The organism is Bacillus sp. RCC_6_1, from assembly GCF_041360755.1.
Taxonomy (GTDB): domain Bacteria; phylum Bacillota; class Bacilli; order Bacillales; family Bacillaceae_G; genus Bacillus_A; species Bacillus_A cereus.
The window spans coordinates 115,344-173,014 of the sequence record NZ_JBFUPV010000005.1 but is presented as its reverse complement, the minus strand read 5'-3'; the positions used below and the strand labels follow the sequence as shown (position 1 = coordinate 173,014).

The following is a 57,671-nucleotide window of genomic DNA, read 5'->3' as shown; positions in this document are numbered from 1 at the left end:
TTCATTCGTCCTACTAATCGTTCTCTTCTTTTCTGTAAAGGATAATGTTTATATTCAACTTGCATCCATTTTTTAATATCTTCTACTGGAATAATCGCTCTATCCCACGCCTCAAAATCTTTTGTCGGAACTAACTCATTTTCAAATTGGATCATTCTCTCTTCAATAAACGTCTTAAATTCCAACGTACCCTTTAATTTACCTAGCATTACCTTCTTTTCATCACGATTAATTGAAAATGCTTCTTTCAATTTTTCTTCTGTCTGCTTTAGTTTCACTGAATCATCTAACGTACGTAATGCCCAATCCGGAAACGTTGTTTGACTAATATTCCCTACACCTAATTCAGGAAGTACACTCGAAATATAGTCTAAAAACAGACTATTCGGCGCAAATACGATCATTCTTTCTGCTTCTAGTTGTTCACGATATTCATAAATTAAAAAAGCAAGGCGATGTAAAGCAATTGTTGTCTTTCCGCTCCCTGCAACCCCTTGAATAAGTAATGGTAAATTTCTTTCCGCTCGAATAATATCATTTTGTTCCGATTGAATCGTTGAAACAATATCCTTTAGCTTATTATCTTTATTCTCACCTAATCGATATAGAAGAAAATCATCGGCATGCGATACATCTTCATTTCCTTTTACATATGTATCAACAACACGTTCAAGTTCTCTTTTTCGAATGGAAATGTTTCGTTTTAAATACACATCACCTTCTACTAACCCATCTGGTGATTGATAAAATGCTAATTCTTCTCCACCGGTAAATGAATAAAACATACTTGCGACAGGCGCCCGCCAATCAATAATGATTGGCTTCATCGTGTCCATATCCGAAACCCCTACTTTTCCGATATAAATCGGCATAACTTCTTCTTTTCCATCTTCCTGAAAATCTAACCTTCCAAAGTACGGCTCTTGCACACCAATACGTAAGTTTTGTCTATTAGACTCCCTCATACTTTCAAGAATTTGCTCTTTAAAATCTTCTCCATAATAAACCGGGGTTTTTTCAAGCTTATCCAATTGCTCATCCATCGTATGTAAAGTATCCTTCATTTTTTGTAACTCATCTTCAAATATGTTGCTCATTTCGACGATTCCCTCCTGTCCGTTCTAATTTTTCAGTCGAAGTATCATTGTATTAAAAACCCAATCATAAAGTCAATAGTTTCCGTTTAAATTTTCCGAAAAAACTTACTTTTCATCTTTCTAATTTAAAAAGAATATGCAACATCAAAATCACACAAATACACATATAGTATAGTGATGCATACAAAAGATACTACTTTCTATTTGTCTCCTATTTAATTTATCTATTAACAAATATTGTAAAAATTAAAGACTTTAATCAATGGGCGTTTTACTGCCCACAAATAGTAGGATAAATAAAAGTAAAGGAGGCTCTTCAAATGAATATTTTGAATCTATCTCAAGATTAAATATGCTTCTATCTGGCTGTATCCTTATGGTTTGTTGGTCAATTATGTATGTTGAAATATATAGACTTACAAAATCAGTCTGGCCATGTGTTATCATGCATGCAATCGAGGATGCTGTTCCTACTGTTTTAGTTACAATAACAGGGATTATTACTCTTACAAACAGTAGTGATTTTTGGTTAAATCCTACTAGCGGGGTCGCTGCTACTGTTTTATTTCTCGGAATTGGAATCGTACTAAGAACTATAAGAATAAAAAGAGAACGACAATTATTCACACAATAAAAAGCAGATAATGAATTCGTCATTATCTGCTTTCCAATTTTTAAAACTACCTTATTATATTTTTTGATACATAAGCCAGTCACCAGAGTCTATCACTTTCTTTAACATCTTTTTATTCTGAGCGATATACACATATGCCTCAATTTCCCTATCAGCAACATATACTGTTTGCGTGATTCGATCATATAAATCAGTCTCCGCATTACCTGTATATTCTTCTAGTTCATCTAACTTACACAATATCTCATCATTTACTACATAAACTTCTCCATACACCTGTTCTTCAATCGAATAAGTCATGGCCGGATATCCTTCATTCGTATCAAATAATTTTCCATATGTCCAAGCTCTGTCTGCGATGCATGTTGCACCTTGCATATAATGAGCATTCGTTTGTCCTCTTCTTAATGTGCCATAAACGAACACATGATACATAAATTCTTATCCCCTTTATATGTCTCTACTTTCTTATTTGTAAATAAGCACGAATCATAAAATAACTCACTTCATTCGGAAGCTGTTCTTTAATAGATTTCAGCCCACCCTCTGCATTTTGAACGGCAGTTTCAATAAGAGATTCATACTCTGCTGGAACAAAGCTTTGCCAATCTACTTCCATTCCATCCTCATAGCAGCGAATTAAATGGTTTTCAATTGTTTGTCTTGATAAGTTACGTTCTTTTGCAATCTCATTCAAATCAATACCTTGTTTATACATTTCATATGTTTCTAAATGAGAATTTGCGGACGCTTTTCCTGACTTTTTACGCTCTGAAACTACTTCTGTCTTAATCGTTTCAGCATAATTTGGATTTTCCTCAATAAAATGCTGAACTGCTTGTAAGAAGTGCGAGCCATATTTCACAAGTTTGTGTTCTCCGATACCTTTTACCGTCAACAATTCAGAATCATTTTGCGGCATTTTCACACACATATCTTTTAATGTTTGGTCAGAGAAAATAACGAACGGAGGTACACCTTCTCCTTGTGCAATTTCTTTACGTACTTCACGAAGCACTTCAAATAAAGGATGGTCTTGAACAATTTGTCTTGTCTCTACTCGTTCTTTTCGTAAAACATTCTCTTTACCAAGTAATACTTCTTTCCCTTTTTCAGTTACTTTTAACGTCGGATAAGTGCCATGTTCAACTGCAATTAACTCATCTGAAATTAAAAACTCAATAAACTCACTGACCTCTTTTACACTACGGTTCGATAAAAGCCCATACGTTGGTAAAGTATGAAAATTAAATTCAATAACTTTCTTATTCTTCGACCCAGTTAATACTTGCGCTATCATTTGCTTTCCAAAGCGTTGGTTCGTTCTAATCATGCATGATAAAACCATTTGTGATTCTCTTGTCACATCGATGCTCTCGCGATTGTCTGTACAATTACCACAGCGTCCACAATCTTCTTTCGGTTCTTCTCCAAAGTATTGCAAAATGAATGATTGTAAACATTGTTCTGTATGACAGTAATCGGTCATATTTTGCAATTTTTCAAGTTCATTTGAAAAACGTGATTCTCCAGTTGATTGATCAATTAAAAAACGCTGTACTTGTACATCTTGAGAAGAATATAACAATATACATGTACTATCTAATCCGTCACGACCAGCACGTCCTGCTTCTTGATAGTAACTTTCCATATTTTTTGGAAGCTGATAATGAATTACGTAACGAATATTCGATTTATCAATACCCATCCCGAATGCAGATGTTGCTACCATTACACTTACTTCATCTCGTAAAAAGAGTTCTTGTTGCTCATTTCGATCACTATCACTCATACCAGCATGATATTTTGATACAGAAACACCTGCCTTCATCAAATCTTCATATAACTGATCGACTACTTTTCTAGTAGCTGCATATATAATCCCGGATTCCTTTTGATTTTGACGAATATAATCCGCCAAATATGCATTTCGATCTTGCCCTTTAATGACAGAAAACGATAAGTTCTCACGCTCAAACGTTGTCATAATTGTATTTTCTTGATTAATTTCAAGTGTTTTACAAATATCATCACGTACTTGCGGTGTTGCTGTTGCTGTTAATGCTAATACGAGCGGCTTTTCTGGAAGATAATCTAATATGCGATGTATATGTAAATAACTTGGACGGAAATCATGTCCCCACTGTGAAATACAGTGTGCTTCATCAATCGCAATCATAGGGATTTTCATATCAATAAGTTGATCAACAAACTCCATCGAATCAAGACGCTCAGGCGCCACATAAAGTAACTTGTAATGTCCTTGTTTCGCTAATTGAATTCGCTGATTTGCTTCTGCAATAGATATAGAACTATTAATATATGTAGCTGAAATGCCATTCTGTACCAATGTATCTACTTGATCCTTCATAAGTGATATTAGAGGCGATATAACCAACGTCGTTCCTTCAAATACTAATGCCGGAATTTGATAACAAATCGACTTACCGCCACCCGTTGGCATAATACAAACCGTATCTTTCCCATCTAGTACATTTTTAATTGTTTCATCTTGTCCTCTTCGAAACGAAGAATAACCAAAGTAGGACGCTAAAAGTTCTTGTGCTTTAGTAAACAAAAAAGAGTCACCCGCTTTTCTTTATCTTTCATCTACTTCTATTATATCAATCACTTATGCGACTTGAAAGGGATGATTAGATGCTTATTGTTTTTTCATTATTCTATGTTTCTTCACTTATTTAATATGAATTAGCATCATTATTTTATATGTTTTACAACATTTATAACGTAAATCCAGTACACAAGAAGAAAGAGTTTCAATTTAAATGTTCATTTTATTTCCCTTTCTTGAATACTACTAATCGTATACATATAAATTCAGGAGGTTACTATATGAAACATCGTAATATGAGTTCCATCAAGGCAAAAACGAAAACACAAAAACTCCAATTCTCTAATAATGATGCGTGGAAATATGAATCATACTATAAGTACCAGCCATTATTCTCTTATAAAAAGCTTTTTAATTTTCTTTCTCAACTTTTTAGACGTTAATATATGTGCAAAAAACATATCATTCACAGAATTTTTCTCAATATTAAATGTATAGACTTACTACAATTCAGTTGTTACCATATATAATAATCTGTTGGATAAACCCCTTAAGTTGACCTGCTTATATTAGCAGGTCTTTTTCATGATTACATACTTCTGTGTACCTCGATCTCACTTCCAAGTCTTTTCTCCATTTTATAACCATATTTAGATCCCAACAATTAATGATAATCATAAATTGTTGGGATTTAAATTGTTCACATATAATTATGCAATTCTTCTTTCTCAATACACAAAACACATTTTACTTGTTACTATAAAAGTACTCCAGATGAGTTTTTTGCTCATCGACATTATCTAGTTATTGGGGCCTGCCGCGGGAAGCAGGTCCCTTTGACTGTATGAAGGTCCCAATTTCATTTGGACACATTTACCAGGTTTTTTCAAAAGAATTTTATGATAACATTACGTAGTCGAGTCCGACATCTCGGCAATACCCTTTTGAGGGTCTGCAACTTCCCTTACAGACCCTCTTTTACTTTATATTCAATTTATTCATATATACCACAACACCATTCATTGAATTTCTCCATTTCAAATTCCCTAAAAATAATCTAGGACACGTAACTAAAAATAAATCTTCATCATACTTTGAGTTATACATGTTCAAAGGAGTGTTACTATTTATGTATTCTTATTGGCAATCGTATTACTCCCCCTACCATAACCCTTATGTAAACTATGATTTATCCGTACGGAACTACCGAATTAGTAAAAATGAGAATTTTTTAAAAGGGTATATGCGTTCTTTATGGGAACAACACGTCGCTTGGACGAGATTGGCTATTATAAGTATAGTATTTAATTTACCAGATGTTAATGTTACTGTTGGACGACTTCTACAAAACGCAACACATATGGGACTATCACTTGAACCATTTTACGGTGAGGATGCAGTGAAAAAATATAGTGCATTAATTAAAGATCACTTAGTAATTGCAGCGGATCTTGTTAAAGCCGCAAAAGCTGGTAATCAAAATGCAGCGGCCGCTATAGAGAAAAAATGGTACGCTAATGGTGACGCAATTATTGAATTCCTTAACAGAATCAACCCATATATAGATAAAGAAGAATTTAGAAAAATGTTTTATGAACATTTAGCACTAACGAAAGCAGAAGCACTTGCCTTCCTAAATAAAGATTATGAAGCAGGAGTAAAACTTTACGATAAAATTGAAAAAGAAGCATTAGAAATGGCTGACATGATAACAAACGCAATCGTAAAACAATTCCCGCAAGTATTTCAATAAAGTGAAACTTTAATCAGTGAGGGGTTTGTTCATCCCCCACTGATTATCAGCTCTCACCAATCGGCTTATTTAGTTTTCTCTCCATGATATTTCACCTCTCCTCTTTACATTTAGCTTATATCGATATATTTTATTAATATCCGTTTTTTATAGGAGGAAATAGTTTGATTAACGCGATTGGTCTCGTTTTTATACTTACAAATAAACACGAGAAAAAAAAGAAAGTTTATTTAAATGAAAAATTTGCACTAATAGATATTATTGATTCTAAAGAAGTATTTGATGATGAAGGGAATCCTTTAGTAGAACTAACATGTAAATACAGTATATATTTAGATGAAAAATATTACTGTAAATCTCTCGATGATTATACCGGACAAGTCTTTCCTTTCTTAAGTGCAAAAATAGGAAAAGGTCTTCTAAGAAACTTAAACTATTACTTTTCTTACGTTGATGCCTATGATAAGAAACCACCAGTTAAAGAAATAAGACCACTTATGAAACAAGTAACTAACAGATAGCCAAAAATACCAAACAAAGAAAGCATCTAACCCTGGATGTTTTCTTTTTTATTAAAAACTCATTAACTTTCATCCTCTTCTAAAAGTATGTATCCAGGCATATTTTAAATTAAAAACATTGGAGGATTAGAGTGAATGAAATACTCAGAAACAATTATAAGCAAACGACTTCGAATACTTAAAATGACGGGTATGTTTTTCATGCTAGTGTTAATAGCATGGATTGGCTATACAAAATTACTTTATGAAAACGGCTTTCTTCAAGAAAAAAAGAATTCAGTAGAAGTAATGAACACTAGCATTACAGGAGAAATAGAGCAGCTTTTTCATATAAACTTGCAAGGTTATCGAAAAACAAGCCTTGATGCTGTTATAGAAGCCAGTAAAACCGATCCAAGTGAACTATCCTTAATTGAACTAGTCAACAAATCCTGCTCGCGAGATTGCATAGGTGAACCAGTTACATATGTAAACTCAAACAATGGATATATCTTTTATAAGGAATCTAATGGAACTAATGTAGCTATAACGGTTAAAAAGAAAGACAAATGGGTAATTGTAAAGAAATCTGTTCAAGATGGAATATAATCACCCAAAAAAAGAGTACGCATCGTACTCTTTTTTATTATTAATACCCTTCCTCTTCATGCCTACAATGGCATTTCGCTTTTGTTTTACAATGACATTTTTCACACTCACACTTCGGTTTCTCTTTGCAACAACACTCGTGAAAATCATTGCGCTTACATCTACATCTCCCAAACATTAAATCATCCCAAAATTTATTACAATCTTGAAAATGTCCACAATGACAAGTATTTCTCATAAATATGCTTCCTCCTTGATAGAATTCATCATATTCTATGTTTGAAAGTATACAAAGGCTTGTTTATTAGTCTATTTTCTCCATATTATAAGTAGAGTTAAAAGATTAAATAAAAATAAAAACCGTCACATGACGGCTCTTATTTTTGCAAACTACTCTTTTGTATAAAAATATTTAATTCCTTTCATATCTAACCAAGCAGTTGCTTTGTCCAGTTCGTTCCCTTGACGATAATCTGTTTCGAAATACACAAGCCCTTGGTTATCTCCACGAGATATTATTTTAGAAGTATATCCAAGCTTATCCATCATTTGAATCATGTCAGAAATTAAATTTACACCAAATTCATAAGTAACTACTTTGCTATATTTATTCACTATAATTCCAACCCCTTCTTGTTTTTTTATCGGCTCAACAATTTGATTTGTAAACCAAGCTAACGGCTTATTTCCAATCAGCTTATTTAAATCACACTTGCCGATACCAGCCACATTGCCTGTCTCTGTGTATTGCCAAATATCACATGGATACGCCGGTTTGTTACCACCATAACGAGGAATCCATACAAAATCACAATTGACATTTTCCATTCCAAATGGAGCATACATATGATGAGCAATATATAAACCGACTTTCTTAGCTCCTAATCTGCGTAATTCATCAATAAAAGCTTGTGCACCCGCTCTCATATCGTTCATTGTTCTTACTTCTACGTCAGCTACCCAAACTGTTGCATTTTTATCACCACGGTTCCAAAAGTCTCTTGCTTCTATCCGTGCATCCTCTACTGAAACGAAACGACAGAACGCATAATTACCAAACGGAATATTCCTTGCTTTCATTGCTTGTACATAATTTTTATATAAAGGATCTACATAGTTTGAACCATCTTGCACACGTGCAATTACGAAATCTAATTGTGGTGCTGCGATATCCCAGTTAATGTCGCCATTCCATTTCGAAATATCTACAATATAACCCATTATTTAACATCTCCTTTTTCATTATTATATTCAAAGCTTGTTTTTTTGTTATTATCAACTAATAAATAGTATGAGAGGTATTATATTATTGGGTAATAATTTAAAATTCGGCTTATGTATTGAGAAAACAAAATATTATTACGGGTTTAATAAGTAAAGATTTACAAAACTCTAAACTATATAAAGTGAAACGATAATTAGTAGGAGGCTACGAGCAGTGTAATTCCCACCTAATTTCTTAGCTTCATCCGAATTTTGAGGTAAGAATTTTACTTCCCGCAAATAGCTTGATAAATAAAACCACCTTTCTGACAGGTGGTTTTGTGTACTAATTTACATATAAATTGTCCATATTTTTATAGTTACTTAATATACTTGTTAACTAAAAATAAGACAATTTTTAGTTTTTAATCAAACCAATTTTCGTTTTATCTCACGTACTCATAGTACCATTTACGTACATCTAACCAAGCTGTAAATTTATCGATATTCCCGGACGGATAGCCATTCGTTATAGCATAACCAATGCCATCTTTTTGAACGACAATTTGTCCATCAATACCCGCATCAACCATAGCTTGAGCCAAATCTTGTAAATTACTAAATGCTACACCACCAGTTTTTACTTTGAGCAAATCCGCTGCACCTCCTCCAGTTTGTCCTGTAAGAGCAAATACAATAGAATTAGCGATTTTATCAACATTCCATTTTGCCATGTCGGATTCATTATCAATAAACCCTAATTCAATAAGAATAGCCGGTGCCTTCGTTCCATTTAATACCGCTAAATCTGTACGTTGTTTCGCACCTCGATCACGCCATCCAATATCTTTTGCTAGTTGAGCTGAGATTTTAGCCGCCAAATCTTTCTGATCATAATATAAAACCTCAACACCCTGTCCATTTCCATCACTTGCATTAAGATGAAAAGAAATAACTAAATCCACAGCATGGGAATTGCTATTCCGAATGATATTATTTAAATTTTGCGATTGAGTTGCCCCTACCTCGTCCGTATCGTCATAAACCGTGTGTCCTAGGGCTCTTAACTTAGCCGCCACGGCATCTTTAACTTGCCTATCTAGAACGTGTTCTTTCCGATTCCCGAAATTAGCACCTTGAACAATACTATTGTGTCCTCCGTGCAAACTATATCTAGCCATTATTCATCAACATCTCCTTTCTTAATATCTTATTCAAAACTTGTCTTATTGCTATTCCCACTTACAATCTTAACTGTGCCCATACGTCCTATATTTTCTAAAAGTGATGCAATTTGTTTTCGATATAAAAAAGCTATCGCTTCATAAATCGAATGATTTATTCTCTAAATTACTTTTACATGAATGACGACACGAACAAAAAAGCATCACCCTTTCGGCGATGCCTAAAAACTCTATTTTACTTTTCAGCTCCCTAAATAAATAGAGTTTAAAATCACTGAAACTACACCTATATTTCCTCCCTTTCCTTCACAGCTTCTTTCAACCTCTGCAACATATACCCAATTCCTTTACACCCCTCTAGCGGATATGTAATCATTTCTTCTGGATATAACTTTGTCACTACTTTTTTATGCTTCTTCCCTGCTAGTAAGACGATTTCGTCAAACTGTAGTAAACTTTTATCTACCATCTGTTTTTGTAATTGCTCTATACTTATTACCTCATCGCTTTTTGAATCAAATGCAAGATCATAGTTTTCTAATACAATATCACTTGGTCTTAAAAATCCATGTTTCGCTGATAATATAACCCAGTTTTCGAAAAACATAGTTGCGTACGCCTGACATGCTTTTCCGAACGGACTAATATATACATCTTTTGCTTCCATCGGTCCGTAGTCTGAATGTTTATCCCAAATTTTCTTTTTTCCGCATGGAATTATACATAGCCTTTTCATATATATTTCTACTCCCTTTACTTTGGTAAATAAAATTCGTTATTTTGTACATTTTTTTCTCGAGATACTATATAATAATTCTGAAAGTTAAAATTACACATTTTACCATATGCGTACTATAGATTACTCTCATTGCAAATATTATAATACCATAAAAAATTTTTCATTTTTTCTTCAAAATAATGAAACTAAATTATAATGCAAGTATGTATTAATAAAACAATAAAGGAGGTTCATAAAAATGAAAAATATTATTCCTGCACTATTAGTCTATTTTATCGTTTGCGTTATTTCCGTTATCATCCCAGCATCTGAAGGCTATAATTATGTCGGCTGGAAGTTATTTGTTGGGCAAGTGTATGCGATACCTATTTTCTTCATTACTACGATAATCACATTTTATATAAACAAGAAAAAATCTTACGAATAAACGATTATAAGGATAGCTAACGCTATCCTTATTTTAATTCGTTAATCAAAACTTTATATCCTTTCTTCTAAAAAGTTAAACGCAACATCTGTATTTCAGCGTTTAAACGCAGTTCCTCCGAAATCCAGCTCTCTAATTTTGAAACAGATGCAATATTTTTTCAAAAAGCCCCTGTAATTTACTTTTCAATACTTCCATATCATTAAGCATACACAATGCGACTGTTGAAAAGTTAAAAATTTCTGCTTATTATAAATAAAAAAGGACAAATAGCCAATCTGACTACTTGTCCTTACTGTTCATCTGTACGCAATACGATTAAGCTTGGAATGCTTCTGTTAATACTGGTACGATTTGTTTTTTACGAGATACAACACCTTTTAAAGTAGCTGTATTGTTTTCTAGTGATACGTTGTATGCTTTCTCAACAACGTTTGCTGCTTTACCGATCGCAAGACCGACAGAATCGTTAGTTAAGATATCAGTTACAACGAATAAGAATAGGTCTAAACCTTTTTCTTCTACTACTGCAGAAATTACTTTTTCAAGTTCCGCTTGGTGTACAAGAACGTCGTTTGTATCAACAGCGTTTACTTGTGCGATTTCAACTTTCGCATTACCCATTTGGAATTCTTTAGCATCAAGAGAGATTAATTGCTCCATTGTTTTTCCGCTTAAGTCAGCACCAGCTTTTAACATTTCTAAGCCGTAGTTATCTGCATCTACACCAGCGATTTCCGCTAATTCACGAGCAGCTGCTACATCTTGTTCTGTGCAAGTTGGAGATTTGAATAGTAAAGAATCTGAAATGATTGCAGATAACATTAAACCTGCAACTTCTTTACGAATTGTTACGCCATTTTCTTTGTACATTTTGTTTAAGATTGTAGCTGTACAGCCAACTGGCTCACAACGATAGTATATAGGATCGCTTGTTTCAAAGTTAGCAATACGGTGATGGTCAATAACTTCTAACACACGAACTGATTCGATATCGTTAGCACTTTGTTGACGCTCGTTATGGTCAACTAAAATAACGTTGTCCACTTCGCTTGCTACTGTCTCAACAAAACGCGGTCCTTCTACTTTAAAATAGTCTAACGCAAATTGAGTTTCACCGCTGATTTCGCCTAAACGTACAGGCTTAGCATTCATTCCTAATTCTTTTTTCAATTCTGCATAAGCAATTGCAGAACAAATTGCATCTGTATCTGGGTTTTTATGCCCGAAAACTAGTACTTTTTCCATGTTTTCCACCTCTTCATGAAAAGGATATCTTAAAGAAGCAAATATGACAATATTTAAAGCATATTTTTTTATAAATAATTGCACTTTCTTCTATATTTTTCATCATTTTCATAAAAAAAATCATCTAAAATGAATTAGATGATCGAAATGTATGTTTCAATTAAAATAGTGTAGGAGCTTGCACTACATTGTTAAAAGCAAAATTTGAGGATAAGCCATTATTCAAAAGGTTTACATCTATAACTTGATAAAACGCATTTCCAGTGTCTGCAATTTCCCAAACAGCTAAAATAAGATGGTATCCACTACGGTCAGTTGGTACATTTGCTTCGTGCGTTACTGTTGTCCCTGGTCTAGCTCCACCGTCATTTTTTACATAGAATGGCACTAAATCTAAATCTGATCGCGTCAAAGGTTTATTTGGATTCCAACCTTTTTTCGTAATATAATATTTCCACTCTTTCGTACTATGAGGAGCCGTTAGTTTCCACTTGAATGTATTCGTCCCGCCATTTAACGTAACTTTCTTCCACCTATCTACAGTTTGAACATCTAAAGCGGGAAAATGACCAGCCCCTGCAATTTGTCCATCAGAAGGTCCTAGTTGTGGAAATCCACCTATCCCTTCTACACTTTGTGGTTCATATTGAATTGGTCCACAATTTACATTTACACCTTGCTTACATAAATAAGATCGGCTCGCTGGTGATTCTACATATCCATGAGCTGAAGCCTTTTCTGAAAACCCAAATGTTAATAATCCCGTAAGTAATACGCCACCACTTAAAATAACTTTCTTCATCTTTTGTAAACTATTCTTTTTCATTCTTTCATCCCCTTCCCATAATAAAGCGAAAATAACTATAGTCGGCTAGTCATCTTCTCTACATTTATTATAAGACGAGAATCATTACTAAAAGAACCCTCTAAAAACTTTCTCAAATTCATTTAGTGCGTTAATTAGATTATAATTAACTATTTTAACACCGCCAGAAAAATATAGACGGTGTTAAAAATAGTCGTTTATTATTCACTTACTAATAATTAAGCACTCTCCCCGTTTGATTATAACTTAAATGTTTTTATAATAAAGAACCGTAGCATCTAACTTTCCATTCGGAGAAATTGCATACCCTGGTATTGTTCCAACTTCTTGGTAGTCTAGTGATTTGTACAATTTATTGGAAGGATCTCCTTCTCTAGTATCTAATACTAAAAGAGACCTGTTTTCTTGCTTTGCTCGTTCCTCTGCTTTTTGCATAAGCGATCGTCCAATACCGTTTCGTCTAAAGTTTGGATGAGTCATTAATTTGCAAATCTCAGCTCTATGAATTCCGTTAGGCTTAGTAACTAATTGTAATTGAATACTCCCTGCTACTTCGTTGTTTATTTTAGCCACATACAATATCACTTCTGGCGCTAATACTGTTTGCCAATACTTTGTTGCATCTTTTTGTTCCAGTGGAGGCAAAAAACCAATTGATGCCCCATCATTTACAACCATTTTCAAAAGTTTCGAAAGTTCTTCTATATCATTTTCTAGTTTCTTAATTTCTTCAATTACTAAATTTCGCATTACTTTTCCCCCTTTTGTTTCATTGTAACAATTTTTAAAGAAGGAATAATGAAATAATAAGAGGAATTTATAGTTAAGATATGATTTTTTGTGAAAGGATAACGATATGAAATATATATTAGATAGAATGTACGCAAAAGAATTACTCGAATGGGCATATGAACAAAACCCGGGCCCTTGGTTTGAACATTCACTACATGTTGCTCATGCAACTGAAAACATAATTATAGAACTTATAAAAAAAGGGTACAAGCTAGATGCTGACATAGCATATAACGCTGCCCTTTTGCATGATATCGGAAGATACAAAGGTTTTACCAAATCGGTCATTCATTCCTATGATGGTTATATGTATATGAATGATTTAGGGTATACAGGAAACGCTGTTATTTGTGTGACACACTCATTCCCATGCAAAAATGAACATATAGATATCGCAGCAGAATGGAGTCTCGTTCCTGACCATATGAGAAGCCGATTAGTTGAAATATTAAATGAACATTGTAACTACGACTTATACAATAAAGTAATTACTCTTTGTGACGCTCTTGCTGATGCGGATGGCTTTACTACGCTGGAAAGAAGATTAATTTCTGTTGGTTTGCGTCATGGTACAACATCTCATACATCTTTACATTGGAAAGGGTTTTATGCGATTAAGAAAGAATTAGAAGCTTTAATCGGTAAGAGTATATACACAGTTCTTCCTGATGTAGAAAAATCTATTTATGAAGATATAGAATATTAAAGTAAATACAAATTGAAAACGATAAAATTTGTATTTATGTTTCTAAAAGACTCTTTCAAAAATGGAGGGATTTCTTATTAGTAAAATAGGATTTGACTTGATAAACCTTGAGGGGAATTTTGAATTTGGATATGAAGATATAAAAAAGATTTCTATGAGATGTAAATTTTCTAACTGTTCACATACAAACGAACCAAACTGCGCGGTTAAAAGAGCTATCTCTGACGGTGCTCTTTCTGAAGAAGTAGTTAACAGTTAATATAGAGATTTTAATGAGGTACATTATGTTTCTAAACAGAAAAATAAAACAAAAGCCATTGATTATATGAAGCAATTGAAGCTTTTTACAAAACCTTAAAATTAAATAAATAGTTGTTATTTCTCATTCCTACTAAATTTAAAATTCTCCCATTATTGTATAACCATAAATTGAACCCATCCTAGATAATTTTTATACTCAAATTTAATTTCACATAAAAAACGTTTTAAACATAAAGTTTAAAACGTTTTTTTATTCAATGCTTTTGATTTTTCAATTCTGTTAAACACTCTTGCACTAAAGTTACCGCTTGACTCATCGCAGCTCCGCCAGCAAATGCTGCTGAAACACCACATGCTTCTAGAATCTCTTTATCCGAACATCCTTGATCAAGACAACCTTTTGTATGATAAATTGTACAATACTCATCTTGCGTTGCTAAACTAATTCCTAATGCAATAAGTTGTTTTTCTCTTTTTGTTAAAGAACCCTCTTGAAAACAAGCTTGCGTGAACGCATTATATGTCTCAGCGATTTCAGGAATTTGATTTGTAAAACTACCTATACCTTCTTTATAATGATGTAGAATATCATTTATCGAACTATGTTGCTCATGTTCCATCTTATTCCCTCCAGTCATATTATCCATACTTATTGTAGTATGTGATGAAATGGAGGCAATATACCTTCTTTTAAATCAAGAATTTTTAGTTAATTTAAGTTATAATTTTAAATTATCATCTACAATAACTTTTTCTCTAGAACTTTTTCTTTCAACCTCTTTACTTCTTTCTTCCCAAAATGTTAATCCTTCAATCCCCACATTTTTAGGATTAAATACTGGATCTTTCCCTTCTTTTTTCTGCGTTTCATAATCTTTTAACACTTTTAATGCGGTTTTACTTAAAAGTAAGATTGCGATTAAGTTTAACCATGCCATACTACCGATTCCTAAATCTCCAAGATTCCATAAAAGCGACGCTGATTCAACGCTACCGATGTAAACCATAATTAAAAATCCAAATTTTAAAACTGGTTTTAACCAGCCATACTTCAGTTGACGATCTAAATAAGTAAGTGTCGTTTCAGCGATATAGTAATAAGCGAGTAACGTTGTAAATGCAAAAAAGAAAATCGCAATTGAAATAAATATTGGACCAAACCCTGTTATCACAGTTTCAACTGCTTGTTGTGTATAAATTGGACCAGCTTCCACATTTCCTATGTTTTGTACAATGGCGGTTTTCCCTTCAGGTATAACATTATACATACCTGTTATTAAAATCATAAGAGCTGTCGCTGTACATACGACAATTGTATCGATATATACGGAAAACGCTTGAACTAATCCTTGTTTTGCGGGATGCGATACTTCAGCAGCCGCCGAACTATACGTCGCTTCTCCGACACCAGCAACGTTTGAAAATACAGCGCGTTTTACGCCCCATGCAATAGCTGCACCAACAATTCCACCAAACATTTCATTTACACCAAATGCGCTAGAGAAAATTAAAGCAAACATCCTTGGAATCTCCGTTACATTCGCAATTAATATGATACATGTAACAATTACATAACCAATTGCCATAAATGGAACAAGCATTTGAGAAACGCCAGCAATTCTCTTTACACCACCAAAAATAATTGCTGCTAGTAACATGACTAAAAATATACCAGTTATATATTTGCTAATACCATTAGAGTTTTCAAATCCAACTGCGATACTACTAGATTGAATACCTGGTAATAACACGCCATATGAAAGTGTTACAACTACTGCTACAATGACTGCAAACCATTTCATTTTCAAACCTTTCTCAATGAAATATGGAGTACCGCCGCGATATTCATTCCCTACTTTACTTTTGTATACTTGAGATAATGTTGATTCTACAAACGCGCTCGCTGCCCCTAACAAAGCCATTACCCACATCCAAAATACAGCTCCAGGACCGCCGAAAGCAATTGCTGTCGCTACCCCTGCAATATTACCAATTCCAACTCTTCCTGATAAGGCTAAACAAAATGCCTGAAAAGATGATATTCCCGTCTCTGAACTCTTTCCTTCAAATAATAGTTTAATCATCTCTTTAAAATAACGGATTTGCAAAAAGCGTGTTGCAATCGTGAAATATACGCCTGCCCCTAATGCAAAAACAACTAAACCGATACTCCACACTTGCCCTACTAACCATTCTACTAAATTCTCCATCCAAATCCCCCTTATCATTCTTTGGAAAAGCAATTTTGTATATAAAAAAAACGGACAACTATTATCAAACTTTCTAGTTGTCCGCATTTTTCATTATTTCATCCCTCAATTTTTATCAGTAAAACGCCCTATTACTTTATATTTACCCAAACACTTTTCACTTCTGTATAATTATCAAGCGCATATGAACCTAATTCGCGGCCAATACCAGATTGTTTATATCCACCAAATGGTGTAGCTGCATTTTCTAAGTTATAATCATTAATCCACACTGTTCCTGCTTTTAATTTATTTGCTACTTGATGACCCGTTTTGATATTTTGCGTCCATACACCCGCAGCAAGACCATAGGATGAGTTGTTCGCTCGTTCAATTACTTCTTCTGTCGAATCAAATGGAAGTACGACAACAACTGGTCCAAATATTTCTTCCTTAACGATTGTCATATTGTCTGTAACATCTGTGAATATAGTTGGCTTAACGAAATAACCTTTTTCAAGCGCACGTTCGCCACCAGCCGCAACTGTAGCACCTTCTTTCTTCCCTTGCTCAATGTAATTTAACACACGCTCTTGTTGTTTCTTAGATACGAGTGGACCCATTTCCGTTCCTTTCTCCATACCTGCTCCAAGTTTTACGTTGTTCGCCATTTTCACAAGTGCATCTACTACAGTTTCATAATGTTTACGATGAACAAATACACGTGATCCTGCGCTACAATTTTGACCGTGATTATACATAATACCTTGGAATGCACCATTTATCGCTTCTTCCAAGTCCGCATCTTCTAAAATGATATTTGGTGATTTTCCGCCAAGCTCTAACGTTACATGCTTAATCATTTCTGCAGATTGACGCATAATATACTTTCCTGTAACAGTAGATCCTGTAAAAGCAACTTTATCAATGTCATGATGATTTACAATTGCAGCCCCTGCTTCAGGACCAAAGCCTGATACAAAGTTTACAACGCCGTTTGGAAATCCAGCCTCTTTAAAGAGTTTCGCTGTATATAGTAAAGATAAAGGCGTTTGCTCTGCTGGCTTTAATACAATCGTACAACCTGTCGCCAGTGCAGCTCCCATTTTCCAAGAAGACATAACAAGCGGAAAATTCCACGGAATAATTTGTCCTACAACACCAACAGGTTCATGTCTCGTATAATTCAAGTAATCTTTTGAAATCGGGATTGTTTGCCCAATAATTTTTGTAGCCCATCCTGCGTAATAACGATAATTTTCTACAGTCGCTGAAATATCATCATCAAGTGCTACTTGATATGGCTTTCCATTATCTAAAGCTTCTAGTTGCGCTAATTCTTCTCTATGTTCTTCAATTAAATCTGCTAATTTATAAATAAGATGCGCTCTTTCAGCAGTAGCCATTTCTGCCCACGGGCCAGATTCAAATGCAGATCTTGCCGCTTTTACTGCAGCATCAATATCCTCTTCTTGCGCTTCACATACGACTGCTAGAACCTCTTCTGTTGCTGGATTGTACGTTTCAAACGTCTTTCCGCCAATAGCAGAAACAAATTCGCCATTAATAAACATTTTAATTTCTTCATTTAAAAACGCTTCCACTTTTGGTTTCAGCTCAATATTTGTCTTTAACATTATGTTCTCCTCCTTATTTAAACAGCTGCATGAGCTGCAATATTTGATAAAATCGTTTGAAGCTTTTGATCTTCTTCTACAGTTAACCCTAGTCTTGGATAGCGAGAAGGTCCTCCCGCTTGCCCATGTAATTCCATAGAACGTTTAACGATTTGAACATATTTCCCTGATCCTTCAAGAAACTCGCAAAGTGGTAAAATAGCATCGTTTATTTCCCACGCCTTTTCTAATTCACCATTTTGAAAATGCTCATACATTTTTGTAACGAGACCGGGAACAATATTTCCTGCTACTGAAACCCATCCCGAGGCACCAACTAAATATGATTCCATAACTAAATCTTCAGAACCACAGAAGACTTGGAAAGCCCCTTCACTTTGTCTTACTAAATCTCTCGCTTTTCGAATATCTCCGCTAGATTCTTTAATATGTGTAACATTTCCACACTCTTTTCCAATACGGAGCATTAGCTCTGTACTCATATCAACACCAGAAGTAAATGGATTATTGTATAACATAATTGGTATATTTACAGAGTTTGAGATTTCTTTAAAATGAAAATAAATCTCCTCTTCCTTCGGTTTACAATAGTAAGAGTTTATAATTAACACACAATCCGCTCCGTGCGCTTCTGCATGTTTCGTATATTCAATTGTTTCTTTCGTCGTCTCTGCTGCAGTTCCAACAATAACTGGAATACGGCCATCAATTTCTTTCAACACGGTTGCTACCATTTTAAATCGTTCTTCTTTTGATAAACTTACAAATTCTCCTGTACTTCCATTAATGATGATACCTGCAACGTTTTGTTCGATAAAGTAATTTACATTTTGCTTTACCCCATCCCAATTAATTTCCTGAAATTCATCCATCGGTGTTATTAATACTGGAAATGCCCCTTTAATTTTTTGCATATTTATCTCTCCCTATCACATTTTATTTTAATAAGAAACCTGCCGGAAACGGATCCGTAGGGTCTAATAGAAATGTCTGCATCCCTGTAATAAACCCTCTACTTTCAAAACGGAAAATGTATCCTAGTTCCTCCTTCTTCACTTTCTCCACAGTTATAAAACTATTAAATATACTTTCATTTTTAAAAGGTTTATCCGCCATATAATCATTTTTAAATAACGCATGAACATAGGAAACAATAGTAGAAACAAAACCTGGCGAACGTACGATAAAGTTATCTTCATGAAATGTAATCGATTTTATATGGTTCTTTTCTTTTTGCGAAGGATCTACTAAAATAAGCCTTTTTATTAGCGACTGTTTTTGTATAGTCTGTAGTGTAGCTTCTCCCCATCTTTTCAATTCAGAAATGTTTTCCATGCGAATTTCTGGCGAATACGCACCTTTCTCTACAACTGCATATACTTTATCTGCTTGTATGAGAGAATAACTTACATTACCAACCTGTAAATTTTCCTCAATCATATAGCATAGTTTGCTTTCAAACGAAACCGATATAACTTCATCATTCTCTACATACGCATGAACTAAAAATATTCCAGATAACGTTTCAATTTTATATTGATTGGACTCTCTCTTTTTTAAATAACCACTTTCGAGTAACATCGTTATTACTGCAACAATGCCTCCATAATGAAGCGGAATCGAACCTTCATGATTAAAAAATAATACAGCTGCATCCACTTCATTATGGATAGATGGAACGACAATACACCCATTCAAACCGATAAAACCACGTGGTTCATTTAATAAAAGCTTCATCTCTTCTGCTAATTCACCTGAAAATTGTTCATTTAATTGCTCCAAACTGTAGTAGTATTTGCATGGTACGTCTTTCATTACACGAAATGTCTCGCCATTTACATGTACGTCTACTGCTGTATACATTTTTTGAATGTTCATTTTATATCCTCCGTTTCATGTTCCATCGGCGGAATTAGCAAAAATCCTTCTTTAAGTGGATCCATTTCATTGTAAAAAAATCTATGCATACCCATAAGCCAAGCTGATCCCGTAATTTTCGTTATGACAGCTTCAATATTTTCAACATGTGTCGTATCCATGACATATCCTTTAAATAAAGAACCAACGATACTCTCATGAATGAACTCTTCACCAATCTCGATTTCTTTCTGAGCGTATAATACAGCTAGCTTCGCAGATGTTCCTGTACCGCATGGAGATCGATCTATTCCGCCTGGTGGTACAACAACTGTATTTTTCACATGCGCACATTCATGAGTAGGATCTGTATAAAATTCAACATGTGTTAATCCTCTTATAAACGAATACTCTGGATGAGTGATTTCAAACTTCTCATTAATTGTGTTCCTTATATGAATCGCCTTATCGATGATTGTAGATGCATTTTCTGGTACTAATTCTAGACCTACTGATTTCGCATCAATAATGGCATAAAAATTCCCTCCATACGCAATATCAGCCTCTATAGTTCCAATGTCTTTCACTTGTACAGTAATATTTTCCAATAAAAAAGCTGGTATGTTACAGAAAGATACTTCTTTTGCTTTTCCATCTTGAACAGCAATATCTACTTCAACTAAGCCAGCCGGTGTATCTAGTTTTAAAGAAGTAATCGGTTCAACTACCGGAATTAAACCTGATTCAACTAACGCTGTACATACACCGATTGTATCGTGACCACACATCGGTAAATATCCACCTGTCTCTATGTATATAACACCTATATCAGCCTCAGGATGACACGGGTCTGTTAATAATGCTCCTGACATTACATCATGACCACGCGGTTCATTCATTAACAATTTTCGAATCCAATCATACTCCTTTTTCATATGTAACATCTTCTCTGCTATCGTCTCTCCAATCAACTTTGGAAGTCCACTAATTAATGTCCTCGTTGGATTCCCACCTGTGTGTGTATCAATCGTCGTAAAGACTCTTTGTGACCTCATCCGTTTAACACCCTTTCTGTAAAACGACTCAAACGAAGTGGTTCAATAGGAATAATTGTCTCTTTTTCATTTAATAACTCTTCAATTACTTTTCCAGTAACTGCTGCAAGACTAATCCCATCACCTTCATGTCCAGCGGCAATGAAATAATTCGGAATATGTTCCACTCGTGAAATAATCGGTAAATGATCTTCTGTCCACGGACGTAAACCAGCGTAAGAACGAATTACCATCATATCTGCCATTTTCGGATAAAAGCGAATTGCTCTATTTGCGATACATTTAATGACTTCATTATTTATCCTCGTATGAAATCCTACAAATTCACGACTACTACCAATTAAGAAATTTTGACTTTCAGTAGGCTCAAATACGAGCGCAACCCCGTATTTTTCAGTTAAAGCATCCACTTTTCGTTTTCCGCCAAATTTAGAAATTAAATAACCGAATTCCATTACTTTACGGCATCCTACGTGTTGTTGCCTTGAAGCTACAATAATATGCCCTTTTCTCGGTTCAATTGGTATATTTACATTTAACATCTGACCAACCTTAGGAGCCCACACACCGGCTGCATTTACAACTTGTTTTGCTGTAAAAGTACCATTCGTAGTTTCTACAACAAATGAACCATTCGTCTCTATTTTCATACTCTTTACTTCGGTCTGCTTAAAGGCTTTTGCGCCAAACTTTTGTGCCTCTGACAGAAGCGAGAAAGCAAGGAGATATGGATTCACAGTTGAATCCGTCGCACATTCTAAACCGCCTAATAAATCATCAGCAAAAAAAGGCGACTCTTCTCTTATATCTTGCCTATCAAGCATTCGAAACGGTAATCCAGCTTCTTTTTGCCGATTTACCCATTGCTGCGCAGCTTCCATCTCTTCGTCTGACTCACATACGAGAATACTTCCTGGTGCCCTATATTCAAATGAATGCTCTAATTCTTCACTTAAATCAGTTACTAATTTTTGACTTACTAAAGACATTTGACTATCAAATCCCGGGTCTTTATCAATGGCCAAAATATTCCCATCACACCGTGAAGACGTCCCGCTGACAAATTCCCCTTTTTCAATGATTGTTACGTCTCTTCCGTATTTTGAAGTGTAATAAGCGATAGAACACCCTATTATTCCACCACCTATAATTAAAACGTCGCAGTGCCTCACAATATACTCCTCCTTTCCTAGCCCTCTCACTTTCTTTTTATGCAATTGACGTGCCAATTCTGTACATATACAATTTTTATAAAAAATATTTTTATTTGTAAAAATATTTTAAATTCATAGTAAATAGGTGTATTATTTTTTTATCACTGTCAAAATTTTTATACATAACAGGAGGACATTATGGAATTCTCATTTCCGACTATACAAGAATTTTTGGAAAGCGTTTTAATCAATCATACATGTAGCCTTGATCGCATTAAGAAAATAAACGAAAGGTTTTATTACCTCCCTTCTACTACAGAAGAATATAATTGCGCAATTATTTATGTAGATGACTCATTCACTGCATTAATTGACGCTTTTTCTTATGAATTAGCTGTTATCATCCTTAACGAAAACGATGAGCCGATATGCTGTATAACTTCTCAGCAAATGATTCCATTTCTTTATAAGTCCTACAATGAACTACAGTCATTTTATGACACTGTAATACAAACAACTGACTCTTCTGTTACAGTAATTGATAGTAAAGAATGCGTTCGAACTTGGACAGATGGTGCTGAAAAAATATTTTCAGTCAACCATAATGAGATTATTGGGCAACCGATTACTCGTTTTTTTGATTATAAAGACTTGGAAATTTTACAATCTTTACATGATGGAAAAAGCATAGTCGCTCAGTTCCATCAGCCTCGCCCCGATTTATTCGTATTAATTAATTCAAATCCAGTTTATTGTAATGATGAAATTATAGGAGCAGTCGTTTCAGAAACAGATGTTACAAATCAAGTCGCTTTAAATGAAAAACTATTTAATATGTCACATGAAATGCACCGTTTAGAACAAGAAGTGGCAAAGTATAAAGATGAATCCGATCCATTCCTTGCGATGAATGGAAAAAGTCCTGTTATACAAAGAACGATACAATTAGCTAGAAAAGTTTGTTCGGTGAAATCAACTGTTTTAATACTTGGGGAAAGCGGAGTTGGAAAAGAAGTATTTGCGAAAGCAATTCATGAAGCAAGTGAAGCAGCGAAGGCGCCTTTCATTTCGATTAACTGCGGGGCAATTCCAGAAGCATTATTTGAAAGTGAATTATTCGGTTACGAGCGTGGGGCGTTTTCTGGAGCAAATAGTAAAGGAAAAAAAGGTAAAATTGAACTCGCGCAAGGCGGTACTTTATTTCTTGATGAAATAGGTGAAATGCCACTTGATATGCAAGTAAAACTGTTACGTGTACTGCAAGAGCGAAAGTATTACCGAGTTGGTGGTGAAAAAGAAATTAATATTGATTTCCGTATTATCGCTGCTACAAATCGTGATTTACAAGAAGAAATGAGAAAAGGAACTTTCCGAGAAGATTTATATTACCGCTTAAATGTAGTTAGCTTGCAGATTCCACCGCTGCGCGAAAGACGCGAGGATATTATTGAATTAACCTATTCTTTCTTAAACGATTTTTCAATCAACTATAACAGACCAATTCGTGACTTACCTTCAAGCATTATGCATGAACTGCTTCATTACAATTGGCCAGGTAATATTCGCGAACTTCGAAACGTTGTTGAACGGCTTGTGGTATTCGCAACAGACGGAATTATAAAACAAGAATATTTACCATTTCATACGACTGAAACTTTAGACAACCATACAGCCCATTCCCTATTACTCAGCAACAATAATACAATCCTTTCTTTACAAGAAGAGATGGATGAGCATGAGAAAAAAGTTATTGAAAGGGCTTTACGAATTTTAAATGGGAATAAATTAGAATGCGCAAAACAACTTGGTGTAACAAGGGCTACTTTATATAACCGTTTAAAGAAACTTGGACTTCAATAAAGAATCAGTATGCACCGATCAGGCATTTACAGATAGCCCTCTCCTCCTCTATATTGGCATGATTTTTGCATATATAATTTGTGAAAACCGAACTAGAGGAGGAATACACATGACAAATAAAAACAACTTAATCGTTTGTCGTTGTGAAGAGGTTACATATGGGCAACTTCAATCGACAATTGCTGAATATAACTGCTCGGCAAGAGAATTAAAACTAAGAACACGTGCTGGCATGGGATTTTGCAGTGGTCGCACATGCAGAATAATGATAGATCGAATGATTGAAAATGCGAATCCTGACGTAACTCTTAATGAACTACCGTTAAAATATCAACCACCAATACGTGCAGTTACTTTTGGATCGGTAGGTGAAAGTAAATGAGTAGAATTACACATCACCCTATTTTAGGTACTTTACAAAGTAGTGAGCGTATTACCTTTCAATTTAACGGTCATCAATACGGAGCATATGAACATGAAACGATAGCTGCTGCCCTGTTAGCAAATGGAATTAGGACATTAAGAGTTCATGAAGATAGCGGAACACCGCGAGGTATTTATTGTAATATCGGACACTGTTCCGAATGCCGCATGACAGTAAATAATCAAACAAATGTACGTGCATGCTTAACTGTTGTAGAAGAAAACATGGTTGTTGAAAGCGGGAAACAGCATCCGAATATCGTGAGAGAGATGGTGAAAAAACGATGAGTGATGTAATTATTATTGGTGCAGGGCCAGCGGGATTATCTGCTTCTATTTCTTGTGCTCGTTTCGGACTAAAAGTGCTCGTTATTGATGAATTTATGAAGCCGGGCGGGAGATTGTTAGGACAGTTGCATCAAGAGCCTACTGGAGAATGGTGGAACGGAATAAAAGAATCGAAGCGACTTCATGAAGAAGCAGAATCACTTTCAGTACATATCAGGTGCGGTGTTTCGGTCTATAATTTAGATAGAGATGAAAACAATTGGTTTGTACATACTAATATCGGTACGTTAGAAGCGCCTTTCGTACTACTTGCTACTGGAGCTGCGGAATATTCTATTCCCCTTCCTGGCTGGACACTTCCAGGAGTGATGTCAATTGGAGCAGCTCAAGTTATGACAAATGTTCATCGCGTGCAAGTTGGAAAAAAAGGAATTATTATTGGTGCTAACATTTTGTCTTTCGCCATTTTAAGTGAATTGCAATTAGCGGGAATTACAGTAGATCATATTGTACTCCCTGAGAAAAGCGAGTTAAGTCAAAAAGCTGGTGAACCTGAAGAAGTTTTAAACTCTCTTTTAAATGCAGCTCACCTCGCTCCTTCTGCTTTCTTACGAATAGGTAGTCACTTTATGAAATTTGATTGGATTCGAAAAGCTGGATTAACATTCTATCCACACAACGGAATGAAAATAAACGGAACGCCACTTCACCTTCGGAAAGCAGCTCTTGAAATTATCGGAACAGATCAAGTTGAAGGTGTACGTATTGCTAATATTGACTCTAAAGGAAATGTTATCAATGGAACAGAGAAAATATATGAAGCAGATTTTGTATGTATTGCCGGGGGATTATACCCACTTGCCGAACTTGCAGCTGTAGCTGGTTGTCCCTTCCATTACATTTCAGAATTAGGCGGACACGTTCCTCTCCATTCCGAAACAATGGAAACTCCTCTTCCTGGTTTATTTGTAGCCGGCAATATTACAGGCATTGAAAGCGGAAAAATTGCGATGGCGCAAGGAACAGTTGCAGGTCTATCTATTGCTAAATATGCAAGCAAAAAACGTGATATAGTCGACCAACAATTATCTCACGCCATTCAAAACGTTCACTTTGTTCGTCAGAAATCTGCAATTCAGTTTAATCCGATGGTAGATATCGGTAGACGAAAGATAAATGAAATTTGGCGTGATTACTCTTCTACATATGCACATACTAAAAAGAGCTGCTGAGATTATTCTCGACAGCTCTTTTCTCTATTCATCTGAGTTATTAAATTTCGCTAATGCGTAAATGCCTTCTTCATCATCTAATTCAAGTTGTAACCTCGCTGCGAATGGATTGACATTATATTCTCTGTCAAGCAATAAGCGTAAAGCTTCGATTAAGTTTGCTTGAATTAAAATTTGCTGGCGACCATTTACCTCTACTTCCGCAGAGAAACCGTAGTCGTCATCATACATGAGTTCAACTAATACTTCTTCTGGACCCACTTGTCTTTTTTCAGCGATATATATACAAAGCGCATTTATAAGCTCTTGTTCAGAAATTTTTATTGTTTCCATGCTACTTCATCTGCTTTCTTCTTACGTTGGTCTTTGAAGTATTTAAATGCACGAACTGCTAACATTACGATACCAGCCATTACTAACATATTTACCATAAACGCTAATACAGAACCAAGAGCTCCCATATTTGCAAATAAGCTACCCATTAGTAAACCACCAAGACCACCTAGTAATAAACCTTTCATAAAGCTTCCTTTATTACTTTTTGGTGCCGTGTTTGTTGCTTTCGTTTTTGAATCTGGAGTCGTTTTTTGAGAATTTACATTTGAGTCTTTTTTGTTTAAATCAACTTTTGACTTTTGACCTGAACTTGGTGTAAATGATTTTTTACCAGATTTGTAACTTTTCGCTGCTGCATGATCTACGAACATAAAGCTGCTAGCCCCAAAGATAACCATGAATGCTGTCATTACTGCTACAAGTTTTTTCAACATATTATATCCATTCTCCTTTTATATAGATATATGTGAAATCTATCTTTCTAGTAAATTCAGAATGATAGATTTGTTTTTAAGAACATTTTAAAGGTTCTTATGAACTTATTATATGAACTTTTGTCGAAATATGCAAGTATTATTTACTTTCAACAGTTTGGTCACAAAGGAAAAATTAAGCAAAACAGAATTGACTTTAAATGAAACAAAACATATTATAAGTTCATAAGAACTTTTTATTATTTTGGAGGTGAAAAGATGGAAACATTTCATCTCACACGAAACGAAATGGCTACCCTTCTTCTATCACTAAGAGGATGGAATACGAAAAAGCCTCTCGGTATTTTACAAGAAGCTTGGGCAAAGTCACATAAAAAAGATATTGAAAGCGGACAAAGCGTTACAGCTTTTATTACTACCGCACTTTCACCTATTTTTGAAAAGCTGATTAAAATTGACGATACTGATGTCGGTTTTTCTTTAAATGAAATAGTTGCGCTTGGCAATCAGATTGAAAACACAAGTTTCTCTGTAACTGCTATGCAAAACTGGGTGAAACGAGATATAAAAGAAATGATTGGCTCTCCTCAAAAAGGGAAAAAATATTCAATCGAACAAGCAGCCTTACTATTTATTGTCGAAGATTTAAAAACAGCACTTGATTTTGAATCCATTCGTAAGCTATTACGCCTTATTGTAAATGACCCAGCCGATCGAAGTGATGATTTAATCAATCCTGTTCATTTATATGTAGCATACTCTTCTTTATTTGAAGAACTCAATCAAGGTAATTGCTTACAATTAAATGCAACAGATACCGTTCATACAATTGAAAACATCGTAAAAGAAAAAGCTGATAAAATCGCAAGTAAGTTCGATCAAATTAATAACGAACAACGCGAAGCAATTCGTAACGCTATTATTATTGCGACCCTTTCTGTACATACCGCTTATGTACAAATGTTAGCAAAGCGTTACGTAACAGCAACTTTATTTTTACAGAACTTAGATGTGAAGCCTTAAAAAATAGGAGCAGAAATGCTTCTATTTTTTTATGAGAAATTTTTAATAATCTTTTCATTAACCCTTCATGAAAACGTAGCTTATATACTTTACTATAATACTTATGAGAGACATAAAAGAATTGAAATAGCAATCCCCTATGTAAATAAGGTATAATCTACATATGGTGAACCTTTTATGCAATTAAATAAAAGGTTCTTATACTCAAAAATTCATAAACTAGAAGGTGCAACAATGTTAAGTAGTTTTATTCATTCAGTATTAACGTTTTTTGAAGGATTAGGTTATTGGGGCATTATGCTTGGACTTATGATTGAGATTATCCCAAGTGAAATTGTCCTTGCTTATGCAGGATACTTAGTATTCAATGGAAGTATCTCATTTATAGGCGCAGTTGTATTCGGTACAATTGGCGGTGTTATTGCCCAAATCTTTATTTATTGGCTTGGACGATATGGTGGACGCCCTATATTAGAACGTTATGGAAAATATATTTTCATACATAAAAAGCAAATAGACGCTGCAGAAGATTGGTTTAATCGTTACGGAACTGGTGTCATTTTTACAGCACGCTTCATTCCAGTAGTGCGTCATGCGATTTCAATTCCTGCTGGTATTACAAAAATGCCTTTACTACGTTTCACTACACTAACAGCACTTGCGATTATCCCTTGGTCTATTATTTTCATTTATTTAGGTGAAAAGCTAGGTGAAAATTGGGAAAATATTAACGATATTGCTGGTCCGTATGTGAAATCATTCGCAATTGGTGGCGTCGTACTTATACTTTTATACTTCGTTATAAAAAAATGGACAAAAAAGCGTAAAAATCTTGCTTAAGGATATAAAAAAGCCGCTATAAATTCAGAATTATAGCGGTTTTTTATTTATATTAATCTTCAGGAATTATATAACACCTTTCCATCTACATTTACATGGATAAGCAACCATTCAATCATTTCTTTCGTATATTATCTCAAAAAGGAGTGATTCCCCTATGCATTGGCAGCAAAAAATACCATACTTAATCGGACGCCCTATCGGTATTTCCTTCATAAATGGGCAAGGAACTTCTGGTGTATTATGTTCAGCTCATGATGGTCAATTATATGTGTATGAATACCTTATCAAGCCCAGTTCGCAATGAAACATTATGATTATAGACAGATTCAAGATATACATGCATTCCCAAATTGTCCTCACCAAAATCCTCTATACTAAAAAAATCGGAACGGCTCATAGCCATTCCGATTTCTATACTTTATTTCTCAGAATTAAATTTTTGCACTGCTTCATCAAAATAAATCCAACCTTTCCAGCCTAAATGAATCGTATCTTTTAAGAAATACTTATCATATTCATGACCAGAGAAATCAACTACTGGATATCCTGCTTTCTCAACCTGCTCTCGAACTTTTTTATAATACACTTCACGGCGTTCTTTCGGGAAGCCAGTATAATCATACCAAGGCCCATTTACAGGTACAGAAATAAAGAGTGGTTTGACATTTTTCTCTTTAAATAAATCTAAAATAATTTGTAAATCATCGTATTCTGGTGATTCATCATATGTTTCATTTGCTCTAAAGTTTTTTAAACCTTTTAGTTTTTTCTTCAGATTATTCTTATGATAATACGGATTTTCAATTCCGAATGTATTTGTAGTAGACTCTGCTTTCCCTTCTTGTTCTGCGTGTTTACGTGCGTCTTCCCAAGAAATTGAACGAAGTCCGATATTTGTTTTCTCTTTCATCGGTTCGATTTTAAATAAAGAGTTAAATAAATCTCTATGATCTAAAATATTTCGATGCATATAAGCAAGTGGTTTAACTAAACCTGCTTTTATGTTATGTTTCGTATCATTATATACAATACCTTCTAATGAATTTTTTAATATATCATCTTCTTGAACAACTTTATAATCTAATAGCCGTTTCGCGATTTGCTTCTTCATTCCTGGATTTATCTCATCATTAAAAATAAAATGATATGCTTGTTGTTTGGAGAAATTATTAGTGAAATCCCCTTGTGATACACCAGTCTTTGTAAACCATTGTGGTGAAAGAACAAACACTACTTTTTTACCTTCTAATTCATCCATAGTAGATGTCATATTTAAAATATGAGCTAAACTTTGTGTACCACCAGTTCCAATTAAAAACGGTGTAAAACCAGCTGGATTTACTTTGAAATAATTAGACGGATGATATGCATCCATTCGTAAAAATTCTGATGAACCGTACATCGGTAAATACTGTGAATTCTCTAACATTTTTTGCTGTAAGAAAACACTTTGTAATTTCTCTTTTTGTAAAGAAGTTGCCGCATCTTCTACCTTCTTATCACTAATAAGCGATACTAAACTTTTCGATGGGATTAGAATGATAATGAAAAAAAGCACACACGCTAAAATTATAGGACCAAAAGCATGCTTCATTTTCATCTTCTGTCCCTCTTTCTATCGTTATTAAATTGTAACCCTTGTTTTTGACACGTCATCTTTTCTCTCCTTTGTCTCTATACATGTTCCATTCTATTTATCTATTATATACATGTATGTATTTCCTTCCTTGTTCTATTAAGCCCTATATAAATAGCGCAAGAAAATGTTTCCATAGAAACATGTTAATTATACAAGATTCTACATAAATTTCACACTGGAATTTTAGTAATAATTTTATTTTTTAACAATGAAAAAATATATGAAATGTCTAGAATTCTTTGGATGATGTATGGAGTTCAAAATATGATAATAAGCGCCCGCTATGATCAACTTCATGAGTATATATAAACCCGAGCTTTCGTAAAAGTTTTTTCGAGCTCTCATTTGCTACTTTAACTCTAGCAATTATTCTTGTTACATTCAAAGTCTCTATTGCATATTTAATGGAAGCCTCTGCTGCTTCTAATGCATACCCATTCCTCCAATGTTCTGGGTCAAGAAGATACATAATTTCTATTTCACCTGTTTCATCTACCTTTCTTAAACCACAATGTCCTAAAAGCTTTCCTGTTTCACTATTAAATAACAACCATACCCCGAAGTCATACTGTTCCCAATGTAAGATAAGTTGCCCAATATAATCATTTGTTTCTTCCTTCGACATTCCTCTTGATTTAGCCAGCCATTTGCCAACAGTATCTTTTTTTAATATGTTATAAAACTGATCAATATCTTCTACAATTGGTTTCCTCATAAATAATCTTTTTGTATAAATTACTTTCTCTTCTTCAAACATAGACATCATTTTCCCTCCAAATACTGTTTACAGACTAATAAATTATACCATGAACTATTTTTCTAACTTTAAATAAGAAAAAACAGACTATCACATACGTGAAGTCTGTTTCCCCATTCTTTTATTTTTGTAAATCTGCCCATTTTAAACTTGTAGCTGGACCAAATTGATGTACATATAAATCTTTCACATATGGTTTTTGTAAGTAAGATAATCCACGCTGGAATACCGGTGCAATTACTGCATCATCAAGTAGCATTTTTTCAGCATCTTGCATTGCTTTCCAGCGAGCCTTTTCATCATTACCTAATTCTGTTTTAATCTTCTTAATTAATGCATCATATTCTGGATTTGCATATTCTGTATTATTAACACTGCTTCCAGAAAGGAATACTTCTAAGTAAGTCATTGGATCTGGATAATCTGGTAACCAGCGTGATAACGACATTTCATATTCTTTCTTCTTCTCAAGTGCTAATTTTTGCGTATGCGGCTGTAATTTCACATTCACTTTTAATCCTGGTAAGTTTTTCTCAAGCTGCTCTTTAATGTACTCTCCAACTTTTTTAAAGTTTTCTAAGTCATAATTTAATAATTCTAAAGTCACTTCATTTGTACCTGTCTCTTGTTTTGCTTTCTCCCAATATTCCTTCGCCTGTTTTACATTTGTCTTATTAAACTCACCAGACGTACTTCTAAAATCTTTCTTATCTGGGCCCTTTAAAAATCCTTTTGGTACGTAATAGTTCGCTGCAACCGATCCATCATTTAAAAATGAATCTGCGAGTCCCTTCTTATCAAAAACTGTACTTAGCGCAAGACGTGCATTTTTATTTTTAAGAATCGGTACATTTTCATTAAATCGGAAGAAGTACATAACTGGATCTGTATATTGTTTTAGCTCTTTATTATTTTTATATTTATCTACGAATTCTGTAGAAATAACAGCTCTATCAACTTTATCTGTTTCATATAAATTTACCGCAGTTGAAATTTCTTTTACAATTTGATAGTTTACTTCATCTAACTTTACTTCTTTTTTATCCCAATACTTATCGTTTTTCTTCATTGTAAAGCTAGCTTCATGCTTCCACTCTGATAATGTAAACGGTCCATTATATACCGCTTTATTTGCTTCTAATCCATATTTATCACCTTGCTCTTTCGCATATTTTTCGTTAATTGGATAGAAGGATGGTAAAATTAATAATTTCGTAAAATACGGTACAGGATGTTCTAGCTCTACGACGAATGTTTTATCATCCTTCGCTTTTACTCCTAATTCATCTAGACCTAGTTGTTTTTTATTTATCTTCTCAGCATTTTTTACATCGTACGCAATGTATGCATATTGAGAAGCTGTATCTGGATTAATCAATTGCTTCCAAGCGTATACGTAATCATGGGCGGTTACTGGATCTCCGTTAGACCATTTCGCATCACGCAATTGGAATGTATATGTCTTTCCATCTTTACTCACTTCATATTTTTGTGCGCCGGCTTCAATTTCTTCATCATTTTTCGATAGACGAAATAGTCCTTCCATTACGTTATTCAAAACGTTAAACGAGACTGCATCTGTTACTTTCCCTGAATTTAACGACGGAATTTCACCCGTTTCTAGTAACTGTAATACTTTCTTCTCATCTTTCGGCTTTGTTGCAGTTTTTTCTTTTGCGCAGCCAACTAAAAATGAAGAAACTAATAGAGTACTAACTAATGAGTAACGAACAACTTTTTTCATTTAAAAACCCCCTCTATTTTTAAGGTAAGTAACGACGAGCACCAGCGTATTCTTCTATATATCCTGGTGTATTTAGCGGTATAATCTCTACCGATCTTTCAGCTCTTGGTGAGTGAATCATATTGCCATCACCAATATACATTGCGACGTGATGGACACTACCTTTCCCTTGATCATGTGCAAAGAAAATTAAATCTCCTTTTTGTAGATTTTCTTTATCAACTGCAACTCCTGCTCTTGATTGCGGTCCAGAATCTCGCGGAATTGTAATGCCGTGCGATTTATAGATCGTATGCGTGAAGCCAGAGCAATCAAATCCAAAACCACTTGTACCAGCCCATATATACGGTAATCCTAAAAACATTTTCCCTGTGTTAATTAAATCATCGGCCGCCGGAGTTGGAATATCAGTTTGAGATTGGTAAACTGTTCCATCATTTTTACGTATCCATGCTTTTTGCCCATTTGGCAACAATACACGGTATGAAATTGTGTCTTCACTTAATAGCGGCAGTCTTGTATTATAACTGACTTCAAGTGATTTATGTTTTTCAGAAGGGTTTATATATAAAATCGCTGTTGGTTTGGTTATTAAGACAAAAGGTTCATTTGTTTTATCTGCAAATTCTTGATTATATGTTAATTGTTTTTCAGGCATCCAGCCCGGATAACCTTCTTCATTTCGGGGTGTTGGCTGTCCATGCACTAATACCTTCACCCATTCGCCTTTCTTATCAATAACAGTTACTTCTTGACCGAGTAACGCTTGTGTTTCTAATTTATTTGCATTTGTTAACCATAGTTTCTCGTCAAGTGTCATTGATTTCGTCCATTTCCATAGATCCACTGGATTTGTTGTACTCGGTGTATCGATTGGCCTTAATGAATCAGGTACTGTCCATAACGTTGCAGCAGATACATCTATAAATGCTTTATTATCCTTCTTTTCTTCAGCATTTGCCGATGTAAACGATGAAAATATAAATAAAGTTGTTAAAAATGCAGTTCCTACTTTTTTCATATTTATCCCCCTTAAAAGATAGTTTACTAGTCTCTTCTCCTAAGACTTACTATTCACTGTCGATTGAAGGTTTACCTTTGATCCAGAATAAGTCATTCCTTCTGGCTCTTCCATTAACCAAAGCGGTGCATCAAGATCAAAATAATGAATATTAGGATGCGCTGCCGCTAAATGCGCAACAGCACTAACGGAAAGTGAAGATTCCATCATGCTGCCCACCATACACTTCACACCAGCTGTTTCTGCGATATCTGCAATACGCCATGCTTCACGTATACCACCACATTTCATTAATTTAATATTAATGAAGTCTGCATATCTTCCTTGAACGAGCTTTAATGCGTCACTTGCTGAAAATATACTTTCATCGGCCATAATTGGCGTTTGCACACGATCTTTGACATACTTTAACCCATCCCAATCTTTCGCGTGTACTGGTTGTTCAATAAATTCTATATTTAAATTACGATTTTCCATCTCTTGAATAATAGAGACCGCTTCTTTTGGACTCCAACCTTGATTCGCATCTAAACGTAATATCGTATTTCTTGGTACCACATTTCGAATTGCCTCAATACGTTCCAAATCTAAATGCGCCTCTTTACCCACTTTAATCTTTAATGTTTGAAATCCTTTTTCTATATGTTTCTTCGCTTCTTTTGCCATTAATACAGGCTCATCCACACTCACTGTAATATCGGTATGAATTTCTTTCTTCCCGCCTAACAAGGCATATAACGGCACATTTTGATATTGGCAATATACATCATATAAAGCGATATCTACCGCTGCTTTGGCACTTGAATTTCCAATACAACTCATTTGAATGCCCTGTAGTAACTGCTGAAACTGAATGATATTTTGACCAATTAAACATGAACGCATCGGTCCTAAAATCGCTTCTTCCATTCCGCTGGTGAAATCCCCCGTAATAACTGGCGTTGCGGCTGCAGCCCCCTTACCAATCACTCCTTCGTCTGTATGAATATAAACATCTATACTTTCAATTTCTGTTACAGTACGAAGCGCGGTTTTAAACGATGTATGCAGTTTTACACGTCTACGATTTACTTTTACATCTGTAATTTTCATTTTGTTCATCCTTTCATTCTCCAATGAAGTGAAATTTTAATCCACCGGAGATTTATACCCACGGATTATTAGGTAAACCTATTGGGCATTTACTCTTCTATCTCTCTACTTTGTTTTCGTTCACTTTTGATGTAGGACGATAATGTGAAATAAAAAAATCCAGCCATAAGAATGATTCTTACGGCTGGATTTTGTCTATGATTGAGTAGACAAAGCAGCAATCTGATTATATTTTTTCTGTGCATCTTTTAGCGCTACAAGTAACGCTTTTTGAGAAGAACCGAAATATCGGTTCTTTACTTCCATTACTAACGCCGGGTCATTTATATTTTTATGTAGAAATAAATATTTAACAAATTGAGATGTTAATGCAATTGTCGCTGAGCAGTCTGCATCTACAATTTCCCCTGTATCCTTAACAAGTATAAATGCTACGAAATAGCTTTTAAACTTTTCAGTAATGGGATTATTTTGAGGTGCTTTCGCATCCCCTACGATATAAATTGTATTTGAAGCGTACACAGCTATCTTCCTTTCTTATACGAGGATAACGGGTTTCTTAATAGTCGTATGAGCGAGGAACTCAACGTTGATTAAAAAATGTATCCGCTTACCTTGTATTATAATATAATTGACAGAATTTTAACAACATTTATTTTAGTGCATATTCCATATTTATGAAAATAGCTTAAACTCTTCATTTCTACAATATGTGATTGTTCCTTGTACCATGACATTCATACATAAAAAACTGCACCCCCAATTGTTAGACGGTGTCTAACAATTGGGGGTGCAGTTCAATGGCTAACTGTTTTTATTACTTTGGCATCACAAATATAGTTTCATTTGACTTAGAAAATTGATACTCTTTTCTCGCTAACTTCAAAATTTCTTCCTCATCGTCTGTTAAATTTTCTATGTTAGTCTTTAAAGAATCTTTATCTTTCTTTAAAGATACTAATTGCTTCTTTTGATCCGTAATCGTATCTTTCTTTTTATCAATTACTTCTTGTTGTTTCGTTAAAATATATTGAACATATAGAGTAGTTGCCGCAATAAAAAGGACCATAAAAATAAGTCGCCTTAACTTCTTTTTATTTATCCTACGCTTGTCACTAGGTTGTGATAATTGCTCTGGTATATTAGGAACATTTACTCGCTCGAGTTTCCTCATTCAAATCCCCCTAACCCATATTTTTCACTACCATCGGCACGTTTTCTTACTAAACTAAATTCTATTCTTATAAAATAAACTCCTTCACAAAAATATCCCATAAATTAACCAATTAAAGATAGCATTCGACGACATTTCCATATTTACACCGATTTTTTTTATACATGCTGCTATAAAATAGTAGTTTCTGTAATTCTTTTTCTACTATTGTAGAAGAGTTTTTTCACACACAAAATTCCTTCCCCACATATCCATGTTATAACATGCTTACAAGGAGGGGGAATATGCATTACCGCACATTAGGTAAAACTGGAATAACTGTTTCTGAAATAGGTTTTGGCGCATGGGCAATCGGTGGTGATGAATGGGGACCTGTTAACGATAAACAATCTATAACCGCTATAAAAAAAGCAATTGAGTGTGGTGTGAATTTTATTGATACTGCGGATGTGTATGGTTTAGGACATAGTGAAAAGTTGGTAGCTACCGCGATTAAAGGACATCGTAATGATATTATCCTATCAACGAAAGGTGGTTTAATCGGACATCACTACGACCCTAATGGAGTTCCTGTATATGATACTCCCGAAAAAATCATCGCCGTATTCGAAACAAGTTTACAACGTCTTCAAACAGATTATATTGATCTTTATTTTTGTCATATTTGGTGGCATAATCGTAGAGAAACAGAAGCATTTCTACGTGCATTTGACATATTAAAACGTGATGGCAAAGTAAGAGCAGTCGGTGTTTCGACTCATGATTTACAATACATTCATCATTTCAATAACAACAACGAAATTGATATCGTACAACTTGATTACAATATATTAAATCGAAAACCAGAAAAAGATATATTACCATTCTTACAAGAGAAAAATCTAGGAGCTGTTATTCGTGGTCCATTAAAAATGGGCATTTTAACTGGAAAATTCACAAATAAAACAATTTTTCCAGATGGAGATTTACGCAAAGATTGGCCAAATGAAACTTGGTTTCAAGAAGACTTACAAACCGTAGAGAAACTTCGGCTGCTCTCAAATAAAAATCAGACCCTAGGGCAACTTGCACTTCGCTATGTACTCTCTCATCCGGCAGTAAGTGTTGTAATTCCTGGTGCAAAAACAGGAACACAAGCACAAGAAAATGCAAATGCAAATGCATCTGTTCGCCCTATTTTGAGTGATAAAGAGCTTAACTATATTCATTCAATATAAAAAGCCCAATCCGGGCTTTTTAATTTGGCAAACTAATATCATACTCCATTCGCTTCGCTGTGTCCTCCGCAACATGCACACCTAACAAGTTTTTCACAATATGAAATGCCATATTAATTCCAGCTGAAATTCCGGCAGATGTTATAATATGTCCTTCATCTACAAACTTTACATTTTCTATAACTTCAACATTTTGAAACTCATTTTTAAACTTTTCAATACTAGCCCAATGTGTTGTTGCTTTTAAACCTTCCAGTAAACCTGCTTTCGCCAGTAATAGCGCTCCTGTACAAACTGAAGTCATCAGCTTTACTTCTTTCATTTGTTGGCGAATCCATTTTATTACTATTTCATTTTTCATTTCATATTTTCTAGCACCTAGTCCACCCGGAATTATTAAAATATCCACTGGTGGTAAATTTTCAATACTATAATCTGGCTGTACCTTCAATCCATTCCTTGCTGTAATCATTTCCCCATTCTCGCTAACTGTATAAACAGTAAATGTTTTTTCTTCATTCACCTCAGTCACAGAAAAAACTTCAAATGGCCCTGCAAAGTCTAACACTTCTACTTCATTAAATAAAAATATACCAACACTCCATTTATTCATCATAAGTTCACTTCCTGTTTCAAATGATGTAAAAGGTGATTATATCCTTTTTCTAATGCAATATCATACGCTGTTTTCCCATCATTTTTCTTAATCATCTTATTAGCTCCATTTTTAAGGAGCAACATAATTATTTCTTCATTTCCTAATAATGCTGCTTCGTGGAGTCCTGTCCAGCCACCACTTTGCATAATATTTACATCTGATCCTTTTTCAATTAAGAAAGCGACAAGTTCACTTTGCTTGTTCGCAATTGCCGCTTGCAAAGGTGTATTTTCATTTTCGTTTTTCGCTCTACTATGTAAATCTGCACCGCTTTCTAAAAGAAAACTCGCTATTTCTTTCTGTCCAAAATAAGCTGCTAAATGAAGTGGTGTCCAGCCATCTTCACTACATTCGTTAACAATACTTGGACTCGCCTTTATAAACTTCACTACTTTTTCCTTATTACCACTTATAACAGCTTGTGCTATTGATTGTAAATGCTCCATAATAATCTCCCATCCTTCAAAATATTTAAGCATCTCCTTCTACATGTTCTATTAATTATTATATTTTCCTTTTAAAATCTTAAGTTTACATAATAATATTATATATATTACTTTTTTGTGCTTAATGGCTGAATAGCAATAATGTTAAAAATACTGCCTTTAAACAATGAAGACCATGATTTCATTAGAGTTACTGAAAAAGCAAGCAAAAAACTATACACATAGTTTTCATCATATTTGTTCAGTTTCATGAACTAAAACAGGTAATGTTTATTCTGCTATTTATGCTTTCAACATATCAAATAATATTATTCCAATAAAAAAACAATCCCTTTTTAAAATGGATTGTTTTTTTTATTTCTTTTTTATACTGTTTATTTTATTTTTGTATTTTCAATGATGAAATAATTACATTTACAAAAATGAAACGATACTATCTTAAACTCTCTTATAGTAAATTTTTCGTTTGAAAACAAAAAACACACTTCCACCTTACGATTGAAAAAACATATGTAAAAGTCTCTAAAACAGCTGCCTTATCATACTAATCTATAGCAATTCTGTCTTCTTCCCTTACCTGTTTCCTTTAACACATACGATTTTAAAACTAGCGCCGTTAATGAATCTGTTAATGTTTTATATGATAAATTTGATAATGCCAATAGATCGTTCGTATATAGCATTCTATGCTTCTCTAATAATAATAGTACTAATCGTTCAGACGGTTTTAATGCCTCATCACTTTCTAGTATAAAGTCTATATTTTTCATTTCTCTAATTATTACTCCTTATATAAAAAAATACTTTAGACGCTTATTTAATATAAAAATAATACATAACAAAATTATAAATATATTAAAATAGCACCATCTAAAAACACTATTATACTATAACATAGAAGTAGTGTTTCCCCAAATAGGAAATGCTTTTTTATATCGCTTATAAGATTCTTGCAAACCTACATAATATTTTGTACCATTACCCGCCAAGTTTTCTTCTAATTTCGCTGCTCATCCTGATGTATTTGTAATCAATGAAGTTCTTCTAAATTTATAAACAAATAAAAAACGGTTCGTCTATCATGCCCTAAACATGAATGACAACCGTTTTCCAGCTTCTTCTTAATTAACATGTTCTATCTTAAATATTTCTTGCAATATGCGGCTTACTGTAATGACTTGTTCCACCGCCACCAACTACTACTTTACCGCCTTTTTCGAAAATTAATAATTTACTTGAACCATCTGCAAGAAGCACTATTACTTCAGCATTATTACTTGTTGCTACATAAATTACATAACCACTCTTTGATATACAAGTTTCCCAATTCGAATCAAATTCTGATCTTACTACACGATTTGAATACACTTGATTTTCAATTCTATCTTGTTCTACGTTTTCCAAATTGATTCCTCCCACTTCACTAAAATAGCATTTATAGGAAAATAACAGCCCTATATAAAATAGTAGCCGACTTTAACATAAATAGTATATGTAATTAGTAGGAGAATGCTTGGACAACGAAAACGAAATAGACTTCATAAATTTCACAATTGAAACTTCTCTTTAATCATTTCAGCTACTTCTTTTGCACTCAAATACGTGTTATTAATTTTTATATACTCTTCTTTTTCAATTTCACCATGAAGAGAGTTTAATCTATGCTTTTTCATCGTTTCTTTCAAATTATTTTCAGACCACTCAATATCTCTTTTTTTCGGTTTATGTTCTAATCTATTCGGGCTTTTATTTCGTTCTAATCTTTCATCTAATTCCGCTTCCAGCTCTACAAAATACACTGTCCCACCTTTTGATTCAAAAATACTTTCTACATGATGTATATAATCCCAATCCGCTTGGAGGTCAAATGCCCATATATACGTAAAAATCATTCCAGATAAATCACTTTTAGATACTTCTTCAAATATTTCATTACGAAATAAACTTACTAGTCTTTTTGCTTCTTTCGTACTGTAATCAAAAATTGGACTTACTAAATCAATTGTCATGTGGTTATGAAAAAGTTTTAAACCGGTTAATGTTGCTAATTCTTGCCCCACTGTCATTTTTCCAACTGCTTGTGGGCCAAATATCAATATAAGTTTCATTTATTTCCCTCCAATCTTTCTCTATAAACCATTACATAAAATAAAAAATAAGGCAGCCGATTTTAAATCGATCGCCTTATTTTTTATTCATAGTTTTAGTTCTATTCTTTTCGCACAGCTTCAAAAGTAATCATTTGATTTGCATTTGACGGTTCTTTTTCATAATCATATTCAGCAGAGCAAGTAATATTAGAGAAACCTATACTTTCTAAAAGAAGTTTAAACTCTTCTATTCCATACCAGCGCAGCGCAAAGCGTTGCAATTCTGTTTGTACTAACTGTCCTTTACTCCACTTTTCATATTTCAAATATGACACAGTAACTTGGTTCAGCCAATCTATTTCAATTGATTTATTTTCTAATGTGATTCCGTCTCCACTCGGCAAAGAGAAAGTCGATGTATGAATTTCCCCAGTCTTCCAGTCATGCGGAAGCATAATATCTACGATTAATCGTCCATCTGGATTAAGATGTTCATAAAAACATTTCAATGCATTTATAGAATCCACACGATTTTCAATTAAACAAAAAGATCCAGTAGGAATGATAATTGCGTCATATTTATGCGGAAGTGAAAATTGTTGCAAGCTTCCTTCATATAAATTAGGATGTAAGCCTCTCTCTTTACAGCGCTTACGGCAAGAATCTAGCATTTCAGGTGAATAATCTATCCCATCCACTTTAAAACCAGCCTCTAGAAGCGGAATGATGACACGTCCTGAACCTACTGCGGCTTCGAGGATTCTTCCTCTACAATCTTTTAAACGTTTTTTGTAATACTCAATATCACCATTTAAAGAATAACCGACTGGTTTTGTGTAATCATACAGTTCTGTACAAAGTGTACTATAAAAGCTAAACATTTATTTTCTCCTCCGTTTTTACGTACGGAAGATTTCAATTCAACTAATCTTCCTGCACCTCTGATTTTAATGATATTTCGAAAGAGCTGACTGTCATAATATATCACTCACTTTCCATAGAATATAATGATATTGTATTACATAACCTTCCAATTCGAAATATAAAAATTAAAAATTCAGACTACAAATTAAAGAGCTTACTTTAGTAAGCTCTTTAGAAAAAATATTTATTTCACAATCGGCAATGTCACTTCACTTAATTTCACTGTAAGTTTCGTGCCAGCTTTCGGTCTAATTGTATAATCATAATCACTTGCAATTAAAACAACTCCGATTTGATGCCCCGCTTTAAATACATAATCATCTGGCTGCATGTCCCATGTAAATGTATAATCTTTGCCCGGTTGAATCGCTGTTGAATTTTCTATACTCTTTAAGTTTTGTGGATCCATCCAGCCTCTCGTTACGATTTCCGGCTTCGCTCCTCCATAGTCAACAAGTAATGCTGTTAAATTTGATACAGATCGATCAATATTTCCTGTAATTGAAATCTTTGGTGTACCACTTATACGCGTATCTTTTTGCAGTACAGGCATTGTATATACTAATCGATTTGCTACTTCTAATTCTGGGTTTGCTACTAATTGGTTTGATTTCATTTGTGCATCATCTAAGAATGAGAAAACTTTATTAGCCGATCCCATACTTAATGGCAAATTGACTAATTTATTACTTAAATACATACGGATTTTTGAAGGTACAGCTGATGGATCTGGCCAATTTTTTATCTTTTGCCACGTTTTATTTTCTCTTTGCACATCAACCATTGGTTCATCCATAATTCCATTTTCAATTCCGTATAACCAATAATCTAACCATTTATTTTGTGTTTGCTGCCAGTTATTACTTGATGTCCCACCATGACCACCTTGATGTAGCCACATTTTACGCGGAACATTATTTTCTCCAAGTGCTTCCCACCATTGCGCGAACTGTTTTGTTTTAACATTCCAATCGTTTAAACCATGAACAACAAATACACTCGCTTTTACATTTTTAGCATCTTTTACATAGTTACGTTTATCCCAAAAATCATTATAATTACCTGTTTTTCTGTCTTGTCCAGCCGTTAACTCTTTTATAACTTGTCCGCAAACTTCAGGGTTTTCCCTTGTCAGTACTGCTTCTGCCATATTATCTGTATCTTCCCCTTGATATCCGCCTGGAGCAATGACTGCACCATTTGCACGATAATAATCATACCAACTACTAATTGCTGCGATTGGAATAATTGTTTTTAAACCTTCGACTCCAGTAGTCGCAACAGCATTTGGTAAAGTACCATTATAGGAAACTCCAGTCATACCTACATTTCCTGTAGACCAATTTGCCTGAACTTCCTCACCCTGTTCTGTAAATGCTTTCGCGCGACCGTTTACCCAATCAATAACAGATTTTGTCCCGAGTATCTCTTGTTCATCTCCAGTTGTAGGGCATCCATCTGATTTTCCAGTACCGATACTTTCGCCTAGAATAACTGCATAACCTCTTGGCACGTAATAGTTCCCATACGAACCAAGATTAACCGCTCCATACGGTTTTCCTTCATACACATACAATTCTTCATCTACATTATATACAGGAACATCTTTTAATCCAGATCGATATGGACTCATTTCATAAATAACAGGAACTTTCACATTCGGATCTGTCTTTGGACGCATAACTTTTATCGATACTCTGTCTTTCTTACCGTCTCGATCACTATCAACTTCTGTCTCTACATATAAATTTTCGATAATAGCTTCATCGAGAGAATAAATCGGTTTTGTCATCCCATTTTCTAATTCAATTTTCGTACTTTTAGTCTCTTCCTTCTTCTCTGCATGCACATCCATAGTAAAGCTAGGTATAATTGTTGCAGATAGCATTGCTGACAGTGTAATTGCCATTTTCTTTTTACTCAAAATGTTCCCTCCCCTTATTCGTTCTCTTTTACTATATAACGAAATAACTGAAAATTCAGTTTTATTTTATATAAAAGTTGAGAAACTCAAAGATTTCTTATTAAGTAAAATTTAATGCAGGTATGAAAGTATTTTCCCACTTCCTCCTTCTTTATAAAGTGAAACTTTAATCAGCCCTCACCAATTGGGCGTTTACGATCAGCAGGGCCACTTCTTTGCTTTCGCTGAATTTTGAGGTGGGGTCTTACTGCCCGGCAAATAGCGGGATAAATAGAGAAAAAGACAACCGATATTTCTATCGCTTGCCTTACATTCCATTTATTATTTTTCTAACTCTTTAAAGGTATCTTTCAAGTCTTTATCAGATACCTTTATATCTGCATTTTTAAGCAGTTCTCTAGTAACTTGTTGATGGAATTGAGGATCTTGTATACGTTGCTGTTCTAATTCTTTACGAATATTCTCTTTCTCTTCCTCATACGGTTTAAGCTCTTTTTTATCCGTTAGCTTAATAATATGATATCCGAAAGAAGATTTAACAGGTTCACTCAATTGACCAACTTCTAACTTATACGCAGCATCCTCAAATTCTTTCACCATCATACCAGGTCCAAATTCAGATAGTTCCCCACCTTTTTCTTTAGAACCTGGATCCTCTGAATATTGTTTAGCCAATGCCGCGAAATCTTCGCCACTATTTAATTTTTCTTTAATTTCTTTTGCTGTCTTTTCATCTTTTACTAAAATATGGCTAACTTGAAGCTTTGGCTTATAATGATCTTTAATATCTTTTTCCGTTACGGTTGCTTTAATAGCTTTTTCAAAAGCAAAAGTAAGCTTTAATTTCTCTTTCAACTGATCTTCATTTTTCACACCATTAGATTCCATATATGTATTAAAATTATCGCCCATCTTGTCTTTTAATTCTTTTAGTTGTTTCGTTACCTCTTCATCCGTAACTTTATATTTATCATTTAATACTTTTTCTACTACCATTTCAGATAAATTCTGTTTACCGTAGTTTTCTTTTAATTTTTTGTTAAAATCACTTTCTGAAATGCTTCCTGATTTTGTCGTTACAATATTATCTGATGAACCACATGCAGATAAAGATAACGTCATACCCATTAAAATGCTACCAATTACTAATTTCTTTCTTTTCAAATCTGAATACCTCACTTCATTAAATTCAAATATAACTATGTAAATATAACGTTTTCCTGTGAACTTCACGTGAATTTAATGAAAGTAGAACATTTGCTAATTCTCCATTTAATACATCAATTTTGAAAATTATGGTGATTCATCCTGTATCGCTAATCTCTAAAGCTGCAAAAAGGACTAATATTTTCATTAGTCCTTTTTCACATTTATATAAAATTGAATTTCTCCATCTATAGAGGAAACTCCATATTCAAAACCATGCCTTTCTAAAATACTTTTCACTATCGCTAAACCTAATCCTGTACCTGATTTTTCTTTACTACGAGAAGATTCTAGTACATAAAAAGGTTCCCAAATTTTCTCTATATCCTTAATTTTATCCGTAGGAATGCCATTTTTTATTTGGAAATATATACTTTTATTTCTATCTTCTAATGTAATTATTATGTTTTGATTTGCTGTATATTTTATCGCATTAGAAATTAAATTTTGAAACACCATTCTCATTTTATTTAAATCTGCATAAACGATTGTATCGCCCGCATTACAATTTACTTGCAAGTTAATTTCTTTCGAATCCAGTTCAATCTGATGCTTATCTAATATACTCTGGACCAGTGGTTCAATGGGGAATTCTTCTTTTTGTAAAATATCTCTTTCTAGTTTAGAAAATCGTAATAATTCTTCAATTAAGTTTGATATTTGATCTGTTTGTTTAATAATTGTATCTACATAAGTCCCATCATCTAATCCATCTTTAATCCCCATAGAGTATGCTTTTACTAATGCGATCGGTGTCTTTAATTCATGCGTTACATCACCCATAAATCGTTTTAAATGTTCATTACGATCAGTTAAGTCTTGATGTGCTTCATGTAGTTTTTCACTCATGATATTAATACTATTGGCCAACTCTCCTATTTCATCATTCGTTTTCACTTTCGTTCTTTTAAACTGCAAATGTGAAATATCCTGAGCCACATCACTTAACTCTTTCAGTGGTGTCGTTATTATTTTTGAAAGTATCCACACAAGTAAAATAATAAGAAGCAGCGAGAAACATACGATGTATAAGTAAAATGTATTTAACGTATTTATAATTTCATTTGAATTCGCAATGGAAGTTCCAATTAAAATTATCGTATCATCTTTCGCAATATATTTAGCAAAAAAACTCGCTTTTACCTTTCCTTGATCGTACAGTTTATTCGATTGCCCTTCCGTCTTCACTTTCATAACTTCGTCTTTCGTAATCCAAAGCTTATTTAACGTCACTTTCTTTTTCGTAAGTTGCATGCGTAACGCGTCGTTCATAGCATCTTCTGACTGATTAATTGGCGTATACGCAATTGTAACATTATTTTCACTTTCAATTGTATGAATAACATCTTCTAAATCATTGACTGGCGCATTTTGTATTTGAGTTGTAAATTCATTTAAGTTTTCACGTGTTTTATAAATATTATATTTCGGCAGGAGAAAGTTAATTAATAATAAAGAAATTGTAAATATAAGAATAACGGTTAAAGAAATGCTGAGAAATAGCTTTTTCCCAAGTTTATTCACTTTGTTCCTCCAAACTATACCCCAGCCCACGATGCGTCTTAATAATATTTTCTCCAATTTTTTTACGCAGCCTTCTTACATGTGTATCAACCGTTCTCTCTTCTCCAAAATAGTCAAATCCCCATACAATGTCTAACAATTTTTTACGAGTTAAAATAGTTCCTTTATGATTTAAAAAGCATTTTATTAATTCGAGCTCTGTTTTTGTAATTTCTAACTCTATATCATTTTTATATACTTTATTTTTGGCGAAATTTATCTTTACATCTTGTACTTGAATAATATCATCATGCTGAATAAGTTTTTTCGCTCGTGTAATTAGTACTCCTGGATGAAATGGTTTTTTTACGTACTCATCTGCCCCACTTTGAAGCGCTGCTAATTCATCTTCACTTTCACTTTTCGCCGTAAGCATTAATACTTTTACGCTTGAATTCTTTTTTATTTCCTGACAGACAGTAATACCACTATGTTTCGGCATCATCCAATCCAAAATAGCTAAATCAATTTTTTCATCATAAAATATTTGAAGTGCTTCCTCTCCGTCTTTCGCTAATAATACTTCAAAGCCTTCTTTTTCAAAATAAGCTTTTAAAATCCTTAACATATCTTGTTCGTCATCTGCAATTAAAACTTTCATATTTTTTCCTCCATTGCTTTTAAACAAAAACCAATTGTATCATACAACATCTTTGTTACATGAATGTGACAGAAAAATATTTAAAGCTTTTGAGGGGATAGTAATGGTGAGGTGTTGTACTATGATAAAAAAAATCGGGGTCATTTCTCTTCTTCTATTTCTATTATCAACAAATGCGTTCGCAAATACAAATCAACAAATTGAAGTATTTGATTGTCAAAAAGAAATGGTCATTCAAAAACAATCTTTAGATCCAATAGTCCAAAAAGAAGCAGTTCAATACGCTAAAGCAATTACTGGTCCATTTAAAAACTTAAATGTCGTTCCAAAAGATGGCTATATGATAAAAATCCCATTATCTAAGCCGGTTTCTATTACTAATCAATGGTTACACACTACAATAGACGAAGTACTTATACTGCTCCCACTAAATGAAAAGCCTTATATTATGCTTTATGATGATGAAAATAACCCGCATTTTTATTATGTAAAAGGTAAACCAGGATTATTATTGAAACAAATGAACGTTAAAACATAATTGACTGAAAAGGAGTCACCTTATAAGCTAAATTTTAAAAGCTAAGGTGCTCTTTTTTATAATAACAATTTAGTAAATGAAATTATAAAAGTTGTCTTTTAATATAAGGATCGCAACTTCATATATCAGCGATTTTTAAGATATATCGATTTACCAACAAAAAACCTGTTCGTAGCTATTATTTGGATAGCAATCTCTATAATAGTTTGTAGTGACTCGATCCCTTATATAATCCCCCTTTTACAAATCCATTCGCAGTATAAAACACATCCCCTTGCTTCGTGTCAGTATGTAAAACAATCACTTCAAAATATTTTTCCGCATGACATAATAGTTGGTTTAATAATAAGTTCCCTAACCCTATACGCCGATAATCCCTTGAAATATAAAATCTCCTTAACCGCCCAATCTTATTGTCTTTTGTGTACGGATCCTCATTTAAACCTCCAACTCCAATTAACATATCACCTTGGAAAACACCATATAAACATTCTCCAGTTTTATTGAATACATTTATTTTGTTTTTATATTCATTTATTAGCCTTATAAGGAAACTAAAACCTTCTTCTTCACTTTCTTGAACGAGATGACTGAATTCATATTCCATTAAATTTTCTATTTGTTGAATATGTATATCTTTCAAGTCCATTCCCCCTAAGTATGAAAATACATAAAAATGCTCGAGAATCTTTTATTCTGAGCATTTTTATGCTTATTACTTTATTTAATTCATAGTATGCATATACTTCACTTCATATGTAAATCGATAATACAGTTGATTAATTTTATTATGAAAATATAAGAGCCTTGTTACAATCTAGTGTGTCGTAAGGCTCTTTAAAGTTTTTTAATTCTTATTGAACTAAAGCATCTGTTTGTTTAAGTGTATACATTCACCATTTATAAATTCTCTCAAATATACTATAAGTTTATATATTTCTCATTCTTCTCTAACAGGTTCAAAATAAATTGTAATTTGTTAATCGATATGTTTGTGTAACCACTGTTCAAATATCTTTAACTGTTCTTCAGTATGAAAGTAATGTTCACCCGTCTCCATAACTTCTAATTCACAACGATGTTTTTTTGTAAAATAGTTAATAGTTTCAAATTCGCACAGTTCATCCTTGGCTCCGTACATAATATATGTATCTATATTCCATATATTAATAGGATGTTCTTTTACATAGCATAAATAATCCCAATGTAACTTTTGACCAATAGGTGTCTCTATAGTCATTTCTTTTTGCAAAAGCTCTGGTGTTACATTAAACCATTTCATCATATTTTCGATAATTCGTTCCATATTAACTACTGGTGATAAAAATAATGCCTTTTCTACCACATCATTTTGATAAGCTAAAAGGCTAAAATACGCTCCCATACTACATGCAAACACGTTTATTTCTTTCCAATGTTCTTTTGCATAATTCATAATTATAGATAATTCACTAACACAAATCTGTACTTTGCAAGGCGTATTATCATCTTTTCTTTCTCCATGCTCAGGTAAATCAAAGCTTAATACTTGATAACCTTTTTGTTTGGCTTCTTCAGCTAATATTTGAATAATTGTATCTTCCTTATTTGACATATTTCCATGTACTGCAATAAAAATTTTATCACTCTTATCTCCCCATAAAACCGCAGGAATATTACTAATTTTAAAATTATTTTTAATCATATTCCCTCCATAAACTAAGACATATAGGACTTGGCAAAAAACGCACACACTTTATTTACCTCTGTACAGCAGGTAATATCCCCTTCAACTCCATTAAATCATCTATTACTACATCAGCCTGAGCAAGTTCATCTTCTTGCGCAAAATCAAAATTACACCCAATTGCAAGTAAACCGTTGTCTTTCGCTGCATTTATATCAGATAGCCGGTCACCAACTACCGCTGCCTCTTTTATATCATATTTGTTCATAATACTTTTAACTAAGTCACCTTTATTTAGCGATTGTATTTGTTCAATACTAAACGTTTCAATCACCCACTTGTCTAAAGCATAATAAGTTACGATTGCTCGTAAATATTCTTTCAAACCATTACTAGCAATGTAAATGGAACAATTATTTTCTTTTATATATGTAAATATTTCTTTTACATTTGGATATAAAGCGCCTTTTCCGCTTTTTATGTTTTCAATAAGTCTATCTAAAAAATATGCATCTGTTTGTTCTCTTATTTCAATAGAATGGTCCGGTAATAAAGCTTCCCAAACTTTCGGTAACGGCACACCCATAATTTCTCTATATTTATCAATTGGTGTTACTGTATCCCATAATTGTAATGATCTTAAGTGATCAAAAGTATCATCTAATGATAATTCTAAAATTTTATCTGTTTGAAATAACGTACCATCCATATCAAAAATTAATGCTTGTAACATTCCTATCTCTCCTTTTGGACTATGGTTTTACCAGATATATTTTTAAGCATCTCAATAATAATTTCTGAGCAATAATTCGCAGCAGTTTTCGCGAAGTCATCATAAGAAATTTGAGCTTCATCATTTGCGCTGTCAGAAATACATCTTATAATGAGAAACGGTATATCATTTATATAGGCAACATGTCCAATTGCTGCCCCTTCCATTTCTGTACAATGAGGTGCGTATTCGTCTATTAATTTCGCCTTTAACTTTGAATCTTCAACAAAACATTCACCGCTGACAATTCTTCCTTCATGAACTGCAATCTGTAAACTACTACTAATACAAGCTTTACGTGCTAACTCTACCAATTCCTTACTTGCAATAAATTCTTCTTGGAACGGAAATAAGTTTTTCATTTGAGTTTTACTTACATCATGATGAGTAACATTCGTTGAAATAACTATATCGCCGACTTTTACATCTGAATGTAATCCACCAGCAACGCCCGTATTAATGATAGAGTCTACATCAAATTTATGAATTAATGTTTGCGCGCATGCAGCTGCATTTACTTTCCCTACACCAGAACGTGTAATAATTACTTCTGTTCCCATGAATTCTCCAATATAAAAAGGCATTCCCGCTATTGTCTGTTCCTCTTGTATAACTAGTTTTTCTAAAAGTAAATCTATTTCAATTTGCATTGCTCCAATAATGCCGATTCTGTTTATGTATGTAGTCCCCTTTATTAATTAATCCCTTTAATCCGCTCAGACATAACCGATAATAAAAATTTCGGAAGTACAAGTTGTCGCTTTAATCTTTTCGGCTGTGAGAGTAACCTATACAGCCATTCAGTTCCAGTATCCCTCATTATTTTTGGTGCTCTTTTTACAGTACCAGATATTATATCAATCATGCCTCCGATACCAATAGATAGCGGAACGTTTAATGTTTGTATGTTTTCATAGATGAACTCTTCTTGTTTTGGTGAACCTAGTCCTACGAGTAGTAAATGCGGCTTGAACTGCTTAATTTTCATTTTTATTTCCTCTATTTCTTCACCATTTACAAATCCATGCTGTCCTTTAAATTGTGCTCCTGGGAACTGCTCATTTAATTTTTCTAATGCCTTTTTATTACTTTCTGGCGCAGCTCCAAAAAGAAAGACACGATATTCATTGTCGTTACAATATTTTATTAAATCGTGAGTTAAATCCGCCCCAGTAACACGTTCTTTCAAACTTCCTTTTAATATTTTCGAGCCAATTATGACACCAATCCCATCCGCTGTTATTAAATCCGCAGATAGTAACATCTTTTTAAATTCCTTTGATTTTTCCGTATTTTCCTTTGCAGACATAACAATTTCAGGATTTGCAGTTACTACAAACCTTGGTTTCTCTTGTTGTTCATGTAGCCAACCTTTTAATAAACTTATAGCTTTTGCATATTCTAAAGTTGAAAAAGGTATACCTTTTATAAACTGCTGATCCACTGTACTCTCCCCTTACATAAGCTGCAAATATTCATCAATGTCTTTAGAAATTTGAATAAAAGCTTTATTCCAAAATTCATAATTTCTTATATCTATTTCAAAATGTTTTTTCATAAGCTCCTCTACTGGAGCCTTTCCTGTTTCTCGTAAGAACTCTTTATATTTCGAATGAAAAGTACTTTTACCTTCTTGAGCTATTTCTAATAAGCTAAAACTTACTAAATATCCAAATGTGTATGGATAATTGTAAAAAGGAACATCTGCTATATAAAATTGAATATATTTCATCCATACAAACGGCTGGTATTCACTTAAAGCTTTTCCATAAGCTTCTTTTTGTGCAATTATAGATAATTTCTCAATTTCATCAGCACTTAAAGGACCCTCTTTACATTTTTCATAAAATGTTTTTTCAAACTGATACGATGCTCGTATTGCCATTACATAATTAAAACTATTTCTTATTTTCCAGCTAAGTAATGACTTTTTCGTATCTTTACTATCCGTTGTTTCAATTAGATAATTTAAGAGTACCGTTTCAAAGAAAATAGATGCTGATTCAGCCGTACTCATTGGCAAATAATCATCTAAAAAAGACGTAGATTGTTCAAAACTCATATTATAAAAGTGCCAAGCATGTCCTAATTCATGAGCGAGCACTCTTACACTATCTATACTCCCATCATAACGAATGGAAATTCTCGATTCTTTCTCACTGAAAAATGGAGCACAAAACCCACCTGGTGGTTTATTCTCTCTCGGTTCAGCATCTACCCAACCACTTTCTATCGCATTACGTGCAAATTCTGCTAATTCTTCATCAATATTCTTACATGCATCATAAACGTTTTGTATTGCTACTGAAAAAGGAATCATGATCTCATTACTTTCCTTTACCGTCATAAGTTCATGCCATGTAATTGAAGCTTTTCCTTTCTTATACACGTTTAAAGCACTTACTAATTTATCAAGGTTTTCTTCTGTCGCATTCCACATTTGGAATAATACAGTTTCTGAAATGCCATTCGCATGAAAAGATTGTGTTAAAATCTCTCTATCTTCTATTTCATTACTCTTTGCATTACGCAATCTCCCTATTTGATTTAATACAGTAGCAAAGATTTCTTTTTCCTTATGTAAAGTACTTGTAAGTAACTCGAATACTTCTAATCTTTCCTTTTCATTATCACTATTCATTGCAATAGTATTTGCTTGTCCAAAGGATAATTGTTTATTATTGTGCTCTATTTCTATCCTATCCCGTAATTGTATGTACATATTTTCCCAAGCATTAAGCTCATCTTTTATTAACTTAGTATTATCTGAAGTTTCCACTTCATTATGTTTTATTACTTGCTGTAATTCATTTTTTAGTTCCTTCACTTTCACGGTCAATTTAGTAAGGTCAGATGGTACACTTTCTTCAACTGATCTACAGTACAAATAGTATTCTGTTTTCTCAATAGCTTGTATTAGCTTTGAAAGAACCTCTACATCTTTTGTTACAAAATATTTCTCTTTCAACTCCAAAATTGGAAATAGAATATCCTCATTCAAATACAAGCGATTTAAATCCCATCTAGCAATTTCTTGCATTTTTATAGTCGCCTCCTATTTTTACAAATAGTTACAGATATTTCTCCCCACACAATTATATATGAAATGGCAAAATTTTGATATCTTCAAATATTTAAATTCCTACAAATACATTCTTATTTATACTCTTTTCTTCTACCATTAAGTATCATTCCACATATAAAAAATACTCCCTCTACAAGAGAGCAATTCATATAGGAAAACTTCAAAGATTTTATCTTCACCAATACCATATCGACCGGTAATCACAGATTAAAGAAAAAAGGATTGATCAAATGATCAATCCTTTACTCTACTTCATTTAAGAAAAATAACGTTATAACGCCAGGTCCTGTATGTGCTCCGATTGCTGCACCAATTGTATTTACGATAAATACTTCACAACCGAATCTTTCCGTAATTAATGATTTTAATGCTTCCGCTGTTTCTAAGTCATCACCATGAGTGATACCGATTGTTTGACCTTTAAGGTCTTTACCACGCTCTTCCATAATATCAACAATTCGGCTTAATACTTTCTTTTTCCCTCTTACCTTTTCAAGTGGTACAAGTTTTCCTTCTTCCACGTTTAAGATAGGCTTAATGTTTAGTAAACCACCGATAAAACCAGCTACTTTACTTAAACGTCCACCTCTAACAAGGTACTGTAAGTCAGCTACAGTGAAGATGTGCTCCATATGGTTCATTAGAAAAGCGACACGGTTTAAAATATCTTCTTTTGATGCGCCGTCTTTTGCCATTTTAGCAGCTTCTAAAACGACAAGACCTTGACCAAGCGAAGCACATTTTGTATCAATAATTTCTAAATCTAAATCTGCATATGTTTCTTTTACTTCCTCTTTAATGACAACTGATGATTGATATGTACCAGACAGTTCAGATGAAAAAGCTAAATATATACAAGGATTACCTTCTTTTGCATAAGAAACAAATTTTTCTTGGAAAGTTTCAAGTGAAGGCAATGATGTTCTATAAACAGCGCCTTCTCTCATTTTTTGTAATAATGTAACTGACTCTAATGTTACTCCATCTAAATACTCTGTTTCTGCTTCATCATATACACGGAGTGGAATTAAATCAATATCATATGCTTGCAGCAATTCTACTGGTAAATCCGCCGCACTATCCGTAATGATTTTAACACTCATTTTTAAACCTCTATTCTGTTATAAATATAAAATAATAAAATAAAAATAGTACTTTTAAATTATATACGTAAAACTTAAATGAAGAAAGGAAAACACTTTATATTGTATGCACTATTCTTCAAAACTTGAACTATTAATGAAAATGATTCTATTTTAAACACCTTTTTCTTATTATTTTTCTATAACACGAGTAATTTTATAAGTATTTTGTATCCGTATATTTTACTTCTTTAACTTAATATTAACTTTTCAAATTCATACTGTTTAAAATTGAAAAGCCAAATCCAATAAAGGAAATGGCTTTTCAATTTTCATAAAATAACCAAACTTTATTTTCCATCACATTGTTTGTTTACATTCATACTTTGGTGATGTTGAATATTAGTCCAGTTATGATAAATATTTATAGCCTGTACTATAATTAAAACAGTGAATATTTACCTGTAAGATGCACTATATCTAAATAAGGTTAAACATTTTATAAAATATTTAATTTTACTAGTAAAGCTAATAAAATTTGGAGAAGAATTTGAACATTTACTGCTATGTCTGTATCTGTAGTCGTAACTGTAACATTTCTAGAATTTCTAATAACAGTTTCTTGTTTATTAATTTGTTTAATAGATGATTTTTGAAACAATTCTTGTGCTACACGGTCAGCTTTTTCACTATCTGCTATAGAAATACTTATTATAACCACGATAGCTGCTTGTAATGCAGCTTGAATAGATAACGCAGCTTTTGTATCTGTAGTAGTAACTTCTACATCTGCTGAATCAACTATTGTAATAGATTCTTCAGAAATTTGGTAAGTTTTACTTTCTTGTGCTGCAGCTTCTGAAACGGTAGCATTTTTAAAAGATGGATGAGGATTTGAGGAGTCTAATGCACTCCACCTTTTATTTTCATCTGAATGACATGTTTTTTTCATACATTCACCCCCTTTCAATCTAAATAATTATTAACTTGTGATTGTATTTCAGAAACAATACTTTTAATTTGCTGCTTTTTTTCTGGCGATAAATTTTTTAGTTTTTCTTCATTTATCCCATGCCTATTAAAAATATCTGAGAGTAAAAGGTCTATAATTATATTCTTTTGATCCTTATCAAACTTAAAGGAAGAAAATTTATTTAAATCATCCATTTACAATATTCACTCCTATCAGTTTTCTATAAAAATTTAGATTAACTACCAGCATTATATGTATTTAAATAAAAAATGCTTGGACAAGTAACTTAATCTTTTATTTTCACGGCTTTTTACTAATAAAATCAAAAAGCTGTCTTCTAATACGAAGACAGCTTTCCTTTACTTCACATATATAAGTTTTATTCACTGTTAAATAATAGGTTCACCTTTGTTATTGTGTAGTTTTCCACACTTAATTTCCCATCAATCTTGAATATTAATTCAGTCATAATGAGAAAGTCCAAGCTTGTACCACATATTACAACAAAAAATATTTACTTAGAGTGAACCCTTATAGCTAAATATAAATAGGATAGACACTTTATAAAATGTTTAGTTTAACTAGTAACGCTAATAAAATTTGAAGAAGAATTTGAATATTCACTGCAATATCTGTATCAGTAGTTGTTACGGTTACGTTTCTGGAATTTTTAATAAATGTTTTTTGTCTATTAATTTGTTTAATAGATGATTTTTGAAACAATTCTTGTGTTATTTTATCTGCCTTTTCACTATCTGCTATAGAAATACTTACTACAACCACAATAGCTGCTTGTAACGCGGCTTGGATAGATAGTGCAGCTTTTGTATCTGTAGTAGTAACTTGTACATCTGCTGAATCTACTATTTCAATATATTCCTCAGAAACTTGATCGATTTCATCTGTTTGTATAGCTTCTTCTAAAAAATTTGCATTTTTACTAAATGAATAAGAATTTACTGATTCGGAATCCTGTTTTTTTGGTTCAGAACCCCGATTTAATGGATCACGTTTTTTCTTTCTTCTACAAACTTCACAATCACACATAAAATCACCCCTTTTAGTCTAAAAAATTAGCAATATAAAAATATTGGCTAACTACTAGCATTTTATGTATTTTTAAAAAAATTGTTTGGACAAGTAACTGAATTTATATTTTATTTCTAATTCTTTTTTGTAATAACAAAAAGCTGCCTTCTAATAAGAAGACAACCCTCTTTTATTTCACATTTATATAAAAGACCCATACTTAAATACATTTAACTTCATATGATATATTGCATCCTTTCTTTTTAGAATGAGTAGTCGTTACTGAAGGGCACTTTTCGAAGTGCTCTTATCTTTAATCCCCCTCTTTTTCAGGAAGAATTTTTTTTACTAAATCCTAATATGATTTGTATCACTAGGGCTGGCGATTACCACATTTCCTTAATAGCTTCAATGAATACAGTAGCTACTAATTAAAATAACCCTATGATTTTCTCTACACTTAAACAATCGTGCGTTACCGAACACATAAACTAATTTTTATTTTGACTATGTAACACTAAATTTACAAGATTATTATCCTATGTTTGGTGAAGCCATCATTTCAATGCCAGCAATCCCACACTTTTAACTAATAACTTAAACAAATGTGCTATCTCAAGGTTCTTTTGATATAGTATCTTATGTTCTATATAATGAAGAGAGCGCTAGTATTCCGAAGGAGGATGTATATGAGTATTCAATTGGCCACATCTAACGATTTAGAATGGATTAATAACCAATATGACTCAATAGGATTTGTACGGAGTGATTTAAAGAGAGATAAAGTTGCAATTATTACATATAACAACGAGTATGCAGGCGTTGGCCGATTAGTCCAAATAGATGAAGATACTTTAGAAATGGGCGGAATTTTTATTCTGCCTCAATTTAGAGGGCTACAATTAGCTGGTGAGCTTGTTTTATTTTTAGTAGAAACTGCAAAAAAATCACAAATACAAAATGTATATTGTCTTCCTTTTGAGGAATTAGAAAACTTTTATAAGAAATATGGATATACTGAAGTCAATACTACGAAAGAAGCAGTCCATCCAATTATTCTAAAAAAATATAATTGGTGTTTGGAGAATTACGATAAACACGTTCTACTCTTCAAATTGTAAATGTAATAAAAAAATATATTCTCAATCGTTTTTCTATCAGTACTCCTAATCGGAGCTAAGGATTAATCAAAGATATTTTATCTCTCCTTTTATAAATGGCTGATTAAAACTCAATGTTCTGTCAATACTATAGGTAACATGATTGTATTTCTCCATTCCCCCTTGGAGAAGAGCAGTTAGCTTTTGCTAACTGCTCTTTTATTTTTTCAAAAAGTCACATAAATATCTTTAATTCCAAACATTCAAAAGATAAAATGTGATAAAATTGTTATGAAGATATTTACCAACTAATACATGCGCCCTAGACTTACGTACTAGGGCGCATGTATTTTTTAGTATGTAACTCCTTCACTCATCTATTATCTACAAAATAAGTATCATATGCCTTATCAAATTCATATCCTAACTTTTCTGCTAGTTTAGCAGATGTAGTATTCGCTGCGTCCCAGTTTGGATACTTTCCATTT

Annotated in this window: 62 protein-coding genes and 3 pseudogenes (2 of these 65 cut by a window edge); 18 read left to right on the top strand and 47 right to left on the bottom strand. The window is 33.4% G+C overall.

All coding sequences use genetic code 11. The annotated features are described in order from the left end of the window. Window positions 1-1,097, bottom strand: the 5' portion of a protein-coding gene (locus AB6801_RS17425; protein ID WP_070757881.1) for a HelD family protein. The gene continues 979 nt to the left of window position 1, outside the view; the window shows 1,097 of its 2,076 coding nt (coding positions 1-1,097); the start codon lies at window positions 1,095-1,097; the stop codon falls past the left edge of the window. A gap of 319 nt (window positions 1,098-1,416) precedes the next feature. Here AB6801_RS17425 and AB6801_RS17420 point away from each other — a divergent pair. Continuing rightward, window positions 1,417-1,731: pseudogene (locus AB6801_RS17420) on the top strand (CPBP family intramembrane glutamate endopeptidase); the annotation flags it as partial. Window positions 1,732-1,785: 54 nt separating this feature from the next. On the opposite strand, the gene AB6801_RS17415 reads toward AB6801_RS17420, so the two are convergent. Then, entirely contained in the window at window positions 1,786-2,166 is a 381-nt protein-coding gene (locus tag AB6801_RS17415) for a gamma-glutamylcyclotransferase family protein (protein ID WP_000274915.1), read from the bottom strand. A 25-nt stretch (window positions 2,167-2,191) separates the two neighbouring features. Then, entirely contained in the window at window positions 2,192-4,309 is a 2,118-nt protein-coding gene (recQ, locus tag AB6801_RS17410) for a DNA helicase RecQ (protein ID WP_097998986.1), read from the bottom strand. 275 nt (window positions 4,310-4,584) lie between these two features. On the opposite strand from recQ, the gene AB6801_RS17405 reads away from it, so the two are divergent. From AB6801_RS17405 to AB6801_RS17390, 4 genes are all read left to right on the top strand, one after another. Continuing rightward, window positions 4,585-4,746: a hypothetical protein gene (locus AB6801_RS17405; RefSeq protein WP_000682739.1), complete on the top strand. Its 162-nt coding sequence runs from the start codon at window positions 4,585-4,587 to the stop codon at window positions 4,744-4,746. A 686-nt stretch (window positions 4,747-5,432) separates the two neighbouring features. After that, window positions 5,433-6,056, top strand: coding sequence for a hypothetical protein (locus AB6801_RS17400; RefSeq protein WP_000287725.1), 624 nt, complete (start codon window positions 5,433-5,435; stop codon window positions 6,054-6,056). Window positions 6,057-6,220: 164 nt separating this feature from the next. Next, entirely contained in the window at window positions 6,221-6,577 is a 357-nt protein-coding gene (locus tag AB6801_RS17395; RefSeq protein ID WP_000606231.1) for a hypothetical protein, read from the top strand. Window positions 6,578-6,712: 135 nt separating this feature from the next. Then, window positions 6,713-7,165, top strand: a complete 453-nt coding sequence (locus AB6801_RS17390; protein WP_000877571.1) for a hypothetical protein — start codon at window positions 6,713-6,715, stop codon at window positions 7,163-7,165. Here AB6801_RS17390 and AB6801_RS17385 read toward each other — a convergent pair whose 3' ends face one another. The 4 genes from AB6801_RS17385 to AB6801_RS17370 all read right to left on the bottom strand — a co-directional run bounded on the left by AB6801_RS17385 (window position 7,166) and on the right by AB6801_RS17370 (window position 10,288). Continuing rightward, window positions 7,166-7,339 (bottom strand): hypothetical protein, encoded by a 174-nt coding sequence (locus tag AB6801_RS17385; RefSeq protein WP_000503011.1) that lies wholly within the window; start codon window positions 7,337-7,339, stop codon window positions 7,166-7,168. Window positions 7,340-7,555: 216 nt separating this feature from the next. Continuing rightward, window positions 7,556-8,386 (bottom strand): GH25 family lysozyme, encoded by an 831-nt coding sequence (locus tag AB6801_RS17380; protein ID WP_000540614.1) that lies wholly within the window; start codon window positions 8,384-8,386, stop codon window positions 7,556-7,558. Window positions 8,387-8,814: 428 nt separating this feature from the next. Next, window positions 8,815-9,549 (bottom strand): N-acetylmuramoyl-L-alanine amidase, encoded by a 735-nt coding sequence (locus tag AB6801_RS17375; RefSeq protein WP_097998113.1) that lies wholly within the window; start codon window positions 9,547-9,549, stop codon window positions 8,815-8,817. A gap of 289 nt (window positions 9,550-9,838) precedes the next feature. Then, complete coding sequence (locus AB6801_RS17370) at window positions 9,839-10,288, bottom strand: DUF6884 domain-containing protein (RefSeq protein ID WP_000824873.1); 450 nt, start codon at window positions 10,286-10,288, stop codon at window positions 9,839-9,841. A 241-nt stretch (window positions 10,289-10,529) separates the two neighbouring features. Here AB6801_RS17370 and AB6801_RS17365 point away from each other — a divergent pair, with 241 nt between their 5' ends. Further along, entirely contained in the window at window positions 10,530-10,718 is a 189-nt protein-coding gene (locus AB6801_RS17365) for a DUF4017 family protein (RefSeq protein ID WP_000789486.1), read from the top strand. A 318-nt stretch (window positions 10,719-11,036) separates the two neighbouring features. Here the strand turns inward: AB6801_RS17365 and ppaC are convergent, their stop codons facing one another. The 3 genes from ppaC to AB6801_RS17350 form a co-directional block, all read right to left on the bottom strand. Continuing rightward, the gene (ppaC, locus tag AB6801_RS17360) at window positions 11,037-12,011 is read right to left on the bottom strand and encodes a manganese-dependent inorganic pyrophosphatase (protein WP_370941116.1); all 975 of its coding nucleotides are present in this window, start codon (window positions 12,009-12,011) and stop codon (window positions 11,037-11,039) included. A gap of 115 nt (window positions 12,012-12,126) precedes the next feature. Then, entirely contained in the window at window positions 12,127-12,792 is a 666-nt protein-coding gene (locus tag AB6801_RS17355; RefSeq protein ID WP_000742279.1) for a lytic polysaccharide monooxygenase, read from the bottom strand. A 246-nt stretch (window positions 12,793-13,038) separates the two neighbouring features. Further along, window positions 13,039-13,542, bottom strand: coding sequence for a GNAT family N-acetyltransferase (locus tag AB6801_RS17350; RefSeq protein ID WP_001245250.1), 504 nt, complete (start codon window positions 13,540-13,542; stop codon window positions 13,039-13,041). Between the two features lie 106 nt (window positions 13,543-13,648). Here AB6801_RS17350 and AB6801_RS17345 point away from each other — a divergent pair, with 106 nt between their 5' ends. Beyond that, the gene (locus tag AB6801_RS17345) at window positions 13,649-14,290 is read left to right on the top strand and encodes an HD domain-containing protein (RefSeq protein WP_000874102.1); all 642 of its coding nucleotides are present in this window, start codon (window positions 13,649-13,651) and stop codon (window positions 14,288-14,290) included. A gap of 61 nt (window positions 14,291-14,351) precedes the next feature. Next, a pseudogene (locus tag AB6801_RS17340) lies at window positions 14,352-14,648 on the top strand (hypothetical protein). 157 nt (window positions 14,649-14,805) lie between these two features. Here AB6801_RS17340 and AB6801_RS17335 read toward each other — a convergent pair. The 7 genes from AB6801_RS17335 to AB6801_RS17305 all read right to left on the bottom strand — a co-directional run bounded on the left by AB6801_RS17335 (window position 14,806) and on the right by AB6801_RS17305 (window position 22,461). Beyond that, window positions 14,806-15,198 (bottom strand): carboxymuconolactone decarboxylase family protein, encoded by a 393-nt coding sequence (locus AB6801_RS17335; RefSeq protein ID WP_002005224.1) that lies wholly within the window; start codon window positions 15,196-15,198, stop codon window positions 14,806-14,808. A gap of 72 nt (window positions 15,199-15,270) precedes the next feature. Continuing rightward, window positions 15,271-16,761 (bottom strand): alanine/glycine:cation symporter family protein, encoded by a 1,491-nt coding sequence (locus AB6801_RS17330; RefSeq protein ID WP_048567596.1) that lies wholly within the window; start codon window positions 16,759-16,761, stop codon window positions 15,271-15,273. 131 nt (window positions 16,762-16,892) lie between these two features. Then, the gene (locus tag AB6801_RS17325; protein WP_000920983.1) at window positions 16,893-18,377 is read right to left on the bottom strand and encodes an aldehyde dehydrogenase family protein; all 1,485 of its coding nucleotides are present in this window, start codon (window positions 18,375-18,377) and stop codon (window positions 16,893-16,895) included. 17 nt (window positions 18,378-18,394) lie between these two features. Then, window positions 18,395-19,291, bottom strand: coding sequence for a 4-hydroxy-tetrahydrodipicolinate synthase (dapA, locus tag AB6801_RS17320; protein WP_001169463.1), 897 nt, complete (start codon window positions 19,289-19,291; stop codon window positions 18,395-18,397). Window positions 19,292-19,313: 22 nt separating this feature from the next. Next, entirely contained in the window at window positions 19,314-20,255 is a 942-nt protein-coding gene (locus AB6801_RS17315) for a proline racemase family protein (protein WP_061139182.1), read from the bottom strand. Then, window positions 20,252-21,289, bottom strand: coding sequence for a proline racemase family protein (locus AB6801_RS17310; RefSeq protein WP_097998110.1), 1,038 nt, complete (start codon window positions 21,287-21,289; stop codon window positions 20,252-20,254). The genes AB6801_RS17315 and AB6801_RS17310 overlap by 4 nt, the downstream gene beginning before the upstream one ends. Then, the gene (locus AB6801_RS17305; RefSeq protein ID WP_097998109.1) at window positions 21,286-22,461 is read right to left on the bottom strand and encodes an NAD(P)/FAD-dependent oxidoreductase; all 1,176 of its coding nucleotides are present in this window, start codon (window positions 22,459-22,461) and stop codon (window positions 21,286-21,288) included. Before AB6801_RS17305 ends, AB6801_RS17310 begins: the two co-directional genes overlap by 4 nt. Before the next feature lie 180 nt (window positions 22,462-22,641). Between AB6801_RS17305 and AB6801_RS17300 the strand changes: the two genes are divergently transcribed. The 4 genes from AB6801_RS17300 (at window position 22,642) to AB6801_RS17285 (ending at window position 26,246) form a co-directional block, all read left to right on the top strand. After that, a complete protein-coding gene (locus AB6801_RS17300; RefSeq protein ID WP_000395824.1) occupies window positions 22,642-24,303 on the top strand; it encodes a sigma-54 interaction domain-containing protein in 1,662 nt (553 codons plus the stop codon). A gap of 109 nt (window positions 24,304-24,412) precedes the next feature. Further along, window positions 24,413-24,685: a (2Fe-2S)-binding protein gene (locus AB6801_RS17295; RefSeq protein WP_116291448.1), complete on the top strand. Its 273-nt coding sequence runs from the start codon at window positions 24,413-24,415 to the stop codon at window positions 24,683-24,685. Continuing rightward, window positions 24,682-25,014, top strand: coding sequence for a (2Fe-2S)-binding protein (locus AB6801_RS17290; RefSeq protein WP_000087067.1), 333 nt, complete (start codon window positions 24,682-24,684; stop codon window positions 25,012-25,014). The genes AB6801_RS17295 and AB6801_RS17290 overlap by 4 nt, the downstream gene beginning before the upstream one ends. Next, window positions 25,011-26,246, top strand: coding sequence for an NAD(P)/FAD-dependent oxidoreductase (locus AB6801_RS17285; protein ID WP_097998108.1), 1,236 nt, complete (start codon window positions 25,011-25,013; stop codon window positions 26,244-26,246). The genes AB6801_RS17290 and AB6801_RS17285 overlap by 4 nt, the downstream gene beginning before the upstream one ends. Before the next feature lie 24 nt (window positions 26,247-26,270). On the opposite strand, the gene AB6801_RS17280 is transcribed toward AB6801_RS17285, so the two are convergent. Together AB6801_RS17280 and AB6801_RS17275 are read right to left on the bottom strand one after the other, a co-directional pair. After that, window positions 26,271-26,579, bottom strand: a complete 309-nt coding sequence (locus AB6801_RS17280) for a YxcD family protein (protein ID WP_000447747.1) — start codon at window positions 26,577-26,579, stop codon at window positions 26,271-26,273. Beyond that, a complete protein-coding gene (locus AB6801_RS17275; protein ID WP_000914478.1) occupies window positions 26,567-27,016 on the bottom strand; it encodes a hypothetical protein in 450 nt (149 codons plus the stop codon). Before AB6801_RS17275 ends, AB6801_RS17280 begins: the two co-directional genes overlap by 13 nt. Before the next feature lie 258 nt (window positions 27,017-27,274). Here AB6801_RS17275 and AB6801_RS17270 point away from each other — a divergent pair, with 258 nt between their 5' ends. From AB6801_RS17270 to AB6801_RS17260, 3 genes and pseudogenes are all read left to right on the top strand, one after another. After that, entirely contained in the window at window positions 27,275-28,039 is a 765-nt protein-coding gene (locus AB6801_RS17270; protein ID WP_000447231.1) for a DUF1836 domain-containing protein, read from the top strand. Window positions 28,040-28,273: 234 nt separating this feature from the next. Further along, entirely contained in the window at window positions 28,274-28,879 is a 606-nt protein-coding gene (gene uptA, locus AB6801_RS17265; RefSeq protein ID WP_000952913.1) for an undecaprenyl phosphate transporter UptA, read from the top strand. Between the two features lie 157 nt (window positions 28,880-29,036). Further along, window positions 29,037-29,260, top strand: a pseudogene (locus AB6801_RS17260) (hypothetical protein). 40 nt (window positions 29,261-29,300) lie between these two features. On the opposite strand, the gene dltD reads toward AB6801_RS17260, so the two are convergent. The 7 genes from dltD to AB6801_RS17225 all read right to left on the bottom strand — a co-directional run bounded on the left by dltD (window position 29,301) and on the right by AB6801_RS17225 (window position 36,309). After that, on the bottom strand, window positions 29,301-30,482 hold the full coding sequence (dltD, locus tag AB6801_RS17255) for a D-alanyl-lipoteichoic acid biosynthesis protein DltD (protein WP_000782305.1): 1,182 nt from the start codon (window positions 30,480-30,482) through the stop codon (window positions 29,301-29,303). Window positions 30,483-30,750: 268 nt separating this feature from the next. After that, complete coding sequence (locus AB6801_RS17250; RefSeq protein WP_000061613.1) at window positions 30,751-31,284, bottom strand: GNAT family N-acetyltransferase; 534 nt, start codon at window positions 31,282-31,284, stop codon at window positions 30,751-30,753. Window positions 31,285-31,399: 115 nt separating this feature from the next. Beyond that, complete coding sequence (locus AB6801_RS17245) at window positions 31,400-33,022, bottom strand: peptide ABC transporter substrate-binding protein (protein ID WP_000758254.1); 1,623 nt, start codon at window positions 33,020-33,022, stop codon at window positions 31,400-31,402. 19 nt (window positions 33,023-33,041) lie between these two features. Continuing rightward, entirely contained in the window at window positions 33,042-34,043 is a 1,002-nt protein-coding gene (locus tag AB6801_RS17240; protein ID WP_000755430.1) for a C40 family peptidase, read from the bottom strand. Window positions 34,044-34,082: 39 nt separating this feature from the next. Beyond that, the gene (locus AB6801_RS17235) at window positions 34,083-35,144 is read right to left on the bottom strand and encodes a dipeptide epimerase (RefSeq protein WP_116291449.1); all 1,062 of its coding nucleotides are present in this window, start codon (window positions 35,142-35,144) and stop codon (window positions 34,083-34,085) included. Window positions 35,145-35,330: 186 nt separating this feature from the next. Then, complete coding sequence (locus AB6801_RS17230; RefSeq protein ID WP_000271312.1) at window positions 35,331-35,657, bottom strand: DUF3870 domain-containing protein; 327 nt, start codon at window positions 35,655-35,657, stop codon at window positions 35,331-35,333. Between the two features lie 295 nt (window positions 35,658-35,952). Then, on the bottom strand, window positions 35,953-36,309 hold the full coding sequence (locus tag AB6801_RS17225) for an FtsB family cell division protein (protein ID WP_097813696.1): 357 nt from the start codon (window positions 36,307-36,309) through the stop codon (window positions 35,953-35,955). Window positions 36,310-36,593: 284 nt separating this feature from the next. On the opposite strand from AB6801_RS17225, the gene AB6801_RS17220 reads away from it, so the two are divergent. Beyond that, window positions 36,594-37,526 (top strand): aldo/keto reductase, encoded by a 933-nt coding sequence (locus tag AB6801_RS17220; RefSeq protein ID WP_097999399.1) that lies wholly within the window; start codon window positions 36,594-36,596, stop codon window positions 37,524-37,526. Window positions 37,527-37,545: 19 nt separating this feature from the next. Here AB6801_RS17220 and AB6801_RS17215 read toward each other — a convergent pair whose 3' ends face one another. From AB6801_RS17215 to AB6801_RS17170, 10 genes are all read right to left on the bottom strand, one after another. Further along, window positions 37,546-38,142 (bottom strand): DJ-1/PfpI family protein, encoded by a 597-nt coding sequence (locus tag AB6801_RS17215; RefSeq protein ID WP_000981435.1) that lies wholly within the window; start codon window positions 38,140-38,142, stop codon window positions 37,546-37,548. Next, complete coding sequence (locus AB6801_RS17210; RefSeq protein ID WP_000400684.1) at window positions 38,139-38,630, bottom strand: ankyrin repeat domain-containing protein; 492 nt, start codon at window positions 38,628-38,630, stop codon at window positions 38,139-38,141. Before AB6801_RS17210 ends, AB6801_RS17215 begins: the two co-directional genes overlap by 4 nt. 539 nt (window positions 38,631-39,169) lie before the next feature. After that, entirely contained in the window at window positions 39,170-39,400 is a 231-nt protein-coding gene (locus AB6801_RS17205; RefSeq protein WP_000789031.1) for a hypothetical protein, read from the bottom strand. A gap of 370 nt (window positions 39,401-39,770) precedes the next feature. After that, window positions 39,771-40,034, bottom strand: coding sequence for a hypothetical protein (locus tag AB6801_RS17200; RefSeq protein WP_000432429.1), 264 nt, complete (start codon window positions 40,032-40,034; stop codon window positions 39,771-39,773). Window positions 40,035-40,177: 143 nt separating this feature from the next. Next, window positions 40,178-40,738, bottom strand: coding sequence for an AAA family ATPase (locus AB6801_RS17195; protein ID WP_000767062.1), 561 nt, complete (start codon window positions 40,736-40,738; stop codon window positions 40,178-40,180). A gap of 101 nt (window positions 40,739-40,839) precedes the next feature. Then, window positions 40,840-41,601, bottom strand: a complete 762-nt coding sequence (locus tag AB6801_RS17190) for a class I SAM-dependent methyltransferase (RefSeq protein ID WP_000490927.1) — start codon at window positions 41,599-41,601, stop codon at window positions 40,840-40,842. A 227-nt stretch (window positions 41,602-41,828) separates the two neighbouring features. After that, window positions 41,829-43,568 (bottom strand): Xaa-Pro dipeptidyl-peptidase, encoded by a 1,740-nt coding sequence (locus tag AB6801_RS17185; protein WP_097813699.1) that lies wholly within the window; start codon window positions 43,566-43,568, stop codon window positions 41,829-41,831. A gap of 321 nt (window positions 43,569-43,889) precedes the next feature. Beyond that, on the bottom strand, window positions 43,890-44,732 hold the full coding sequence (locus AB6801_RS17180) for a peptidylprolyl isomerase PrsA (RefSeq protein WP_002103226.1): 843 nt from the start codon (window positions 44,730-44,732) through the stop codon (window positions 43,890-43,892). A 189-nt stretch (window positions 44,733-44,921) separates the two neighbouring features. Beyond that, the gene (locus tag AB6801_RS17175; RefSeq protein WP_001037258.1) at window positions 44,922-46,298 is read right to left on the bottom strand and encodes a sensor histidine kinase; all 1,377 of its coding nucleotides are present in this window, start codon (window positions 46,296-46,298) and stop codon (window positions 44,922-44,924) included. After that, window positions 46,291-46,938 carry a response regulator transcription factor gene (locus AB6801_RS17170; RefSeq protein WP_000865979.1) on the bottom strand — a complete coding sequence of 216 codons (648 nt, stop codon included), beginning with the start codon at window positions 46,936-46,938 and terminating at the stop codon, window positions 46,291-46,293. Before AB6801_RS17170 ends, AB6801_RS17175 begins: the two co-directional genes overlap by 8 nt. Before the next feature lie 121 nt (window positions 46,939-47,059). Between AB6801_RS17170 and AB6801_RS17165 the strand changes: the two genes are divergently transcribed. After that, a complete protein-coding gene (locus AB6801_RS17165; protein ID WP_000591761.1) occupies window positions 47,060-47,476 on the top strand; it encodes a hypothetical protein in 417 nt (138 codons plus the stop codon). A 196-nt stretch (window positions 47,477-47,672) separates the two neighbouring features. On the opposite strand, the gene AB6801_RS17160 is transcribed toward AB6801_RS17165, so the two are convergent. The 10 genes from AB6801_RS17160 to AB6801_RS17115 all read right to left on the bottom strand — a co-directional run bounded on the left by AB6801_RS17160 (window position 47,673) and on the right by AB6801_RS17115 (window position 56,101). Further along, complete coding sequence (locus AB6801_RS17160) at window positions 47,673-48,125, bottom strand: GNAT family N-acetyltransferase (protein WP_002196599.1); 453 nt, start codon at window positions 48,123-48,125, stop codon at window positions 47,673-47,675. A gap of 330 nt (window positions 48,126-48,455) precedes the next feature. Next, complete coding sequence (locus AB6801_RS17155; protein ID WP_000594616.1) at window positions 48,456-49,160, bottom strand: alpha/beta hydrolase; 705 nt, start codon at window positions 49,158-49,160, stop codon at window positions 48,456-48,458. A 55-nt stretch (window positions 49,161-49,215) separates the two neighbouring features. Then, entirely contained in the window at window positions 49,216-49,875 is a 660-nt protein-coding gene (locus tag AB6801_RS17150; RefSeq protein WP_000938413.1) for an HAD family hydrolase, read from the bottom strand. A 2-nt stretch (window positions 49,876-49,877) separates the two neighbouring features. Beyond that, window positions 49,878-50,591 (bottom strand): 5'-methylthioadenosine/adenosylhomocysteine nucleosidase, encoded by a 714-nt coding sequence (locus tag AB6801_RS17145; RefSeq protein WP_001079723.1) that lies wholly within the window; start codon window positions 50,589-50,591, stop codon window positions 49,878-49,880. A 17-nt stretch (window positions 50,592-50,608) separates the two neighbouring features. After that, entirely contained in the window at window positions 50,609-51,358 is a 750-nt protein-coding gene (locus tag AB6801_RS17140) for a WecB/TagA/CpsF family glycosyltransferase (protein WP_000372653.1), read from the bottom strand. Between the two features lie 12 nt (window positions 51,359-51,370). Next, complete coding sequence (locus AB6801_RS17135; protein WP_001155357.1) at window positions 51,371-52,954, bottom strand: M3 family metallopeptidase; 1,584 nt, start codon at window positions 52,952-52,954, stop codon at window positions 51,371-51,373. Between the two features lie 287 nt (window positions 52,955-53,241). Then, on the bottom strand, window positions 53,242-54,102 hold the full coding sequence (locus AB6801_RS17130; RefSeq protein ID WP_000111645.1) for a DegV family protein: 861 nt from the start codon (window positions 54,100-54,102) through the stop codon (window positions 53,242-53,244). A gap of 478 nt (window positions 54,103-54,580) precedes the next feature. Next, entirely contained in the window at window positions 54,581-55,033 is a 453-nt protein-coding gene (locus AB6801_RS17125; protein ID WP_000750486.1) for a spore coat protein, read from the bottom strand. 14 nt (window positions 55,034-55,047) lie between these two features. Beyond that, window positions 55,048-55,248, bottom strand: coding sequence for a spore coat protein W (locus AB6801_RS17120; protein WP_000342253.1), 201 nt, complete (start codon window positions 55,246-55,248; stop codon window positions 55,048-55,050). 367 nt (window positions 55,249-55,615) lie between these two features. Beyond that, window positions 55,616-56,101: a spore coat protein gene (locus tag AB6801_RS17115; RefSeq protein WP_000332786.1), complete on the bottom strand. Its 486-nt coding sequence runs from the start codon at window positions 56,099-56,101 to the stop codon at window positions 55,616-55,618. Between the two features lie 671 nt (window positions 56,102-56,772). On the opposite strand from AB6801_RS17115, the gene AB6801_RS17110 reads away from it, so the two are divergent. Continuing rightward, entirely contained in the window at window positions 56,773-57,204 is a 432-nt protein-coding gene (locus AB6801_RS17110; protein ID WP_000027150.1) for a GNAT family N-acetyltransferase, read from the top strand. 352 nt (window positions 57,205-57,556) lie between these two features. Here AB6801_RS17110 and AB6801_RS17105 read toward each other — a convergent pair whose 3' ends face one another. Further along, a protein-coding gene (locus AB6801_RS17105) for a GNAT family N-acetyltransferase (protein WP_255262011.1) crosses the window boundary here: on the bottom strand, window positions 57,557-57,671 show its final stretch. It continues 587 nt past the right edge of the window; 115 of the gene's 702 nt are visible here — the last part of the coding sequence; its start codon lies off the right edge, out of view; the stop codon is at window positions 57,557-57,559.

Coding starts and splice junctions, on each gene's coding strand:
- AB6801_RS17415 (WP_000274915.1), bottom strand. CDS start 2,166: ATGTATCATGTGTTCGTTTATGGCACATTAAGAAGAGGACAAACGAAT.
- AB6801_RS17405 (WP_000682739.1), top strand. CDS start 4,585: ATGAAACATCGTAATATGAGTTCCATCAAGGCAAAAACGAAAACACAA.
- AB6801_RS17400 (WP_000287725.1), top strand. CDS start 5,433: ATGTATTCTTATTGGCAATCGTATTACTCCCCCTACCATAACCCTTAT.
- AB6801_RS17390 (WP_000877571.1), top strand. CDS start 6,713: ATGAAATACTCAGAAACAATTATAAGCAAACGACTTCGAATACTTAAA.
- AB6801_RS17380 (WP_000540614.1), bottom strand. CDS start 8,386: ATGGGTTATATTGTAGATATTTCGAAATGGAATGGCGACATTAACTGG.
- AB6801_RS17375 (WP_097998113.1), bottom strand. CDS start 9,549: ATGGCTAGATATAGTTTGCACGGAGGACACAATAGTATTGTTCAAGGT.
- AB6801_RS17370 (WP_000824873.1), bottom strand. CDS start 10,288: ATGAAAAGGCTATGTATAATTCCATGCGGAAAAAAGAAAATTTGGGAT.
- AB6801_RS17365 (WP_000789486.1), top strand. CDS start 10,530: ATGAAAAATATTATTCCTGCACTATTAGTCTATTTTATCGTTTGCGTT.
- AB6801_RS17355 (WP_000742279.1), bottom strand. CDS start 12,792: ATGAAAAAGAATAGTTTACAAAAGATGAAGAAAGTTATTTTAAGTGGT.
- AB6801_RS17350 (WP_001245250.1), bottom strand. CDS start 13,542: ATGCGAAATTTAGTAATTGAAGAAATTAAGAAACTAGAAAATGATATA.
- AB6801_RS17345 (WP_000874102.1), top strand. CDS start 13,649: ATGAAATATATATTAGATAGAATGTACGCAAAAGAATTACTCGAATGG.
- AB6801_RS17335 (WP_002005224.1), bottom strand. CDS start 15,198: ATGGATAATATGACTGGAGGGAATAAGATGGAACATGAGCAACATAGT.
- AB6801_RS17330 (WP_048567596.1), bottom strand. CDS start 16,761: ATGGAGAATTTAGTAGAATGGTTAGTAGGGCAAGTGTGGAGTATCGGT.
- AB6801_RS17325 (WP_000920983.1), bottom strand. CDS start 18,377: ATGTTAAAGACAAATATTGAGCTGAAACCAAAAGTGGAAGCGTTTTTA.
- dapA (WP_001169463.1), bottom strand. CDS start 19,291: ATGCAAAAAATTAAAGGGGCATTTCCAGTATTAATAACACCGATGGAT.
- AB6801_RS17315 (WP_061139182.1), bottom strand. CDS start 20,255: ATGAACATTCAAAAAATGTATACAGCAGTAGACGTACATGTAAATGGC.
- AB6801_RS17310 (WP_097998110.1), bottom strand. CDS start 21,289: ATGAGGTCACAAAGAGTCTTTACGACGATTGATACACACACAGGTGGG.
- AB6801_RS17300 (WP_000395824.1), top strand. CDS start 22,642: ATGGAATTCTCATTTCCGACTATACAAGAATTTTTGGAAAGCGTTTTA.
- AB6801_RS17295 (WP_116291448.1), top strand. CDS start 24,413: ATGACAAATAAAAACAACTTAATCGTTTGTCGTTGTGAAGAGGTTACA.
- AB6801_RS17290 (WP_000087067.1), top strand. CDS start 24,682: ATGAGTAGAATTACACATCACCCTATTTTAGGTACTTTACAAAGTAGT.
- AB6801_RS17285 (WP_097998108.1), top strand. CDS start 25,011: ATGAGTGATGTAATTATTATTGGTGCAGGGCCAGCGGGATTATCTGCT.
- AB6801_RS17280 (WP_000447747.1), bottom strand. CDS start 26,579: ATGGAAACAATAAAAATTTCTGAACAAGAGCTTATAAATGCGCTTTGT.
- AB6801_RS17275 (WP_000914478.1), bottom strand. CDS start 27,016: ATGTTGAAAAAACTTGTAGCAGTAATGACAGCATTCATGGTTATCTTT.
- AB6801_RS17270 (WP_000447231.1), top strand. CDS start 27,275: ATGGAAACATTTCATCTCACACGAAACGAAATGGCTACCCTTCTTCTA.
- uptA (WP_000952913.1), top strand. CDS start 28,274: ATGTTAAGTAGTTTTATTCATTCAGTATTAACGTTTTTTGAAGGATTA.
- dltD (WP_000782305.1), bottom strand. CDS start 30,482: ATGAAAATGAAGCATGCTTTTGGTCCTATAATTTTAGCGTGTGTGCTT.
- AB6801_RS17250 (WP_000061613.1), bottom strand. CDS start 31,284: ATGTCTATGTTTGAAGAAGAGAAAGTAATTTATACAAAAAGATTATTT.
- AB6801_RS17245 (WP_000758254.1), bottom strand. CDS start 33,022: ATGAAAAAAGTTGTTCGTTACTCATTAGTTAGTACTCTATTAGTTTCT.
- AB6801_RS17240 (WP_000755430.1), bottom strand. CDS start 34,043: ATGAAAAAAGTAGGAACTGCATTTTTAACAACTTTATTTATATTTTCA.
- AB6801_RS17235 (WP_116291449.1), bottom strand. CDS start 35,144: ATGAACAAAATGAAAATTACAGATGTAAAAGTAAATCGTAGACGTGTA.
- AB6801_RS17225 (WP_097813696.1), bottom strand. CDS start 36,309: ATGAGGAAACTCGAGCGAGTAAATGTTCCTAATATACCAGAGCAATTA.
- AB6801_RS17220 (WP_097999399.1), top strand. CDS start 36,594: ATGCATTACCGCACATTAGGTAAAACTGGAATAACTGTTTCTGAAATA.
- AB6801_RS17215 (WP_000981435.1), bottom strand. CDS start 38,142: ATGATGAATAAATGGAGTGTTGGTATATTTTTATTTAATGAAGTAGAA.
- AB6801_RS17210 (WP_000400684.1), bottom strand. CDS start 38,630: ATGGAGCATTTACAATCAATAGCACAAGCTGTTATAAGTGGTAATAAG.
- AB6801_RS17205 (WP_000789031.1), bottom strand. CDS start 39,400: ATGAAAAATATAGACTTTATACTAGAAAGTGATGAGGCATTAAAACCG.
- AB6801_RS17195 (WP_000767062.1), bottom strand. CDS start 40,738: ATGAAACTTATATTGATATTTGGCCCACAAGCAGTTGGAAAAATGACA.
- AB6801_RS17190 (WP_000490927.1), bottom strand. CDS start 41,601: ATGTTTAGCTTTTATAGTACACTTTGTACAGAACTGTATGATTACACA.
- AB6801_RS17170 (WP_000865979.1), bottom strand. CDS start 46,938: ATGAAAGTTTTAATTGCAGATGACGAACAAGATATGTTAAGGATTTTA.
- AB6801_RS17165 (WP_000591761.1), top strand. CDS start 47,060: ATGATAAAAAAAATCGGGGTCATTTCTCTTCTTCTATTTCTATTATCA.
- AB6801_RS17160 (WP_002196599.1), bottom strand. CDS start 48,125: ATGGACTTGAAAGATATACATATTCAACAAATAGAAAATTTAATGGAA.
- AB6801_RS17155 (WP_000594616.1), bottom strand. CDS start 49,160: ATGATTAAAAATAATTTTAAAATTAGTAATATTCCTGCGGTTTTATGG.
- AB6801_RS17150 (WP_000938413.1), bottom strand. CDS start 49,875: ATGTTACAAGCATTAATTTTTGATATGGATGGTACGTTATTTCAAACA.
- AB6801_RS17135 (WP_001155357.1), bottom strand. CDS start 52,954: ATGCAAGAAATTGCTAGATGGGATTTAAATCGCTTGTATTTGAATGAG.
- AB6801_RS17130 (WP_000111645.1), bottom strand. CDS start 54,102: ATGAGTGTTAAAATCATTACGGATAGTGCGGCGGATTTACCAGTAGAA.
- AB6801_RS17125 (WP_000750486.1), bottom strand. CDS start 55,033: ATGAAAAAAACATGTCATTCAGATGAAAATAAAAGGTGGAGTGCATTA.
- AB6801_RS17120 (WP_000342253.1), bottom strand. CDS start 55,248: ATGGATGATTTAAATAAATTTTCTTCCTTTAAGTTTGATAAGGATCAA.
- AB6801_RS17115 (WP_000332786.1), bottom strand. CDS start 56,101: ATGTGTGATTGTGAAGTTTGTAGAAGAAAGAAAAAACGTGATCCATTA.
- AB6801_RS17110 (WP_000027150.1), top strand. CDS start 56,773: ATGAGTATTCAATTGGCCACATCTAACGATTTAGAATGGATTAATAAC.